This window comes from Stenotrophomonas sp. STEN240, from assembly GCF_056756175.1.
This window is the reverse complement of record NZ_JBRRBO010000028.1, coordinates 1-56,273: the sequence shown is the minus strand read 5'-3', so window position 1 is coordinate 56,273 and position 56,273 is coordinate 1. Positions and strand designations below refer to the sequence as shown.

42 protein-coding genes and 1 pseudogene are annotated in these 56,273 nt (G+C 64.0%); 30 read left to right on the top strand and 13 right to left on the bottom strand.

All coding sequences use genetic code 11. From position 1 onward, the window contains the following. Window positions 1–228: 228 nt before the first annotated feature. A complete protein-coding gene (locus ACVOKO_RS13010) occupies window positions 229–5,211 on the bottom strand; it encodes an NAD-glutamate dehydrogenase (protein ID WP_430980774.1) in 4,983 nt (1,660 codons plus the stop codon). Here ACVOKO_RS13010 and ACVOKO_RS13005 point away from each other — a divergent pair. The 4 genes and pseudogenes from ACVOKO_RS13005 to ACVOKO_RS12990 all read left to right on the top strand — a co-directional run bounded on the left by ACVOKO_RS13005 (window position 5,144) and on the right by ACVOKO_RS12990 (window position 10,477). After that, the gene (locus ACVOKO_RS13005; protein ID WP_346499334.1) at window positions 5,144–5,377 is read left to right on the top strand and encodes a hypothetical protein; all 234 of its coding nucleotides are present in this window, start codon (window positions 5,144–5,146) and stop codon (window positions 5,375–5,377) included. The genes ACVOKO_RS13010 and ACVOKO_RS13005 overlap by 68 nt on opposite strands. A 79-nt stretch (window positions 5,378–5,456) precedes the next feature. Continuing rightward, window positions 5,457–6,119, top strand: a complete 663-nt coding sequence (locus ACVOKO_RS13000) for a TetR/AcrR family transcriptional regulator (protein ID WP_346499331.1) — start codon at window positions 5,457–5,459, stop codon at window positions 6,117–6,119. Continuing rightward, window positions 6,119–7,288 (top strand): annotated as a pseudogene (locus ACVOKO_RS12995) (efflux RND transporter periplasmic adaptor subunit); the annotation flags it as partial. The gene ACVOKO_RS13000 and the pseudogene ACVOKO_RS12995, both read left to right, overlap by 1 nt. Window positions 7,289–7,312: 24 nt before the next feature. Beyond that, window positions 7,313–10,477 (top strand): multidrug efflux RND transporter permease subunit, encoded by a 3,165-nt coding sequence (locus ACVOKO_RS12990; RefSeq protein ID WP_346499330.1) that lies wholly within the window; start codon window positions 7,313–7,315, stop codon window positions 10,475–10,477. A 116-nt stretch (window positions 10,478–10,593) separates the two neighbouring features. On the opposite strand, the gene ACVOKO_RS12985 is transcribed toward ACVOKO_RS12990, so the two are convergent. Beyond that, on the bottom strand, window positions 10,594–11,766 hold the full coding sequence (locus ACVOKO_RS12985) for an acyl-CoA dehydrogenase family protein (RefSeq protein WP_430980773.1): 1,173 nt from the start codon (window positions 11,764–11,766) through the stop codon (window positions 10,594–10,596). 102 nt (window positions 11,767–11,868) lie between these two features. Between ACVOKO_RS12985 and ACVOKO_RS12980 the strand changes: the two genes are divergently transcribed. The 5 genes from ACVOKO_RS12980 to ACVOKO_RS12960 all read left to right on the top strand — a co-directional run bounded on the left by ACVOKO_RS12980 (window position 11,869) and on the right by ACVOKO_RS12960 (window position 18,175). Then, the gene (locus tag ACVOKO_RS12980) at window positions 11,869–12,798 is read left to right on the top strand and encodes an ArsR/SmtB family transcription factor (protein WP_346499328.1); all 930 of its coding nucleotides are present in this window, start codon (window positions 11,869–11,871) and stop codon (window positions 12,796–12,798) included. Window positions 12,799–12,819: 21 nt separating this feature from the next. Next, window positions 12,820–13,899 (top strand): homocysteine S-methyltransferase family protein, encoded by a 1,080-nt coding sequence (locus ACVOKO_RS12975; protein WP_346499327.1) that lies wholly within the window; start codon window positions 12,820–12,822, stop codon window positions 13,897–13,899. Window positions 13,900–13,909: 10 nt separating this feature from the next. Then, window positions 13,910–14,512 carry a short chain dehydrogenase gene (locus ACVOKO_RS12970; RefSeq protein WP_346499326.1) on the top strand — a complete coding sequence of 201 codons (603 nt, stop codon included), beginning with the start codon at window positions 13,910–13,912 and terminating at the stop codon, window positions 14,510–14,512. Continuing rightward, window positions 14,512–17,418 carry a methionine synthase gene (metH, locus tag ACVOKO_RS12965; protein ID WP_346499325.1) on the top strand — a complete coding sequence of 969 codons (2,907 nt, stop codon included), beginning with the start codon at window positions 14,512–14,514 and terminating at the stop codon, window positions 17,416–17,418. Before ACVOKO_RS12970 ends, metH begins: the two co-directional genes overlap by 1 nt. A gap of 73 nt (window positions 17,419–17,491) precedes the next feature. Then, window positions 17,492–18,175 (top strand): hypothetical protein, encoded by a 684-nt coding sequence (locus ACVOKO_RS12960; RefSeq protein WP_346499324.1) that lies wholly within the window; start codon window positions 17,492–17,494, stop codon window positions 18,173–18,175. 10 nt (window positions 18,176–18,185) lie between these two features. Here ACVOKO_RS12960 and ACVOKO_RS12955 read toward each other — a convergent pair whose 3' ends face one another. Next, window positions 18,186–19,040, bottom strand: a complete 855-nt coding sequence (locus ACVOKO_RS12955) for a LysR substrate-binding domain-containing protein (protein ID WP_346499323.1) — start codon at window positions 19,038–19,040, stop codon at window positions 18,186–18,188. Window positions 19,041–19,213: 173 nt separating this feature from the next. Between ACVOKO_RS12955 and ACVOKO_RS12950 the strand changes: the two genes are divergently transcribed. Both ACVOKO_RS12950 and ACVOKO_RS12945 read left to right on the top strand, forming a co-directional pair. After that, the gene (locus ACVOKO_RS12950) at window positions 19,214–20,671 is read left to right on the top strand and encodes an amidohydrolase family protein (RefSeq protein ID WP_346499322.1); all 1,458 of its coding nucleotides are present in this window, start codon (window positions 19,214–19,216) and stop codon (window positions 20,669–20,671) included. A gap of 256 nt (window positions 20,672–20,927) precedes the next feature. After that, complete coding sequence (locus ACVOKO_RS12945) at window positions 20,928–22,151, top strand: MFS transporter (protein WP_346499321.1); 1,224 nt, start codon at window positions 20,928–20,930, stop codon at window positions 22,149–22,151. 69 nt (window positions 22,152–22,220) lie between these two features. On the opposite strand, the gene ACVOKO_RS12940 is transcribed toward ACVOKO_RS12945, so the two are convergent. From ACVOKO_RS12940 to ACVOKO_RS12915, 6 genes are all read right to left on the bottom strand, one after another. Next, window positions 22,221–24,284 (bottom strand): acyltransferase family protein, encoded by a 2,064-nt coding sequence (locus ACVOKO_RS12940; RefSeq protein ID WP_346499320.1) that lies wholly within the window; start codon window positions 24,282–24,284, stop codon window positions 22,221–22,223. A gap of 62 nt (window positions 24,285–24,346) precedes the next feature. After that, entirely contained in the window at window positions 24,347–25,021 is a 675-nt protein-coding gene (locus tag ACVOKO_RS12935; RefSeq protein WP_346499319.1) for a DUF2058 domain-containing protein, read from the bottom strand. 9 nt (window positions 25,022–25,030) lie between these two features. Further along, window positions 25,031–25,270, bottom strand: coding sequence for a SlyX family protein (locus ACVOKO_RS12930; RefSeq protein WP_057628566.1), 240 nt, complete (start codon window positions 25,268–25,270; stop codon window positions 25,031–25,033). Continuing rightward, the gene (locus ACVOKO_RS12925; RefSeq protein ID WP_346499318.1) at window positions 25,263–26,612 is read right to left on the bottom strand and encodes a UDP-glucose dehydrogenase family protein; all 1,350 of its coding nucleotides are present in this window, start codon (window positions 26,610–26,612) and stop codon (window positions 25,263–25,265) included. Before ACVOKO_RS12925 ends, ACVOKO_RS12930 begins: the two co-directional genes overlap by 8 nt. Window positions 26,613–26,637: 25 nt before the next feature. Further along, entirely contained in the window at window positions 26,638–27,618 is a 981-nt protein-coding gene (locus ACVOKO_RS12920; RefSeq protein WP_346499317.1) for an FKBP-type peptidyl-prolyl cis-trans isomerase N-terminal domain-containing protein, read from the bottom strand. An 85-nt stretch (window positions 27,619–27,703) separates the two neighbouring features. Continuing rightward, window positions 27,704–28,255, bottom strand: coding sequence for a glutathione peroxidase (locus tag ACVOKO_RS12915; RefSeq protein ID WP_430980776.1), 552 nt, complete (start codon window positions 28,253–28,255; stop codon window positions 27,704–27,706). Between the two features lie 144 nt (window positions 28,256–28,399). On the opposite strand from ACVOKO_RS12915, the gene ACVOKO_RS12910 reads away from it, so the two are divergent. The 7 genes from ACVOKO_RS12910 to ACVOKO_RS12880 are packed head-to-tail and all read left to right on the top strand — an operon-like array spanning window position 28,400 to window position 32,807. Then, a complete protein-coding gene (locus tag ACVOKO_RS12910) occupies window positions 28,400–28,642 on the top strand; it encodes a hypothetical protein (protein ID WP_346499316.1) in 243 nt (80 codons plus the stop codon). Between the two features lie 3 nt (window positions 28,643–28,645). Then, the gene (locus ACVOKO_RS12905) at window positions 28,646–29,008 is read left to right on the top strand and encodes a GntR family transcriptional regulator (RefSeq protein ID WP_346499314.1); all 363 of its coding nucleotides are present in this window, start codon (window positions 28,646–28,648) and stop codon (window positions 29,006–29,008) included. Then, window positions 29,005–29,877: an ABC transporter ATP-binding protein gene (locus ACVOKO_RS12900; protein ID WP_346499313.1), complete on the top strand. Its 873-nt coding sequence runs from the start codon at window positions 29,005–29,007 to the stop codon at window positions 29,875–29,877. Before ACVOKO_RS12905 ends, ACVOKO_RS12900 begins: the two co-directional genes overlap by 4 nt. Next, window positions 29,874–30,854, top strand: coding sequence for an ABC transporter permease (locus tag ACVOKO_RS12895; protein ID WP_346499312.1), 981 nt, complete (start codon window positions 29,874–29,876; stop codon window positions 30,852–30,854). The genes ACVOKO_RS12900 and ACVOKO_RS12895 overlap by 4 nt, the downstream gene beginning before the upstream one ends. Before the next feature lie 21 nt (window positions 30,855–30,875). Then, the gene (locus tag ACVOKO_RS12890; protein WP_346499311.1) at window positions 30,876–31,700 is read left to right on the top strand and encodes a DUF4097 family beta strand repeat-containing protein; all 825 of its coding nucleotides are present in this window, start codon (window positions 30,876–30,878) and stop codon (window positions 31,698–31,700) included. 29 nt (window positions 31,701–31,729) lie between these two features. Beyond that, window positions 31,730–32,320 carry a hypothetical protein gene (locus ACVOKO_RS12885; protein WP_346499310.1) on the top strand — a complete coding sequence of 197 codons (591 nt, stop codon included), beginning with the start codon at window positions 31,730–31,732 and terminating at the stop codon, window positions 32,318–32,320. A 58-nt stretch (window positions 32,321–32,378) separates the two neighbouring features. Beyond that, the gene (locus tag ACVOKO_RS12880) at window positions 32,379–32,807 is read left to right on the top strand and encodes a hypothetical protein (RefSeq protein ID WP_346499309.1); all 429 of its coding nucleotides are present in this window, start codon (window positions 32,379–32,381) and stop codon (window positions 32,805–32,807) included. 202 nt (window positions 32,808–33,009) lie between these two features. Here ACVOKO_RS12880 and ACVOKO_RS12875 read toward each other — a convergent pair whose 3' ends face one another. Beyond that, window positions 33,010–34,419, bottom strand: coding sequence for a class II fumarate hydratase (locus tag ACVOKO_RS12875; protein WP_346499308.1), 1,410 nt, complete (start codon window positions 34,417–34,419; stop codon window positions 33,010–33,012). A gap of 203 nt (window positions 34,420–34,622) precedes the next feature. Here ACVOKO_RS12875 and purB point away from each other — a divergent pair, with 203 nt between their 5' ends. The 7 genes from purB (at window position 34,623) to ACVOKO_RS12840 (ending at window position 45,330) form a co-directional block, all read left to right on the top strand. Continuing rightward, window positions 34,623–36,005 (top strand): adenylosuccinate lyase, encoded by a 1,383-nt coding sequence (purB, locus tag ACVOKO_RS12870; protein WP_346499306.1) that lies wholly within the window; start codon window positions 34,623–34,625, stop codon window positions 36,003–36,005. Window positions 36,006–36,428: 423 nt separating this feature from the next. Then, entirely contained in the window at window positions 36,429–37,907 is a 1,479-nt protein-coding gene (locus tag ACVOKO_RS12865; protein ID WP_346499305.1) for a ribosomal protein uL16 3-hydroxylase, read from the top strand. Window positions 37,908–37,918: 11 nt separating this feature from the next. Then, a complete protein-coding gene (locus tag ACVOKO_RS12860) occupies window positions 37,919–38,809 on the top strand; it encodes a GNAT family N-acetyltransferase (RefSeq protein ID WP_430980775.1) in 891 nt (296 codons plus the stop codon). 175 nt (window positions 38,810–38,984) lie between these two features. Continuing rightward, a complete protein-coding gene (locus ACVOKO_RS12855; protein WP_346499303.1) occupies window positions 38,985–41,816 on the top strand; it encodes a 2-oxoglutarate dehydrogenase E1 component in 2,832 nt (943 codons plus the stop codon). Between the two features lie 42 nt (window positions 41,817–41,858). Further along, on the top strand, window positions 41,859–43,058 hold the full coding sequence (gene sucB / locus ACVOKO_RS12850) for a dihydrolipoyllysine-residue succinyltransferase (RefSeq protein ID WP_346499302.1): 1,200 nt from the start codon (window positions 41,859–41,861) through the stop codon (window positions 43,056–43,058). Between the two features lie 128 nt (window positions 43,059–43,186). Next, on the top strand, window positions 43,187–44,611 hold the full coding sequence (gene lpdA / locus ACVOKO_RS12845; protein WP_346499301.1) for a dihydrolipoyl dehydrogenase: 1,425 nt from the start codon (window positions 43,187–43,189) through the stop codon (window positions 44,609–44,611). A 125-nt stretch (window positions 44,612–44,736) separates the two neighbouring features. Beyond that, window positions 44,737–45,330: an LOG family protein gene (locus tag ACVOKO_RS12840; protein WP_346499300.1), complete on the top strand. Its 594-nt coding sequence runs from the start codon at window positions 44,737–44,739 to the stop codon at window positions 45,328–45,330. 392 nt (window positions 45,331–45,722) lie between these two features. Here the strand turns inward: ACVOKO_RS12840 and ACVOKO_RS12835 are convergent, their stop codons facing one another. After that, window positions 45,723–48,623, bottom strand: a complete 2,901-nt coding sequence (locus ACVOKO_RS12835) for a bifunctional diguanylate cyclase/phosphodiesterase (RefSeq protein WP_346499299.1) — start codon at window positions 48,621–48,623, stop codon at window positions 45,723–45,725. A gap of 181 nt (window positions 48,624–48,804) precedes the next feature. Between ACVOKO_RS12835 and ACVOKO_RS12830 the strand changes: the two genes are divergently transcribed. The 5 genes from ACVOKO_RS12830 to ACVOKO_RS12810 all read left to right on the top strand — a co-directional run bounded on the left by ACVOKO_RS12830 (window position 48,805) and on the right by ACVOKO_RS12810 (window position 53,350). Next, window positions 48,805–49,362 carry an RNA polymerase sigma factor gene (locus tag ACVOKO_RS12830; RefSeq protein WP_346499298.1) on the top strand — a complete coding sequence of 186 codons (558 nt, stop codon included), beginning with the start codon at window positions 48,805–48,807 and terminating at the stop codon, window positions 49,360–49,362. Continuing rightward, complete coding sequence (locus ACVOKO_RS12825) at window positions 49,359–50,438, top strand: hypothetical protein (RefSeq protein ID WP_346499297.1); 1,080 nt, start codon at window positions 49,359–49,361, stop codon at window positions 50,436–50,438. The genes ACVOKO_RS12830 and ACVOKO_RS12825 overlap by 4 nt, the downstream gene beginning before the upstream one ends. 46 nt (window positions 50,439–50,484) lie before the next feature. After that, window positions 50,485–51,081 (top strand): IMPACT family protein, encoded by a 597-nt coding sequence (locus ACVOKO_RS12820; protein WP_346499296.1) that lies wholly within the window; start codon window positions 50,485–50,487, stop codon window positions 51,079–51,081. Then, entirely contained in the window at window positions 51,074–52,843 is a 1,770-nt protein-coding gene (locus ACVOKO_RS12815) for an ABC transporter transmembrane domain-containing protein (RefSeq protein WP_346499295.1), read from the top strand. Before ACVOKO_RS12820 ends, ACVOKO_RS12815 begins: the two co-directional genes overlap by 8 nt. A gap of 291 nt (window positions 52,844–53,134) precedes the next feature. Continuing rightward, window positions 53,135–53,350: a hypothetical protein gene (locus ACVOKO_RS12810; protein WP_346499294.1), complete on the top strand. Its 216-nt coding sequence runs from the start codon at window positions 53,135–53,137 to the stop codon at window positions 53,348–53,350. Window positions 53,351–54,039: 689 nt separating this feature from the next. Here ACVOKO_RS12810 and ACVOKO_RS12805 read toward each other — a convergent pair. Then, a complete protein-coding gene (locus tag ACVOKO_RS12805) occupies window positions 54,040–55,155 on the bottom strand; it encodes a prephenate dehydrogenase (RefSeq protein WP_346499293.1) in 1,116 nt (371 codons plus the stop codon). Continuing rightward, complete coding sequence (pdxY, locus tag ACVOKO_RS12800; protein ID WP_062166180.1) at window positions 55,152–56,060, bottom strand: pyridoxal kinase; 909 nt, start codon at window positions 56,058–56,060, stop codon at window positions 55,152–55,154. Before pdxY ends, ACVOKO_RS12805 begins: the two co-directional genes overlap by 4 nt. Between the last annotated feature and the right edge of the window lie 213 nt (window positions 56,061–56,273).

Sequence of the window (56,273 nt, the reverse complement as noted above, 5' to 3'; positions counted from 1 at the left end):
TCGGCAGAAGCTTTCCCGGTGGTGCCAAAAAGCGCCCCTCACCCCAACCCCTCTCCCGCAAGCGAGAGAGGGGCTGAACCTGCAGTTGCAGGCGGCGCTCGCGCTCGCAGATTTCTGGCCCCTCTACCGCGCGCGGGAGAGGGGTTGGGGTGAGGGCAAGCTCTTGATTTCCCCAAAAAAGAAAACGGGCCCTTTCGGGCCCGTTCTCCAAAACAAAAACCTAACGCTTTAAGCGCCGTGCGCAGCCAACTGGCCCAAACGCTGCACCGCAACCGACACAGTCGGGTAGTCCAGCGTCTTCTGTTCGGCCAACTCGGCCAGCATCGCCAGGGTGAAACGCAGGCCGCTGTCATCACGGCCCAACCACGCAGCCACCTTGGCCTCAGCGGTCGCGCCCTTCATCGCCAGCACCTGGCCAGCCAATGCACGCTGATGTGCAGCCAGCTCGTCGCGCAACACGCCACGGGCAACCGCATGCCAACGGCCGTTGACCTCCAGCGCGTCGATCTGCTCGAACAGCCACGGCATCTGCAGGGCTTCGCCCAGGCGGAAGTGGACCTTGGAGACGTCCACCGGCTTGAGCTTGCGCGGACGCGCCAGTTCAATGATGTCGAACGCCGGTTCCAGGAACTGCAGCTCGGACAACTGCTGTGCCAGCGCCGCCGGCAAGCCCTTCTCCTTCCACGCCACAACGCTGGCCTCGTAGGCCGGGCGCTGCGAATCAGGCAGCACGCCCGATGCAACGCGGATGTCGTTGAACGGACCCTGATAACGGTCCACCGCGGCAGTGATGCCCGGCATCGCGCCCGGACGGGTCAGCAGCCAACGCACGAACGAGCGCTGCAGCTTCCAGATCACTTCCAACGCATCCACCTGCACTGCTTCCGGCAAGGTGCCATCGAGTGCATCGATCTGCGTCCACAGTGCACGCGCATCCAGCGTTTCACGGCTGATGGTGTAGGCCTTGGCAACCTCGGCCACGGTACGGCCGGTGTCTTCCTGCATGCGCATCAGGAAGGTGGCGCCCATGCGATTGATGGTCTGGTTGGTCACGGCCGTGGCGATGATTTCGCGCTTCAGGCGGTGACGGTCCATCGCATCGGCGTACTTCTTCTGCAGCGGCTGCGGGAAGTAACGCAGCAGTTCCTTGGACAGGTACGGGTCTTCCGGGATGTCCGACTCCAGCAGCTGCTGGAAGGCGACGATCTTGGAGTACGACAGCAGTACCGCCAGCTCCGGACGGGTCAGGCCCTGGCCACGCAGCTTGCGCGCCGACAGCTCGGCGTCGGACGGCAGGAACTCGATCTGGCGATCCAGCAGGCCCTGCTTCTCCAGCGTGCGGATGAAGTGCTGCTTGGAGCCCAGACGCTTGCTGCTCATCCGCTCCATCAGGCTCAGCGCCTGGTTCTGACGGTAGTTGTCCATCAGCACCAGCTCGCCGACCTCGTCGGTCATCGAGGCCAGCAGCTTGTTGCGCTGGTCCACTGTGAGCTTCTTGGCGCGGACAACATCGTTGAGCAGGATCTTGATGTTGACTTCGTGGTCGGAGGTATCCACACCGGCCGAGTTGTCGATGAAGTCGGTGTTGAGCAGCACGCCTACCTGCGCGGCCTCGATGCGGCCGAGCTGGGTCATGCCCAGGTTGCCGCCCTCGCCCACGATCTTGCAGCGCAGCTCGCCACCGTTGACGCGCAGGCCGTTGTTGGCGCGGTCGCCGACATCGGCATGGGTCTCGCCCGCCGACTTGACGTAGGTACCGATGCCGCCGTTCCACAGCAGGTCAACCGGTGCCTTCAGCGCGGCATTGATCAGGTCGGTCGGGTTCATCGCCTTGATGCTGGCGTCGATGCCCAGTGCCTCACGCACTTCCGGGGTGATCTCGATCGACTTGAGCGAACGCGGGTAGATGCCGCCGCCCTTGCTGATCAGCTTGCTGTCGTAGTCTGCCCAGCTAGAACGCGGCACCTTGAACATGCGCGCGCGTTCCTTGAACGAGCTGGCAGCGGTCGGGTTCGGGTCGAGGAAGATGTGGCGGTGATCGAATGCGCAGACCAGGCGGATCTTCTCGGACAGCAGCATGCCGTTGCCGAACACGTCGCCGGACATATCGCCAACACCGACCACGGTGAAATCCTGCTTCTGGCAGTCACGGCCCAGCGCACGGAAGTGGCGCTTGACCGACTCCCACGCACCACGCGCGGTGATGCCCATCCCCTTGTGGTCGTAACCGACCGAGCCACCGGAAGCGAACGCATCGTCCAGCCAGAAACCGTGCGCACGGGCGATGCCGTTGGCGGTGTCGGAGAACGTGGCGGTGCCCTTGTCGGCAGCAACGACCAGGTACGGATCGTCCATGTCATGACGCACCACGCCCTGCGGCGGCACGATCTTGTTGTTGACGATGTTGTCGGTGATGTCGAGCAGGCCGTTGATGAAGCGCTTGTAGCAGGCCACGCCCTCGGCGAACCATGCGTCGCGATCCACCGACGGGTCCGGCAGCTGCTTGGCGAAGAAGCCGCCCTTGGAGCCGACCGGCACGATCACGGTGTTCTTCACCATCTGCGCCTTGACCAGGCCCAGCACCTCGGTGCGGAAGTCTTCGCGACGGTCCGACCAGCGCAGGCCACCACGGGCTACCGGGCCGAAGCGCAGGTGGGTACCTTCCACGCGCGGTCCGCACACGAAGATTTCGCGGTACGGGCGCGGCTTGGGCAGGTCCGGCACCTTGGCGGCGTCGAACTTGAAGCTGATGTAGTCGGCCGGGCCGCCATCGGCGCGCACGCCGTCCTTGCGCACCATGTAATAGCTGGTGCGCAGGGTGGCTTCGATCACGCCGATGAAGCTGCGCAGGATGCGGTCTTCGTCCAGGCTGGAAACGCCGTCGAGCAGCTTGACCAGCACTTCGTGCACCAACGCCATGCGCGCGGCACGGTCGCTCTTGCGCGCCTTGACCACGCCGTCGAGCAGCTTGAGGGTGGTGGCATCGTCACCGGCCAGCTGCTTGAACTGGGCCAGCTGTGCATCCAGCACCGCCTTGTCGGCCGACGGGGTCGGCTCGAAGCGGGCTTCGAACAGTTCCACGATCAGGCGCGCCAGCAGCGGGTAACGATTGAAGGTGCCTTCCACATAAGTCTGCGAGAACGGCACGCCGATCTGCAGCAGGTACTTGCAGTAGCCGCGCAGCATCGACACCTGGCGCCAATCCAGACCGGCGCCCAGCACCAGACGGTTGAAGCCATCGTTCTCGGCATCGCCGTGCCAGGTACGAGCGAATGCATCGCTGAAGGCGGCATTGGCGCTGGCCGGGTCGATCGCACCGATGGTGGATTCAACCTCGAAGTCCTGCACGTAGACCGGCGCTTCATCGACCATCAGCTTGTACGGGCGCTCGGCGATTACGCGCAGGCCCATGTTTTCCATCATCGGCAGCACGTCCGACAGTGGAATGTCTTCCAGCTGGCGGTACAGCTTCAGGCGCAGACCATCGACGCCATCGCGACGGATGGCCTGCAGGCTCAGACGCAGATCGTCCGGGCCGGTCAATGCGTCCAGCTGGGCGACGTCGGCCGCAGCGATTTCAGCGCTGGAGTCTTCGATGTAACCGGCCGGCAGGGCCTTGCCGATACGCGAGGCGATGCGCAGGCCTTCGCCTTCGCCATGGCTGTTGACCAGCGCTTCGCGCAGATCGTCCTGCCAGTTGCGCAGCACGTGGGCCAGGCGCTTTTCCATGCCCTCCACGTCCAGCTCCAGGCTCTGCCCGGCCTTGGGGCGCACGATCAGGTGCACCTGGGCCAGCGGCGAGTCGCCCAGCACTACGCTGGAATCGACGTATTCGCCCTGCAGCGCATCCTTCAACATGCTTTCAACGCGCAGACGCACGTCGGTGTTGAAGCGCTCGCGCGGCAGGAACACCAGTGCCGAGATGAAGCGACTGAACTTGTCACGGCGCAGGAACAGGCGGCTGCGCACGCGCTCCTGCAGGCCAAGCACGCCCATGGCGGTGCGGAACAGTTCGTCCTCGCTGGACTGGAACAGTTCTTCGCGCGGCAGCGACTCCAGGATATGACGCAGTGCCTTGCCGCTGTGGCTGGACAGGCTCAGGCCCGAACGTGCCATCACGTTTTCATAGCGCTGGCGCACCAGCGGGATTTCCCACGGGCGGCGGTTGTAAGCGCTGGAGGTGAACAGGCCGAGGAAGCGCTGCTCGCCGATGATCTTGCCCTTGGCGTCGAATTCCAGCACGCCGATGTAGTCCATGTAGCCGCCGCGGTGGATATGCGAGCGGGCATTGGTCTTGGTCAGGATCAGCGCGTCATGCAGGCTGCTGGTGGCGTTCAGGCCTTCGGCGGCGAGCCCCTTGACCGGGCGTGCCACCATCGTGTCCTTGCCGCGCATCAGGCCCAGCCCGGTGCCGTTCTGGGCGACCAGCACTTCTTCCTTGCCCTTCTTCTCTACCTTGTACTCGCGGTAGCCGAAGAAGGTGAAATGGTTGTCGGCGGCCCAGCGCAGGAACTCCTGCGCCTCGGCACGCGATTCCTTGCTGACCGGCAGCGAACGCTTGCCCAGGTCATCGGCCAGTGCCAGCGCCTTGTCGGTCATCGGCTGCCAGTCATTGACGATGGCGCGCACGTCGTCCACCGCAGCGGTGACTCGCTTGGCGATCGCGTCCAGCGCGTCGGCCGGCTGGCGATCAATCTCCAGCAACATCACCGACTCCAGCGCACCATTGCCAACGCCGCTGAGCTTGCCGGCCTTGTCGCGCGCGATATTGATCACCGGGTGGCCCAGCACGTGCACGCCGACGCCCTGCTCGGCCAGTGCCAGTGTCACCGTATCCACCAGGAACGGCATGTCGTCGTTGACGATCTGCAGCACGGTATGTGCCGATTCCCAACCGTCAGTCTTCAGCGTGGGATTGAACACACGCACATTGGCCTTGCCCGGCTTGCGGCTGCGGGCGAACTCGAGCATGCCGGCGGCCAGCACCGCCCAGTCGTCGGCCGAGTGCAGCTTGAACTCGTCGGCTTCCATGCGCTTGTAGAACGCCGTAGCAAATGCCACTGCCTGCGCCTGCGCGGCTGCAGCGGGATAACGCTTCCGCAAGGCTGCAAATACCGGTTCTAGCGAGAGGCCGGCGTCTGCGATGTTCTGCTTTACAGCCGGTTTGGATTTCGTCTTTACGGACTTGGCAGCACTGTTTTGCGATTTCATGGCAGAGCTTTGGGTGTTGCTCGGTTGGAGAAACCGCGATTGTATCGCTGGTAACAAAAAGAACCTTGCTGCAGGGCCGCATTATCTGCAGCGCAATCCGGGCAGAAACGACAGCGACAGCCCCGTATCTGGTGATAGCGATGCCGCAAGAATGTCCGCCACCTGAATCTCGTTTGCTCACCAACAGGAGTGAAAGACGAATTACGTTGCGGTGTTTCTGAACTGGACGGTATAGTCCACCGCTTATGCCAAACCCTTCTACCAGCCCCGCGCCAATCGACGCGCGTGATGAGCGCGTGTTCGAAGCGGTGCGGGAACTCTTGGCCGAACAGGGAATACGCCTGAGTATGGATGCCGTCGCGGCAGCGGCAGGCTGTTCCAAGCAGACGCTCTACAGCCGCTATGGCTGCAAACGCGAGCTGTTGCGCCAGGCCATGCAGCTGCATGTCTCCAACGCCACCGCCGCACTGGTGGTTGACGAAGACAAAGCCCTGCGCCAGGTCCTGCTCGATTTCGCCGTGGGCTATCTCGAAAACCGCAACAAACCCGCTGCCCGCCGCACCGCCCAGCTGATCGGCGCCAGCGCGCATGAGTTCCGCGACGAAGCGCAATATATGTACCTGGGCAGCAGTGAGGCATTGCGCAACCATGTAGCTGAATGGATGCACACCGAAATTCTCCGCGGCCGTTTGGACCATGACGACCCGCATTTCATGGCCGAGCTGTTAATAAGCATGATTGCTGGCCAGGATTTTGAACGACAGCGATTCCACGCCCCCCACCGCGACGACCCACACAACCGTCTCTGCTGGGCCGAATTTGCCGTTGACGGCTTCCTGCGTGCTTTTGCGCCGGCGCACCAAGCCACCACGGCCTCAAATAAAAACAACACCCGGAGTTTCTCCTGATGACCGCCCCACTCCGTCTTCTCGCTCTCACCTGTGCAGCGACATTGAGCCTTGCCGCCTGCAAAAAGCCGCAGGAGCAAGCTGCTCCGCCTCCGCAGGAGGTCGGCGTGGTGGACGCCAAACCGCAGACCCTGCCCTTGCAGCGTGAGCTGGTTGGCCGGCTGTCGCCGTTCCGCTCGGCCGACGTCCGCGCCCGCGTGGCCGGCGTGCTGCAGAAGCGCGTCTACGAAGAAGGCAGCACGGTCAAGGAAGGTCAGGTGCTGTTCCTGATCGACCCGGCGCCGCTGCAGGCCTCGCTGGCGTCTGCCGAAGGTGCGCTGGCAGCGGCCCGCGCCACCTACGTCAACGCCCGCGCCACCGCCACCCGCGCGCGCTCGCTGGCACCGCAGAGCTATGTCTCCAAGTCCGACCTGGACAGCGCCGAAGCCGCCGAACGCTCCTCGGCCGCCGCCGTGCAGCAGGCCGAAGCCGCTGTCACCGCTGCGCGCATCAATCTGGGCTATGCGCGGGTCACCTCGCCCATCGCCGGCCAGGCGGGCAAGCAGCAGGTCACCGAAGGTGCTCTGGTTGGCCAGGGCGATGTGACCCTGCTGACCACGGTTGATCAGATCGATCCGCTGTATGTGAACTTCTCGATGACCGCCGACGAACTGAGCCAGCTGCGTGCAGCCCAGGACAAGGGCGCGGTGGCACTGGCCGGCGACGGCAAGACCACGGTGCAGGTCAACCTGCCCGATGGCAGCGCCTACGGCCACGAAGGCAGCCTGGATTTCTCTTCGACCACGGTGGATCCGGCGACCGGCACGGTATCGCTACGTGCGCAGCTGCCCAACCCGGACCACATCCTTCTGCCGGGCTCGTTCGTCAGCTTCAAGGCCAACCTGGGCGAGCGCCACAACGCCTTCCTGGTGCCGCAGCAGGCCGTGCAGCGTGATACCCAGGGCGGCTACGTGCTGATCGTGGGCAAGGACGGCAAGGTCGCGCGCAAGAACATCAGCCTGGACAACCAGCAGGGTGCCAACTGGCTGGTTTCTTCCGGCCTGGCCGCCGGCGACCAGATCATTGTTTCCGGCATCCAGAAGGTCAAGGAAGGCGCCCCGGCCGTTGCCAAACCCTGGCAGCCCGACGCCGCCAAGCCCGCCGCTGGCGCGCCGGCCGCTGCCCCGGCAAAGAAAGAGTAACGGGACTCCACCATGCCTAAATTTTTCATCGAGCATCCCGTCTTCGCCTGGGTGGTGGCGATCCTGATCTCGCTTGGCGGCGTGATCTCGATCCTCAACCTGGGTATCGAGTCCTATCCGAGCGTGGCGCCACCGCAGGTGACCGTCACCGCCAACTACCCGGGCGCCAGTGCGTCCACCGCGGAAAAATCGGTCACCCAGGTGATCGAGCAGCAGCTGACCGGCATCGACAACCTGATGTATTTCAGCTCGTCGTCGTCATCGAACGGACGGGTCACCATCACCCTGACCTTCGACAGCGGCACCAATGCCGACATCGCCCAGGTGCAGGTGCAGAACAAGGTATCGCTGGCAACCCCGCGACTGCCTTCGGAAGTAACCAAGCAGGGCGTGGTGGTGGCCAAGGCCAACGCCGGCTTCCTGATGGCCGTGGGCGTGCGCTCGGATGACGGCAACGTCGACCGTGACGCGCTCAACGACATTGTCGGTGCGCGCGTGCTGGAGCAGATCTCGCGTGTTCCCGGCGTCGGCAGCACCCAGCAGTTCGGTTCCGAATACGCCATGCGCGTATGGCTGAACCCGGAAAAGCTGCAGGGCTACCACCTGTCGGCAACCGATGTTTACAACGCAATCGGCACCCAGAACCTGCAGTTCGCGGCAGGTTCGGTGGGCGGCGACCCGGCACCCAATGGCCAGGCCTTCACCGCAACCGTTGCCGCCGAAGGGCGCTACAGCAGCCCGGAAGAGTTCGAGAACACCATCCTGCGGGCCAACAGTGACGGCAGCGTGGTCAAGCTCAAGGACGTCGCCAAGGTTTCCTTCGGTGCGACCAACTACGGCTTTGACACCAAGTACAACGGCAAGCCGGTGGCTGTGTTCGCCATCCAGCTGCTGCCCGGCGCCAACGCCCTGGACGTGTCCGAGGCGGTGCGCGCAAAGATGGACGAGCTGGCACCGAGCTTCCCGCCCGGCGTGAGCTGGTTCACCCCCTACGACAGCACCACCTTCGTCACCATCTCGATCGAGGAAGTGATCCACACCCTGGTCGAGGCCATCATCCTGGTGTTCCTGGTGATGTTGATCTTCCTGCAGAACTTCCGCGCGACGATCATCCCCACCCTGGTCATCCCGGTGGCCCTGCTCGGCACCTTCATGGGCATGCTGGCGATCGGCTTCACCATCAACCAGCTGACCCTGTTCGCGATGGTGCTGGCGATCGGCATCGTGGTCGATGACGCCATCGTCGTCATCGAAAACGTCGAACGCATCATGAGCGAGGAGAAGCTCGACCCGAAGCCGGCCACGCAGAAAGCAATGAGCCAGATCACTGGCGCCGTGGTGGCAATCACCGTGGTGCTGGCTGCAGTGTTCATTCCCTCTGCCCTGCAGCCAGGTGCATCCGGCGAGATCTACAAGCAGTTCGCGCTGACCATCGCCATGGCGATGGCGTTCTCGGCCCTGCTGGCGCTGACCTTCACCCCGGCGCTGTGTGCGGCCTTCCTCAAGCCCACCCACAACGAGCATCCGAACTGGGTCTACCGCACCTTCAACAAGTACTACGGCAAGCTGGAAAAGAGCTATGTCGGCACCGTCGGCGGTGTCATCCGGCACGCCCCGCGCTGGTTGATGGTATTCGCGCTGCTGCTGGTGCTGTGTGGCTTCCTGTTCACCCGCTTGCCGGGCAGCTTCCTGCCGGAAGAAGACCAGGGCTATGCGCTGGCCATCGTGCAGTTGCCGCCGGGTGCCACCAAGACCCGCACCACCGCTGTGTTCGACCAGCTGCTCGGCACCTTGCAGCAGGAAGATGCGTTTGAAGGCCTGATGCAGATCACCGGTTTCAGCTTCATCGGTTCCGGTGAAAACGTGGGTATGGCCTTCGTCCGCCTCAAGGATTGGAGCGAACGCAAGGAAACCGCGCCTGAGTTCATCCAGAAAATGAACCAGAAGGCCTACAGCATCAAGGACGCGCAGATCTTCTTCGTCAACCTGCCGACCGTGCAGGGCCTGGGCCAGTTCGGTGGTTTCGACATGTGGCTGCAGGACCGTACCGGCGCCGGCCAGGAGGCGTTGATGAACGCCCGCAACACCCTGCTGGGTGCGGCCGGGCAGGACAAGGCCTTGGTCGGCGTACGCCCCAATACGCTGGAAAACTCGCCGCAGCTGCAGCTCAAGGTGGACCGCGTGCAGGCCCAGGCCATGGGCGTATCGGTCAATGACGTCTATACCGCCATCCAGATGATGCTGGCACCGGTCTACGTCAACGACTTCTTCTATGGTGGCCGCATCAAGCGCGTCAACATGCAGGCCGACGCCGCCTACCGCACCGGTCCGGAATCGCTGAACAGCTATTTTGTGCCGAGCTCGCTGAGCAAGGACGCCACCGGCCAGCCGGCGATGATTCCGCTCAGCTCGGTGGTCAAGTCGGAGTGGATCTATGCCCCGCCGGCACTGAACCGCTACAACGGCTACTCGGCGGTCAACATCGTCGGCGCACCGGCTCCGGGCAGCAGTTCCGGCCAGGCCATGTCGACCATGGAACGACTGGTACGTGACGACCTGCCGGCCGGCTTCGGCTATGACTGGTCGGGCATGTCCTACCAGGAAATCCTGGCCGGCAACGCGGCGACGCTGCTGATGGTGTTGTCGATCGTGGTGGTGTTCCTGTGTCTTGCAGCGCTGTATGAAAGCTGGTCGATCCCGGTCTCGGTGCTGCTGGTGGTGCCGATCGGCATCCTCGGCGCGGTGGTGTTCTCGCTGCTGCGTGGCCTGCCGAACGATCTGTATTTCAAGATCGGCATGGTGACGGTGATTGGTCTGGCGGCGAAGAACGCGATCCTGATCGTGGAGTTCGCGGTCGAGCAGCGTGCAGCCGGCAAGACCCTGCGCGAGGCGACCATCGAAGCGGCACATCTGCGTTTCCGCCCGATCCTGATGACCTCGTTTGCGTTCATCCTCGGCGTGCTGCCGATGGCCATCTCCAGCGGTGCCGGCGCCAATGCACGCCACTCGCTGGGTACCGGCGTGATCGGCGGCATGTTGTTCGCCACCGTGATCGGCGTGCTGCTGATCCCGCTGTTCTTCGTCAGCGTGCGGCGCATGCTCGGTGACAAGCTGGACGAGCAGTCCAAGGAGTACATCGAACAGCACAAGGTACGCGCGGTGCAGGAAGACCGCTGATACGAAAAGCCCCGGCAATGCCGGGGCTTTTTTTTGCACTTGTAGTGCCGCGCCAATCGAGGGAGAAGCGTTACCCGTGGTGCCTCGGGCCATCCAGGCGCGGCACTGCCGTGTGCTTAGCGCACGCCGGTTTCGTTGCGGGCGATGACCAGACGCTGGATCTCCGACGTGCCTTCATAGATCTCGGTGATCTTGGCATCGCGGAAATAACGCTCCAGCGGCATTTCCTTGGAATAGCCCATGCCACCGTGGATCTGCACCGCCTGGTGGGCAATCCACATCGCCGCCTCCGAAGCGGTCAACTTGGCTACCGCTGCCTCGGTGGAGAAGCGCTTGCCCTGCGACTTCAACCAAGCCGCGCGCAAGGTCAGCAGCATGGCTGCGTCCAGCTTGCATTTCATGTCGGCGATCTTGGCCTGGATCATCTGGAAGCTGCCGATCGGCGCACCAAACGATTTGCGGTCCTTCACATAGGCAAGCGAGGCTTCATAGGCGGCACGGGCAATGCCCACCGCCTGCGACGCGATGCCGATGCGGCCCGAATCCAACAGGCTCATCGCGATCTTGAAGCCCTCGCCTTCGTTGCCGATCACGTCTTCGGCAGCGGCAACATAGTCCTGGAACTCGATCTCGCAGGTTGCCGAAGCACGCACGCCGAGCTTGGGCTCAGTCTTGCCGCGGCCGAAGCCCGACTTGTGGGTATCGATCATGAACGCAGTGATGCCGCGCGAGCGCTTGTCCGGGTCGGTCATCGCAAACAACACGATGTAACGCGCCACCGGGCCCGAGGTGATCCAGCTCTTCTGGCCGTTGATCACAAACGAACCATCGGCCTGCTTGACCGCGCGGCAACGCATGGCAGTGGCGTCCGAACCGGACTGCGACTCCGTCAACGCGAACGCACCGATCTCGCTGCCTTCGGCAATCGCACGCACGTAGATCTGCTTCTGCGCCTCGGTGCCATAACCCAGCACCGCGTTGCAGAACAGCGAATTGTTCACCGACATGATGGTGGCATGGGCTGCATCGGCCGCAGAAACCTCGATGATCGCCAGCACGCTGGAGATGGGGTCCATACCCGAGCCGCCGTATTCCACCGGCACTTCGATGCCCATCAGGCCGTTCTCGCCGAGCAGGCGGATGTTCTCCAGCGGGTACTCACCGGTGGCGTCGAAGTGCTCGGCACTGGGGGCGATCTTTTCTTTGGCGATACGGCGTGCGACGTCCTGCAGCATCAGCTGCTCGTCGGAAAAACTGAAGTCCACTACACCCCTCCCAGGGTTTATCAAGTTGCGATTGTAACCATCGCAACCCCGTTCAGCCTATGCATCTTCTTGACCGGAACCGGCAATACAACGAAAATATCTCTATATCGCGATAGGTAGATATTTATGGATCTGGAAGACTGGTCAACCCGTCTGAAAGTGTTCGCCGATGCGACGCGCGTGCGTCTGTTGACGCTGCTTGAGCAGGAAGAACTGACTGTGGCCGAGCTGTCGGCCATCACCACGCTGGCACAGCCACGCGTGTCCACCCATCTGGCCCGGCTCAAGGAAGCCGGCCTGGTGCGCGACCGCCGCGCCGGCGTCTCGGCGTACTACCGCTTTGACGAAGCCGCACTGGATTCGGCGCAGCGCGCATTGTGGCATGCCCTCAGCAGTGGCAGCGACGACCCGCTGCTGCGCCAGGATGCCGAGCGTGTACCGGCGGTGCTGGCCATGCGTGCGGCCGACCAGAACTGGGCGGACAGCGTCGCCGGCGACATGGAGCGCCATTATTCGCCCGGCCGCACCTGGGAAGCGATGGCACGCAGCGCCCTGCCGCTGCTGGAAACCGGTGATGTGCTGGACATCGCCTCCGGCGACGGCGTGTTGGCCGAGCTGCTGGCCCCGCACGCAAAGCGTTATGTCTGCATCGACACCAGTGCCCGCGTCGTCGCCGCCGCCAGCGAGCGCCTGCGCAAGCTGCCCAATGTCGAGGTGCTGGAAGGCGACATGCACAAGCTGCCGTTCGCCGATGGCAGCTTCGACCTGGTGGTGCTGATGCACGCCCTCACCTACTCCAGCCAGCCGGCCAAGGCCGTGGCTGAATGCGCCCGCGTGCTGCGCCCGCAAGGCCGGCTGATGCTGTGCAGCCTGGCCCGCCATGAGCACAAGGCTGCGGTGGAAGCCTACGGCCACGTCAATCTCGGTTTCACCGGCAAGGAGCTGCGCAAGTTCGTGGAAAAGGCCGGGCTGGAAGTATCCAGTCTGGAGACCGTCACCCGCGAAAAGCGCCCGCCGCACTTCGAAGTGATCTCGCTGATCGCGCACCAATCCTGACACGAGCACCCGGCCCGCCCTATGCAAGCCCTCCCCTGGCTCCACCCCGATCGCGTCCACAAACTGCTCGATGCCCTGGCCCAGCGCATCCTGATCATCGATGGTGCGATGGGGACAATGATCCAGCGCCATCGCCTGGAGGAAGGCGACTATCGCGGCGAGCGTTTTGCCGAGGGCTTCGACAGCCAGCATGTCCATGGCGCCGGCTGCGGGCACGACCTGAAGGGCAACAACGATCTATTGCTGCTGACCAAGCCTGACGTGATCGCCGGCATCCATACCGCCTACCTTGAAGCCGGTGCGGATCTGCTGGAAACCAATACCTTCAACGCTACCTCGGTCAGCCAGGCCGACTATCACCTGGAACACCTGGTGTATGAGTTGAACAAGGCTGGTGCCCAGGTTGCGCGCCAGTGCTGTGATGCCATCGAAGCGACCAACCCGGCCAAGCCGCGCTTCGTGATCGGCGTGCTCGGCCCGACCAGCCGCACCGCCTCGATCAGCCCCGACGTCAACGACCCCGGCTTCCGCAACACCAGTTTCGACGCATTGCGCGCGACCTACCGCGAAGCCATCGAAGGCCTGATCGACGGCGGCGCCGACACCCTGATGGTGGAAACCATCTTCGACACGCTCAATGCCAAGGCCGCGCTGTTCGCCATCGAGGAAGTATTCGATGCGCGCGGCGGCCGCCTGCCGATCATGATCTCCGGCACCATCACCGATGCCTCCGGCCGCACCTTGTCCGGGCAGACCGCCGAAGCCTTCTACGCGTCGGTCTCGCACGGCCAGCCGCTGTCGATCGGCTTCAACTGCGCGCTCGGTGCCACCGACATGCGCCCGCATGTGGAAACGCTGGCGCAGATCTCCAGCGGCTATGTCAGCGCGCATCCGAATGCCGGCCTGCCCAATGCCTTCGGCGAGTACGACGAGACGCCCGAGGAAATGGCCACCACGCTCAAGGAGTTCGCCCAGTCCGGCCTGCTGAACCTGGTAGGCGGTTGCTGCGGCACCTCGCCCGACCATATCCGCGCCATCGCCGAGGCTGTCGCCGGGCTGCCGCCGCGCAGGCTGCCGCTGGCTGCAGACAAAGCTGCTTGAGGAACACGCGATGAAGAAGATTCTTCTGGTCGGTGCCAGTGGCACCCTGGGTTCGGCGGTTGCGCAGCATCTGCGGCAACAGCATCAGGTCATCACCGCGTCTCGCTCGGATCCGCTGCACAGCGTTGATCTTGGCAGCGACGACAGCGTGAGCGCGCTGCTGCAGGCCGTCGGCCCGCTCGATGCCATTGTCGCCACCACCGGCAGTGTCCACTTCGGGCCGCTGACGCAGATGAGCCCTGCACAGTTCGCCCAGGGCCTGCAGGACAAACTGCTGGGCCAGGTGCGCTTGGCATTGCTGGGCCAACACCACCTGCGTGACGGCGGCAGCATCACCTTGACCACCGGCATCCTGACGGAGCAGCCGATCGCGCAGGGCGCCAGCGCCAGCAGCGTCAACGCCGCCATCGAAGGTTTCGTACACGCTGCCGCGCTGGAACTGCCGCGCGGCCTGCGCATCAACGCGGTAAGCCCCAGCGTGCTGACTGAAGCGCTGGACGCCTATGGCGACTTCTTCCCCGGCTTTGAACCGGTCTCCGCCGCCCGCGCCGCACTGGCTTACCAGCGCAGCATCGACGGTATCGCCAATGGACAGGTTTTCAAGGTCTGGTAATGAGCAACGACACCGCAACCCACTACACCCGCCTGTCGGGCCTGGAACCACTGGTCATCACCCCTGACCTGTTGTTCATCAATGTTGGTGAGCGCACCAACGTCACCGGCAGCGCGCAGTTCCGCAAACTGGTCAAGGAAGAACGTTACGAAGAAGCGGTGGAAGTCGCCCGCCAGCAGGTTGCCAGCGGTGCACAGATCCTCGACGTCAACATGGACGAGGGCCTGATCGATTCCGAGAAGGCGATGGCGCGGTTCCTCAACCTGATCATGTCCGAGCCGGATATCGCCCGCATTCCGGTGATGGTCGATTCGTCCAAGTGGAGCGTGATCGAAGCCGGCCTGAAATGCCTGCAGGGCAAGAGCGTGGTCAACTCGATCTCGCTGAAGGAAGGCGAAGCCGCGTTCCTGGAACACGCCCGGCTGGTGCGCCGTTATGGTGCCGCGGCGGTGGTGATGGCCTTCGACGAAGTCGGCCAGGCCGATACCTGCGAGCGCAAGGTCGAGATCTGCACGCGCGCCTACCGCATCCTCACCGAGCAGGTGGGCTTCCCGCCGGAAGACATCATCTTCGACCCCAACATCTTTGCCGTGGCCACCGGCATCGAGGAACACGACAACTACGCGGTGGACTTCATTGAAGCCACCCGCATCATCAAGCGCACCCTGCCGCACTGCCATGTGTCCGGCGGCGTATCGAACGTTTCGTTCTCGTTCCGTGGCAACGAAACCGTGCGCCAGGCGATCCACTCGGTGTTCCTGTACCACGCCATCAAGGCCGGCATGGACATGGGCATCGTCAACGCCGGCGCCATGCCGATCTACGACCAGCTCGATCCGGAACTGCGCGAACGCGTGGAAGATGTGATCCTCAACCGCCGCCGCGATGGCACCGAGCGTTTGCTGGAAATCGCCGAGCGCTACAAAGGCAAGAAAGGCGAGAAGAAAGTCGAGGACCTTGCCTGGCGCGAACGTCCGGTACGCGACCGTCTGGCCCACGCGCTGGTGCAAGGGTTGGATGCCTGGGTTGAAGAAGACACCGAAGAAGCGCGGCAGCAGTCCAGCCGCCCGCTGGACGTGATTGAAGGCCCGCTGATGGACGGCATGAACGTGGTCGGCGACCTGTTCGGTGCCGGCAAGATGTTCCTGCCGCAGGTGGTCAAATCCGCCCGCGTGATGAAGAAGGCTGTGGCCTATCTGCTGCCCTTCATCGAAGAAGAAAAGGCGCGCACCGGCGAAGTCGGCAAGACCAACGGCAAGATCATCATGGCCACGGTCAAGGGTGACGTGCATGACATCGGCAAGAACATCGTTGGCGTCGTGCTTGCCTGCAACAACTTCGAAGTAGTCGACCTGGGCGTGATGGTGCCGGCGCAGAAGATCCTCGACGCGGCACGCGCCGAGAACGCCGACATCATCGGTCTGTCCGGGCTGATCACGCCCTCGCTGGAGGAAATGAGCCACGTCGCCAAGGAAATGCAGCGGCAGGGCTTCGAGCTGCCGTTGATGATTGGCGGTGCAACCACCTCGCGCGCGCATACCGCGCTGAAGATCGACCCGTTCTACAGCGCGCCAACGGTGTGGGTGAAAGATGCCTCGCGTGCGGTCGGCGTCGCCCAATCGCTGATCTCGCGCGAACTGCGCGCCAGCTTCGTCGCCGCCAACGATGCCGACTATGCGGATATCCGCCAGCGCCACCGCAACCGCGGCGATGCCAAGCGCCTGGTTTCGCTGGAACATGCGCGCGGCCAGCGCTTCAGCTGCGACTGGAGCCAGTACACGCCGCCGACGCCGAACCAGCCCGGCGTACATGTATTCGACGACTACCCGCTGCAGGACCTGATTCCGGTCATCGACTGGACGCCGTTCTTCCAGGCCTGGGAACTGGCCGGCAAGTACCCGGCCATCCTGACGGACGAAATCGTAGGCCCGCAGGCGAGTGATCTTTTCGCCGATGCGCAGGCGATGCTCAAGCGCATCGTTGACGAGAAGTGGCTGACGGCGCGGGCGGTGTTCGGCTTGTGGCCGGCAAACAGCAGCGGAGACGATGTCGTGCTCTCCCTTCTCCCGCATGCGGGAGACAGTGCTGTTTCCTCCCTTCTGCCGCATGCGGGAGACAGTGCTGTTTCCTCCCTTCTGCCGCATGCGGGAGACAGTGCTGTTTCCTCCCTTCTCCCGCATGCGGGAGAAGGTGCCCGAAGGGCGGATGAGGGCAAGCTTTCTGCTTCTTCGCTTGTGCCAAGCACCCTCACCCCAACCCCTCTCCCGCAGGGAGAGGGGCTAGATCAGCAGCACACCCTGCACTTCCTGCGCCAGCAGGTCGACAAGCCGGCCGAGCGCCCGGACTTCTGCCTGGCCGATTTCATTGCACCGGCCGACAGCGGCAAACAGGACTGGATCGGCGCGTTCGCGGTGACCGCAGGTATCGGCATCGACGCGCACGTCGCCCGTTATGAAGCCGACCACGACGACTACAACGCCATCCTGCTCAAGGCCCTGGCCGACCGCCTGGCCGAAGCCATGGCCGAACGCCTGCACCAGCGCGTGCGTACCGAGTTCTGGGGCTACGCCAGCGGCGAACAGCTCGACAACGAGGCACTGATCGCCGAGAAGTACAGCGGCATCCGCCCAGCCCCGGGCTACCCCGCCTGCCCCGAGCACAGCGAGAAACAGGCGCTATTTGAACTGCTCGGCGCCGAGGGCATCGGCATGTCGCTGACCGAGAGCTTCGCCATGCTGCCTACCGCCGCGGTGTCCGGCTATTACTTCAGCCATCCGCAGAGCCAGTACTTCGTGGTCGGCCGCGTGTCGCGCGAACAGGTCAGCGACTACGCCAAACGCAAAGGCGTGGACCGCGCCCAGGTCGAGCGCTGGTTGGCATCCAACCTCGATTACGATCCGGAATGATCTTGCCCCTGGCAGCGGCGACAAGGCCGCTGCCAGCCACTATCCTGCACGTTGCACTCCTGGGCTCCATTCCATGTCTAGCCGCAACGCCGAGCTGATCCGCAAGCACGCCGCCGCCGGCCGCATCGGCCTATGCGGTACCGACGACTGGGTCGGCAAGGCCATCCGCAAGGCGCAGGCGCCACTGACCCAGGACGGCCATCGCAGCCTGTGGTCGCATGCGTTCCTGTTCAGCGAACAACGCCTGGACGGACACTGGTGGGTGCTGGAATCGGATCTGGACCTGCGCAATCGGCAACTGCGCCTTGGGGCGCAGGAAAACCGCGCCGACCGCTATTTCGACGACGAGGCCTTTCCCAACCTGGCCATCCTCGATTTCGGCCTGGACGCCGCGCAGACCCACAAGGTGCAGATCGCCGCACTGGACCTGCTGTCGGGCCTGTCCAGTTACTCGCTCAGTGAACTGGTCGGCACCCTGTTCGCCATGCACAGCACCCGCCTGCGCCGGCGCAGCAACGTGCTGTCCAAGGAAGGCGCGCTGTATTGCTCGGCGATGGTGCAGCACTGCTATGCGGCCGCCGGCGTAGACCTGATGCCCGGCGTTCACGGCAAGAATGTAGCCCCGCAGGACATCTACAATTCGGCGTTGCCCCACTCCACGCATTCGCTGATCCGTGACCTGGGAATCTCCAGCCTGCGCCGCTTCACCCACAGCGCCAAAGAGCTGTTGGATACGCCGGTTCAAGACCTGTTCTGAGCCACCGCGCTCAGGCCGCTTCCTGCTCGAGCATCTGTATCAGCAGGCAGGCCAGTGCCCTGGCCTGTGGATCCAGCGCGGCACGGTGCAGCAGCGCCAGTTCCACGCCGTCAATCGGCGGCAAGCCGCTTTCCTGCCCCAATACCTTGTGTGCTGCCGTCACCGCCCGTGCCGGCAGCAGACTGATACCCAGGCCATCGGCCACCGCCGACTGGATGCCGCCCAGGCTGGAGCTGGTGAAACTGATCCGCCAGCGTCGCCCCAATGCTTCGACCGCATCGATCATGTCTTCGCGATACATGCCGCGCGGCGGAAACGCCACCAGCGGCACTGGATTGAGCAGCAGCGAGGGCGTGCTGATGCTGTCCACCCAGCACATGGGTTCGGGCCAGCAGGCCACCGCCTCACGACTGCCGCGGCGCTGCTTGACCAGGATCACGTCCAGCTCGCCGCGGTCATACGCCTCGGTCAGGGCCCGGCTCAAGCCGCTGCTGACCTCCAGTTTGACCTGCGGATGGGTGCGGCTGAATTCGGCCAGCATGCCGGTGGTACGCCCGGCCGCGAAGTCCTCCGGCACACCCAGGCGTATCACCGTCGCCACGCCTTCGCCTGACAGCAACTCCCCCAACTGTTCGTTCAACGCCAGCATGCGTCGCGCATAGCCCAGTACGGTTTCACCGATGTCGGTGGGCCGCACATCACGTACGCCGCGGTCGAGCAGGCGATGTCCTGCCAGGTCTTCAAGACGCCGCAGCTTCTGGCTGACCGTGGATTGGGTGGAATGCAGCCGCGCCGCTGCCACGGTGAAACTGCCGCAGTCGGCGACCGTCACCAAGGCCCGCAGCAGGTCCAGCTCGTAGTGCACTCTATTTGTTTTTTCACTGACCCTTACCATTACATTTAATTTTCAGATATCCCGGCGCACTTGTAGCATCGCTGCGGAGATCAGGCCACTGTCGGATTGCCGCCGGCCATCAGTGCGGGCGAGCACCAAGGCATGCAATGAACGTGAACAAGCCGCACACCACTGGAAGCACCATGAACAAAACCCTCTGCCTGCTGTTGTCGGCCATGCTCGCCAGCAGCGCACCGGCGCTTGCCGCCAGCACCCCTGCCAATGCCGACGTATTGATCCGCCACGCCACCGTCATCGATGTGGAACATGGGCGGGCGACATCCGGCCAGGCCGTGGCCATCCGTGGCACCGACATCCTCGCCGTTGGCGACGATGCGCAACTGGCCACGCAATGGAAGGCGGCCCAGACCATCGACGCCAAAGGCCGTTATCTCATCCCCGGGCTTTGGGACATGCATGTGCATTTCGGTGGCGGCCCGGCGCTGATCGAAGAGAACAAGGCGCTGCTGCCGCTGTACGTGGCGCATGGCATCACCACCGTCCGCGACGCCTCCGGCGACCTGGCCGAACAGGTGCTGTCCTGGCGCGGGCAGATCGCCAGTGGCCAATTGTTTGGCCCGCAGCTGTTCACCTCCGGCGCCAAGATCGAAGGCATCGCCCCGGTCTGGAAGGGCACGCTGGAGGCCGGTGACAAGGCCGGCGTGGATGCCGCGCTGGACCGCGAGCAGCGCGACCAGGTCGACTTCGTCAAGATCACCGACAGCACGCTGACCCCGGAGCTGTTTCTCTACGCCCTGCGCCAGGCCAAGCAGCGCGGCCTGCGCACCTCCGGGCACATTCCGATGGCGCTGACGGTGGACCAGGCCGTGGACGCCGGCATCAGCTCGATCGAGCACCTGGACTACGCCTACAAGGCCGGGGTCAAGGACGAAGCCGCTATTGCCGCCGATTTCGCCGCTGGCCGCATCGACCGCGCCGAAGCCAACCGGCGCCTGCGCAGCGGCTTTGACCGCGCAACCGCGATGCAGGCCTATGAACGGTTTGCCAAAGCCGGCGTCGCGGTGACGCCGACCCTGGACGGCGGCCGCATCATCGACTTCCTCGATGTCGAGCCGCGCGACCAGGATCCGTATCTGGCCTACATCGGCCCCGGTCTGCGCGCCACCTATGCTTGGCGTGTGGAGCGCGCCGCCAAAGCCACGCCCGAGCAGATCCAGGCCCGTCACGCCCATTACGCAGAAGTAGCTGCGGTGCTGCCGATGCTGCAGCAGGCCGGCGTGCAGATCATGGCCGGCACCGATGCGGGCTTTCTGAACTCCTACAACTTCCCCGGCATCGGCCTGCACAACGAACTGGCGCTGTATGTGCGTGAAGGGCTTACCCCCGTGCAGGCGCTGCAGTCGGCGACCCGCGCCGGCCCGGCCTGGTTCGGCAAGCTCGACCGTTATGGTGCAGTGACCGCCGGCAAGGCTGCCGATCTGGTATTGCTGGAGCGCAACCCGCTGGAGGACATTGCCGCTACCCGGGCAATCAGCACCGTGGTGATGCGCGGCAAGGTTTACGACCGCGCCGCACTGGACCGGATGCTGTCCGACAGCAAGGCGCAGGTTGCCGAGTGGAATGCGCAGGCAACCCGCTAACGACGCCGCTGATCTGCACCGTAGCCCGGGTAAGCGCAGCGCACCCGGGGCTGTTGGCGCCATGCCGAGACCGTCTGTTGCTTCCCGCTTCCCGGGTGCGCTGCGCTTACCCGGGCTACAGACGCCACATCGACAGCATGCAGAGCGCCTTTCGCATCACTGATCTGCGAACTGCCATCCACGGCCAGCAAAAGGCACAATAGGGGACACGGCGAACACCGTGCCCCTGCCTTCCCAGCGCCCCCAGCGCCCGCCCATGACGCCCCCTGCCCTGCCATCCCGCACCGTGCCCACCGCGCGGCTGTCCAGTTTCTATTTTTTCTACTACGCCGCGCTGGGTGCATTCACTCCGTACTGGAGCCTGTACCTGCAATCGCGTGGCATGACCATCACCGCGATCAGCGTGATGATGAGCCTGTGGTATGCCACCCGCGTGGTTGCACCCAGCACCTGGACCTCGCTGGCGGCAGTATCGCCGCACCCGATCCGCTGGCTGCGCATCGGCTGCGTGCTGACCATTGCCTGCTTTGCGGGCTTCCTGGTGCCTGCACCGCAATGGACGCTGTACGCGGTGATGATCGCGTTCTGCTTCTTCTACAACGCGGTGATGCCGCAGTTCGAGTCGATCACCCTCACCCATCTGGGCACGGACAGTCATCGTTACGGCATGATCCGGGTATGGGGTTCGCTGGGCTTCATCCTCGTGGTCACCCTGTTTGGCTGGCTGATCGAGAAACATGGCGCCAGCAAGTTGCCTTGGTTGATGCTGCCGTTGTTCGTGTTGATGACCGGCTCGGCCTTCCTCAACCGCTATGCGCGCAACATCGGCTCGCACAGCCAGCCCGCTGGCGGCTTCTGGAGCATCGTGCGGCAGAAGCCGGTGATGGCGTTCTTCATTGCCGCCTTCCTAGAACAACTCTCGTTCGGCCCGTACTACACGTTCTTCTCCGTCTATATGGACCAGCACGGCTACAGCACCTCGCTGCTGGGCCTGATGTGGACGGTTGGGGTGGTGTTCGAGGTTGCGGTGTTCTTCCTGATCGCCCGTTTCTTCCGCCGCTGGGACGCCAGCTGGCTGCTGATCATTTCCATGGCCAGTGCGGTGCTGCGCTGGTGGGCAACCGCGCTATGGCCGGACAACCTGCCGGTGATGCTGGTTGCGCAGACCACCCACTGCCTGGGCTTTGCAGCCTTCTTCGCCTCGGCCATGCAGCTGCTGGCAAGGTACTTCCCGGGCAACCTCAACGGTCACGGCCAGGGCCTGTTCTATGGCTTCTCGTCCGGCCTGGGCGGCGTGCTCGGCGCCTTGATCGCCGGCCAGCTATGGCAGTTCGGCAACGGCAAGATCGCCTTCCTGGTCGGCGGCTGCTTTGCCCTGCTCGGCACCCTGATCGCCTGGTACTGGCTGCCACCCCGCGCGCGAGGCCCATTGACAAGCCCAGACGCGCAGGGAGCAAGCTCAGCTACTGCCGGCCGATGAATTCAACATTCGAATCAGGCCATAACCGACGACCTCCGCAAACTGGCAGCTGAGCCCGGCATCAGCTGACTACCGGTGCAGCGCCGCTTGGTGTGCGCGGAAGGATGGCAACAGCACCCGGTTGCCGTGACCACTGAGATGATCTCCGTCGAAGAACAACGGCTTGCCGGCATCGTCAGGGTGGCATTCCTTGCCCGGGCACAGCACAGGCAAGGGGTCCCAGACACTAGCGCCCGGCAAGGCCTGCGCCACCTGCTGCAGGCTGGACAACGCCGGTGCGCGCAGTGTTTCCATCCGTTCGCGCGACACCGTCATTCCGTGCACACAGATCGGATTGTGCCGATTGAATGCATCCGAACAACGGAACGGCGGCGCCCCCAACACTGGCTTGGGCGCCTCCAGCACGATACGCACACCGCGCTCGGCCAGGGGCTTCAACTCAGCGATTGCCGCTTCCACATCAGCCTTCCGCTGCGCGGCAGATGCTTCACTGTTTACCGTGGCAAACGCCTGCTGCTGATCGAACAGACTGTATTGCTCCACCAGCCGCGGCACGCGCAGACCAGGCAGCAACAGCACATCGCCGGCTTGCGCCTGTGCAGTGACATCGTCCAGGGTATTGCGCACGTAAGCATCACAGCCGGGGTCGGCTTGTCGGCGCCCCTGCAGGCCGATAAAGGCGCAGCCTGCGTTGGCATACAGGCGCGCCTGCCCACCGTCGAGCAGGACCAGGCGGCGGAGCATCTCCCCGTAAGCCAGTGCATGCGAATCCCCAGCAACGAACAGGCGCTGAGCGCTCCCCTTGCCGCCTACGCACTGACCTCGTTCGAACTGCTGCACCTGGCCACCGGCTACCGGCAGGCGCGAGAAAACCAGCTCACACTCGGGAAATTCCTTCTTCAAGCCCTTCGCATAGGGATACCACTCCAGCGGGTGCCGGCTGACGGTACTCAGCGAAATGTACTTGGCCGCACGTTCCAGCGGCTTCTGCAGTCCCATGCCCAGCAGCATTACCAGCACGCCGCCGGCCACCCAGCGCAGATCCGAGCCACGCCAGCGACGTCCAAAGCGTGCCGGCTGCTCTACCCAGCGCCAGGACACCCAGGCGAGGACCGCCGTGCAAAGCAATGCCAGTGCACCCCCAAGCAGTGACTCCAAACCTAGCGTCCAGCGGAACAGCACGAACACTGGCCAATGCCAGAGGTACAACGAGTAGGACATGCGCCCGATCACAACCATAGGACGCAGCGACAAGCAGCTACCAATCCAACCTGCGGCAGAACGGTGCAGCAGCGCCAGCAGGCCCAGCGTACCCAGCACCGGCCACAAGCCATCGATCCAGGGCGAATGCCCTGGCCGCGCGGCCCACAGTCCATAGCCCAACAGCGCAGCGCAAGCCACCTGCAACAGCGAATGCCAGATACCCGGTTGTCCATCAACCGCGCCCGCTCGCGCTCGGGTCGACAGCAGCTGGAACAACAACACGCCCGCGCCCAATTGCCAGAACCGCGTGGTCGTCTGATAGAAAGATTGAATCTCGTAGCCGCCCTGCAGCGCGCGAGTGATGGCAAAACCCAGCGAGCCCGCCGTTGCCAAGGCGAACAGCAGCATGGACAGCCCGCGCCCCTTCCCGCCTTTTACCCAGCCCAGGAACAGCAGGGGGAACAACAGATAAAACTGTTCCTCAACGCCCAGCGACCAGGTGTGCGTGTAAGGATTGAATTCGCTACGCGGCGAAAAATAATCATTGCCGGTACTTGCCAGCACCCAGTTGCTCAAGCCGACGAAGGCCATGCGACCGGTTTTGCCACTGGTTTCACTGAGCCAGGACTCGGGAATGAACAGCGTGCTGAGCACGCCAGTCGCCAGCAGGCAGACGAACAGCGCCGGCATGATCCGACGCATGCGTCGTGCGTAGAAGCCCAATACACCTCGCCAACCATTCAGCGCAGAAGAACGCGCTACCGACGCACTGACGACAAAGCCGGAGATGACGAAGAACACGTCCACACCGGTGAAGCCGCCCGGCACCCAAGCTGGATTGAGGTGGTAAAAAATGACGGCAAGCACGGCAACAGCGCGCAAACCGTCAATATGGGGGTAGTAGCCTTCCTGCTTCAGATGTCCCTGCATTGCATCCCCTTTCACGGCAACGGGCGCCACTGGCGCCCGTTGTCTGCATCAAATCGAATCGATTACCAGACCAGATCGTCCGGCACCTGGTATTGCGGATCGGCGTATGGGTCGGCATCGGCCGGCGCATTCGGATCGACCTTCAGCGCTACCGCCTGGGCGAATACCTGTTCGGCCTCGGCCAGCACCTGCGCCGTCACCAACAGGTAGCGGCCGTTCTGCTGCAGCACGCCCAACTCGCCGGCATTGAGCGCCTTGAGCTGTTCGGCATTGACGTAGATGCGCTTGATCTTGCCGCCATACGGGAAGTGACGGGCGATGTCGGCATTGGGGTCGTTCAACCCCTTGTCCTTGATCAGCTCGTCGAGCTTGGCGCGGGCCTCGCGGCGCAGGCGTGCTTCTTCCTGCTTGAGACGCTCCGCTTCCATGCGCTCGTCTTTTTCCTTCTGCGCACGGATGGCATAGGCCTTGGCAAGGTCGATGTCTTCCTGCGAGCGCGGCTTGCGCGTGCCTTGCGCGGGCCGGCCCTGGCCGGGCCTGCCAGCATGCGCGGGCTTGCCGGCGTGGCCAGGCTTGTTGCTGCCTGCATGTGCCGGCTTGTTGTTGCCCGCCTGCGGCCGGCCTTGACCGGGCTTGCCCTGTGGGCGCCCGTCACGGCGCGGCTCAGCCTTGCGCTCCGGCTTGGGAGCAGCTTTGAAACCCAGCCCAAGCAGCTGGTCGCGAATATTGTCACTCATAAGGAAATATCAGTAGTGCGGGGGCGGTGGTTCATCGGCGGCGTCGGCGTACAACGTCGTGCGTACCTTGCCCAGATCGTCAAGGAGATGGCGCAGCAGATCGGCATTGCGCGAGCCCTGCATACGGGCGTCGGCCAATGCCTCGCTCATCTCCGCCAAAGCCTGCTCCTGGAAGGAGACTCGCATCTCCAACTCGACCAGACGTGCTTCCAGCGCCTGTTCGCGCTGGTCGGAAGGTGACTCATGCATGTACGGAACGTCCTCGGCCAATGCCGTAATACGCCAAACCTGCGGCTTCGATTTCTACCGGGTCGTACAGGTTACGGCCATCAAATACCACCGCATCACCCAGCGCCTCGCGCATCCGCGCGAAATCCGGGCTGCGGAACTGCTTCCACTCGGTGATCACCACCAGCGCATCGGCGTCATGCAAGGCTGCAAACGCCGAATCGCAGAAAACCAGATCCTCGCGCTCGCCAAAAATGCGCCGCGCCTCGGCCATGGCTTCCGGATCAAACACCTGCACCTTCGCACCGGCTTCCCACAGCTGCGCCAATACCCGGCGGCTCGGCGCCTCGCGCATGTCGTCGGTGTTGGGCTTGAATGCCAAGCCCCACACAGCGAAAGTCTTGCCACGCACGCCTTCGTCCTCGCCACGGTCATAGTGACGCTGGATCAGCTCGAACAGGTGGCCCTTCTGCGCCGCGTTGACCGCTTCAACCGCATTGAGCAGTTGTGGCTGGTGGCCATGCTGGGCAGCCGTACGCGCCAGGGCCTGCACGTCCTTGGGGAAACAGGAGCCGCCATAACCGGCGCCGGGGTAGATGAAATGCCAGCCAATGCGCGGGTCCGAACCGATGCCTTGGCGCACCTGCTCGATATCGGCGCCCACACGCTCGGCGATATTGGCGATTTCATTCATGAAACTGATCTTGGTCGCCAGCATCGCGTTGGCGGCGTATTTGGTCAGCTCGGCCGAACGCACGTCCATTTCCACAACGCGGTCGCGGTTGCGGTTGAACGGGGCGTACAACCGCCGCAACACCGTCACCGCATGCGCACTGCTGGCGCCAATGACAATACGATCCGGGCGCATGCAGTCAGCGACCGCATCGCCTTCTTTCAGGAATTCGGGGTTGGAAACCACATCGAAGGCGATTTCCTGGCCGCGCGCCGCCAGCTCTTCGGCAATGGCGGTGCGGACCTTGTCGGCGGTACCCACCGGTACCGTCGACTTGTTGACCACCACCGTCGGCCGCGCCAAGTGGCGACCAATGGTGCGGGCCACCGCCAGCACATACTGCAGGTCGGCGCTACCGTCTTCGTCCGGCGGCGTACCTACCGCGATGAAGATGACCTCGCCATGGGCGATGGCTTGTGCGGCGTCGGTGGTGAAGGCCAGCCGCCCGGAGGCGTGATTGGCCTTCACCATCGGTTCCAGGCCGGGCTCGTAGATCGGGATGATGCCCCGCTGCAAGCCGTCGACCTTGGCCTGGTCGATGTCGACGCAGACCACATCGTGCCCTACTTCCGCCAAGCAAGTCCCGGTGACGAGACCCACATAGCCAGTACCGAAAATAGCTACACGCATGGTTGCGCCTACTCCGTACCCAGCCTTACGGCATGATGCCCAGCAACTCGACGTCGAAGGTCAGCGTTGCGTTCGGGCCGATCGGGCCACCCTGGGTGCCGGTTTCGCCATAGGCCAGTTCACCCGGAATCCAGAAGCGGTACTTGGAGCCGACCGGCATCAGTGCCACGCCTTCGGTCCAACCCTTGATGACCTGGTCCAGGCCGAAATCAACCGGCTGGCCGCGGGTGTAGCTGCTGTCGAACACTTCGCCGTTGAGCAGCTTGCCTTCGTAGTTGACGCGCACGCGGCTGCTGGCAACCGGGCGCTCGCCGCTGCCGGCGCGGATCACCTGGTACTGCAGGCCCGACGGGGTGGTCACCACGCCCGGAACGGTCTTGTTCTTGGCGAGGAAGGCATTGCCTTCTTCACGGTTGGTCTGGGCGGCCTTGCCGGCCTCAGCCTTCATTTCCGCTTCCTTGGTGCTGCTGAACGCCTGAAGCACGGCCTGGGCCTGCTCGTGGTTCATCAGTGGGGTGCCCTTGGAGAACACGGTGGTGACGGCCTGGAACACCGAATCCAGATCGATGTCCTTCTGGATGCGCGCCAGCGACGGGCCAACGGCGAAGCTGCCCAGCATCAGGCCAACCTTCTCGCGGTCAACCGACGGCGGCTGGCTGCCCGGCGCCATGCCCGGCACCTGCTGGCCCGAACGGACCATCATCAAGGTGCGCAATGCCTGATCGGTCTTCTGCGCTTCTTCCTGCGACAGCAGCGGCTGGCCGCCAGCGAACGCGTTTTCCACGCCGCGGCGCAATGCAGCCACGTCTACTTCCGAAGCAATCGGCTCAAACGAGCTGGCCACGTCAATGCCGATGGCGTAACCAATCTTTTCACGATCCGAGGTCAAAACAGACTTCTCCTTGGTCGCCGCCGCAGCGGCAGGTTGTTGCGAAAAAACGACCCCTGGGGCCGCCATCGCCAAAATCAGAAGCGACGCAACCGCGCCACGCTTTCCCATCTTCATTCGCTGCATTCCTGGAAGTGAACAAACGCCACCGGCGGCGCGAGGGGCGACATTGTCGCATGCGCACCGCAGATGTCGAGGCGCCTCAGCGCTGTGGTGCCGCTGCGGCCAGCGCGGCTTCGATTGCCGCACGCAGTTCCGCATCATCCGGCTTCACCTTGCTGGGGAACTGTGCCAGCACGCGTCCATCGCGGGATATCAGATATTTGTGGAAATTCCAGCCCGGCGCCACGCCGCTGAGGCGGGTCAGGTCCTGGTACAGCGGGGTCGCTTCCGGCCCCACCACATGCACTTTTTCAAACATGGGGAACTTCACCCCATAAGTAAGCGTGCAGAACTCCTGAATCTGCGCCTCGCTGCCCGGCTCCTGGCCTTTGAAATCATTGGACGGAAAGCCCAACACGGCAAAACCACGCGGTGCCAGTTCCTGTTGCAATGCCTCCAGGCCTTCGTATTGCGGGGTGAAACCGCATTTGGAGGCGGTATTGACCACCAACAACACCTTGCCGCCGTACGCGCGATTCAGGTTTATCTCGTCTTTTCCGGCCAGGGAACGGTAGTTACGGTCCAGCAGCGGGCCGGCCACCGCGTCCAACGCGCCACCTGCAGACGCCACAAAAGCAATTGAAATCAATATATTACGAATGTTCACTGGATTCTCCTGGGCGCTGCAAACAGGGTTGGGGCGGCATAGGCCATCAGTTGGGTCAGAAGCAGTTGCATCCCGGCGTGTCGGTGTTATAGTTGCATACAACACCAGCCACCCTACACAGGGGCCTTCATGAACACCAAGCACGGCAGACACGCTCTCCACGCACTGATGGTCACAGGCACCTTGTTGTTGCTGGGCTGCTCAAGCTCCCTCGGCAACGGCCTTGCCAATGCCAAGGATTATGCAGCCCAGGTGGGCAGTGATGGACAGGATGCCGACGATACCCCCAAAGCGAAACGACCGGCTCGACGGATGCGAACCAGCCTTTCGATGCCTTACTTTTCTTTCGCACAGCTGAATTCGCGGAGCTGACCCATGAGCGATATCCAGTGGAGCGATGGCGCTCCCATTTACCGCCAGCTGAAGGATCGCGTTATCGCGATGATGCTGGACGGAATCCTGAAGCCGGGCGACGCCCTGCCCTCGGTACGCCAGGTTGCGGCCGAGTACCAATTGAATCCGATCACGGTTTCGCGCGCCTACCAGGAGTTGGCCGACGAGAATCTGGTCGAGAAGCGCCGCGGCCTTGGCATGTTCATGACCGAGGAGGCTGCGCAGAAGCTGCGCGGCAACGAGCGCGACCGCTTTCTCAATGACGAATGGCCGGCCGTACTGGAGCGTATCCAGCGCCTGGGCCTGACCATGCAAGATTTGCTGCCACCGGGGACCACTCTATGAACGCCGCCGTCGAAGCCGTCGTTTCCGCCAAGGGCCTGCGCAAGGCTTACAAGCAGAAGCCAGCGCTGGACAACACCAGCTTTTCCATTGAACCGGGCCGCATCGTCGGCCTGATCGGCCCCAACGGCGCCGGCAAGACCACGGCACTGAAGGCCGTGCTCGGCCTGACCTCGTTCGACGGCGACCTGCAGGTGCTGGGCATGGACCCGCGCAGCCAGCGCGACGACCTGATGAATGATGTCTGCTTCATCGCCGACGTGGCGGTGCTGCCGCGCTGGTTGCGGGTAAAGGAAGCCATCGATTTTGTCGCCGGCGTGCACCCGCGCTTTGACCGCGCCCGCTGCGAGCGCTTCCTGGCCAATACCAAGCTCAACCCCAAGCAACGGGTGCGCGAGATGTCCAAGGGCATGGTGGTGCAGCTGCACCTTGCCCTGGTGATGGCCATCGACGCCAAGATCCTGGTGCTGGACGAGCCCACCCTGGGCCTGGACATCATGTACCGCAAGGAGTTCTACCAGCGCCTGCTGGAGGACTACTTCGACGAACAGAAGACCATCATCATCACCACCCACCAGGTGGAAGAGGTCGAGCACATCCTCACCGACGTGCTGTTCATCCGAGATGGCCAGATCGTGCTGTCCTCGGACATGGAAAGCCTGGCTGACCGCTACACCGAACTGCTGACCTCGGCCGACAGCGTGCATGCAGCACGCGCGCTGGCCCCGATCGACGAGCGCGCCCTGCCCTTCGGCAAGACCGTGCTGCTGTTCGATGGCGCCGACCGCAACCAACTCGCCAGCCTGGGCGAAATCCGCACCCCCGGCCTGGCCGACCTGTTCGTGGCCACCATGAAGGGAACCTACGCATGAACGCCGCTCACAACATCACCCCGCTCGGCAAATTCAAGTGGCTGCTCAAACGCGAGTACTGGGAAAACCGGGGCGGCTTCGTCTGGGCCCAAGTCATCACCGGCGGTATTGCCATCCTGTTCGCCATCATCGGCGCGCTGATTGGCGCATTCGCCGCGCGTAATTCCGATGGCATCAACCATATGGGCGATGTCAGCGAATACCTGAAGGTGATGGGGGCATTCGGCGATGGCCTGCTGCTGGCAGGCATCTTCCTGGCCTCGCTGATACTGGCCTTCGTGGTGTTCTTCTACGCGCTGGGCAGCCTGTATGACGACCGCCGCGACCGCAGCGTGCTGTTCTGGAAATCGCTGCCGGTTTCCGACACCCAGACCGTATTGTCCAAGGCCCTGTGGGCACTGGTATTGGCACCGTTGATCGCGATGGCGATCGGTCTGATCGTCGGCCTGGTGTTGTGGGTTGTTGCCATGATCGGCGCGGCCGCCGCCGGCGCCACCAGCCCCTGGGCCATCGCTACCCACTCGCATCCGTTCCGGATCCTGGGCCTGGTTCTGACCACCTTGCCGGTCAGCCTGCTGTGGGCACTGCCGACCGTCGGCTGGCTGATGTTCTGCTCGGCGCTGGTGCGCTCCAAACCCTTCCTGTGGGCAGTGCTGCTGCCGCTGCTGGCCTGCACCATGATCAGCATCCTCGGCGCCATGCCGGGCGTGAAGCTGCCACTGGGCTGGATCTGGTACACCGTTGCCTACCGCGGCCTGCTCAGCGTGTTCCCCTCGTCCTGGTTGCCGCGCGGCCTGACTGACACCAATATCAATGAGAATGACCTACAGACGCCTGCCGATCTGGTGCAGTGGCTGCTGCAACATCACAGCCTCAGCAAGGTATTGTCCAATCCTGACATCTGGATTGGCGCTGTGATCGGTATCGCCCTGATCGTGGCCTCTGTTTACCTGCGCCGCCGTCGCGACGACATCTGACCCTTGATCAGGAGAGTGTTCATGCACAAGACGTTTGTACTGGCCGCATTGCTGGCTGCGCCGGGCGCAGCCTTCGCCACCCAGCCCTGCGCTGTAACCGCCCCGCAGTCGCTGACCCTGGATCTGGCTGGCAGCAAGACCGTGCTCTTCGAGGTCAACAGCCATGACCTGCGCCTGCAGGCCAGCCCCGGCGCCAAGGCCGCCCTCAGCGGACGTGCCTGCGCCTCCAGCCAGGAACTGCTGGACCAGCTTTCGCTGACCCAACGCAAGGACGGCGACAAGCTGGTGGTGACGCTGGAGCGCAAGAACCAGGGGCTGCACTTCAATCTCGGCAACAGCTACGCCTACCTGGACCTGACCGGCAGCCTGCCTGACGACATCCTGGTCCAGCTCAAGGTCGGCTCCGGTGATGCCTCGCTGGCCGGTGCGCAGAGCATGAGCGCCGATGTCGGCTCGGGCGATGTCAGTGCCCGCGACATCAAGGGGCTTGCAACCGCTGCGGTGGGTTCGGGCGATGTCGAATTCAACAACATCGGCTCGCTGTACGTGCTGTCGGTGGGCTCGGGCGACGTCAAGGCCAATGGTGTGCGTGGCAATGCCCGCGTCGGCACCGTCGGCTCCGGCGATGTCGAGCTGCACGGCGTGCAGGGCGCGGTGAGCATCGAGAGCATTGGCTCGGGTGATGTCGACATTCGTGACAGCCGTGGCGCGGTGAGCCTGGGCTCGCTGGGCTCGGGTGATCTGGAGGTGCGTGGCGCCGCCAGTCTCAAGGTGGACAGGCTCGGTAGCGGCTCGGTGAACCATTCGGGCATCACCGGCGCCGTCGACCTGCCGAAAAAACGCTGACTCCTTCTTACTGCAACGGAACGCACACCATGAAGATCCTCAACGCCCCCCTGCTGGCCCTGGCGCTGGCAATCCCGCTGGCTGCGTGCGGTGAAAAGCCAGCAGCCAACGCACCTGACACCGACACCACCATCGGCGCCAAGGTCCGTGAGGCCACCGACAAGGCCCGCAAGGAAATGGCGGAAGGCAACGTCAGCATTGGCAGCGATGGTGCCAACGTCGAGCTCACGCCAACCGGTGACCTGCTGATCAACGGGACCTCCATCCCGCTCAACGACAGCCAACGCGCCATTACCCTGCGCTACCGCACGCAGATGATCGGCGTCGCCGAAGCCGGTATCGAAATTGGCGTGCAGGGCGCGAACCTTGGCGCCAAGGCTGCTGGCGAGGCGATCAAGGGCTTGTTCTCCGGCGATACCGACAAGATCGAGGAACGCGTCAATGCCGAGGCCGAGAAGATCAAGGCCAGCGCGATGAAGCTGTGCGACCAGCTGCCCGCCCTGATGGTCACCCAACAGCAACTGGCTGCAGCGGTGCCGGCCTTCAAGCCCTACGCGAAGATGGACCAGAGTGATATCGACGACTGCCGCGAGGGCAACGGCAACGTCCACGTCCCCTGACCCGGCGCGCACGACGGAGCGGTAGAATCACCGCTCCGTCGTTGTTGCTGCCCTTGCCATGAACAAACTGCTGTTGTTGATCCTCGTCGCCTTCGCCACCCTGGCCACCGGCTGTGATCGCGAAAAGTACGCTGAGCACCGCAGCGAGCGCAGCAAGCCCAAGACCGAAGTCACCCTGGAGCGCATCGCCATCCGCCGCGCGCCCTACCCCAACCTGGACATCCTGCCGGACGGCCGCCTGCGCGTTGATGACATCGTCATCCCCTTGAATGCCAAGCAGCAGGAGTTGCTGCACACCAGCTACGTCAAGCTGCAGATCCTGCGCCAGAACACACTGGTGGATGCCGACCCGGCGCTGGCACAGGAACGCTCGCTGCCGCTGCAGATCCCGGAAGGCCAATCGCCATTCCCGCCGGACCTGGCCCAGCAGATCCCCGAATTCAAGGAATACGACGAAGCCCTGGCCAACCTGCGCGCCCTGCGCTGACCGTAGTGCCGACCCATGGTCGGCAAGGGCCTTACCAAAGATCCCTGTGTAGTGCCGAGCCATGCTCGGCAAGGGCCTTACCAAGAATGCCTGCGCAATGCGCGAACGGCATGCGCCGCGAAGCAAGGCCTAAAAGCCAACCCCTCCCCAACCCTCCCCTGCGCTGCGCGCAAGGGAGGGGGCAGATACGTAGCGCCGAACCTCAATGGTCGTGGATGCCACCCAGGGTCAGCGCTGCCGGGTCCAGCAGGCGCTTCAGTTCGGTCTCGGACAAACCACTGTCCTCCAGCGCCACGTCCAGCACCGGCCGCTGTTCCTTGTAGGCGCGCTTGGCAATTGCCGCCGCCTTTTCGTAACCGATGATCGGGTTCAGCGCGGTCACCAGGATGGGATTGCGCGCCAGCGCCTCACGCACCCGCTCCTGCTTGACCACCAGTCCGGCAAACACCTTGTCCGCCAGCAGGTTCATCACATTGGACAGCAGCTGGATCGAGTCCAACAGATTGGCCGCGATCAGCGGCAGCGCCACATTCAACTGGAAATTGCCGGTCTGCCCGGCCACGGTGATCGCGGTGTGGTGACCGATCACCTGCGCGGCCACCATCACCGTCGCTTCGGGGATCACCGGATTGACCTTGCCCGGCATGATCGAGCTGCCCGGCTGCAAGGCCGGCAACTCCAGTTCACCCAGCCCAGCCAGCGGCCCGGAATTCATCCAGCGCAGATCGTTGGCGATCTTGATCAAGGCCACCGCCAGCGCATTGAGCTGGCCGGACAACTCGACCGCATCGTCCTGCGCGGCCAGGCCTTCAAACTTGTTGGCTGCGCTCTCGAACTTGACCCCGGTGCTGGCCGACAGCGCCCGCGCCACCTTGCCGCCAAAGCGCGGATCGGCATTGATGCCGGTGCCAATGGCGGTGCCGCCCAGCGGCAGCCGGCGCAGGCGTTTGAGCGCATCTTCAATCCGCCCCTCGGCCGAGGCCAGCTGTGCCGACCATGCCCCGAATTCCTGGCCGAAGGTCAGCGGCATCGCATCCATCAGATGGGTGCGCCCGGTCTTGACGATCTTGCCCAGGTTGCGGGCACGCTTGTCGATGGTCTTGCGCAGGTGCTTGAGGGCGGGCAGCAGTGATTCCACCACCTCCAACTGGGCCGAGACGCGGATCGCAGTCGGGATCACGTCATTGGAGCTCTGCCCCAGATTGACGTGATCGTTGGGGTGCACGGCGGTCTTGCCGGCCTTGCCTGCGAGGTTGGCCAGGGTGGCAATGACCTCGTTGGCATTCATGTTGGACGAAGTACCCGAGCCGGTCTGGTACACATCAATCGGGAACTGGCTGTCATGAGCGCCGATCGCCACTTCGGTGGCCGCCGACTGGATCGCCTTGCCCACGCCCTTGGGCAGCAGGCCCAGGCCGGTATTGACCTCGGCGGCGGCGCCCTTGATCAGGCCCAGCGCTCGGATGAAAGCACGCGGCATGCGCTGCCCCGATACCGGGAAATTCTCCACCGCACGCTGGGTCTGCGCGCCCCACAGGGCCTCGGCGGGCACCTGCAGTTCGCCCATGCTGTCGTGTTCGGTCCGGAAACCACTCTTGGAAACCTTGCTCATCATCAACTCCGCACAATCTCATTGTTGGGGAAGGGAAAGCTGCGGCTGGCGGTGGGCAGACGTCCCGGCTGGCGGCTAAGGACACCATACCCGGCCGTCCCGGCAAAGACATCCGCGGCCGATGGGATACAAAGGCCCAGCAACGGCAAGGCCCCCGGCAGCGTAGAATATGCGCCCCCGCCACTGCCCAACTGCCTGCCGCCATGACGGATACATCCCGCCAAGAAGCCGCCCTGCTCGCCCTGTCCCCGCTTGATGGCCGTTATGCCGGCAAGGTCGACGCATTGCGCCCGATCTTCTCCGAATATGGCCTGATCAAGGCCCGCGTGAAGGTCGAGATCGAATGGCTGCTGGCACTGGGCGCCGAGCCGGGCATCACCGAGCTGGCCGACTTCTCGGCCACTGGTAAGAGCAAGCTGCGCGCGCTGGCAGACGGCTTCTCGGTCGCCAACGCCGCCCGCGTCAAGGAAATCGAGCGCACCACCAACCATGACGTCAAGGCGGTGGAGTACTTCATCAAGGAACAGCTCAAGGACGACGCCGAGCTGGCGCCGGCGCTGGAGTTCGTGCATTTCGCCTGCACCAGCGAGGACATCAACAACCTGTCCTATGGCCTGATGCTGGCCGAAGCGCGTGAAAAGGTGATCCTGCCGGGCTATGCCGGCATTGCCGCCTCGCTGCGTACGCTGGCCCACGCCCAGGCCGCGCAGCCTATGCTGTCGCGCACCCACGGCCAGACCGCCTCGCCGACCACTCTTGGCAAGGAAATCGCCAATGTCGTGGCCCGCCTGGAACGCCAGATCCGCCAGATCGGCGCGGTCGAGCTGACCGGCAAGATCAACGGCGCCGTCGGCAACTACAACGCCCACGTCGTGTCCTACCCGGACGTGGACTGGCCGGCCTTCGCCGAGCGCTTCGTCACCTCGCTGGGCCTGGTGTTCAACCCCTACACCACCCAGATCGAGCCGCACGACAACGTTGCCGAAATCGGCGATGCCGCCCGCCGCGCCAACACCATCCTGATCGATCTGGCCCGCGACATCTGGGGCTATATCTCGCTGGGCTACTTCAAGCAGAAGCTCAAGGAAGGCGAAGTCGGTTCCTCGACCATGCCGCACAAGGTCAACCCGATCGATTTCGAGAATGCCGAAGGCAATTTCGGCATCGCCAACGCCTTGTTCGAGCACTTCAGCGCCAAGCTGCCGATCAGCCGCTGGCAGCGCGACCTGACCGACTCCACCGTGCTGCGCGCCGTGGGCACTGCTTTCGGCCACAGCCAGGTCGGCCTGGAATCGCTGGCCAAGGGCCTGGGCAAGCTGACCGTGAACCCGGAGCGCCTGGACGCGGATCTGGATGCCGCCTGGGAAGTGCTGGCCGAAGCCGTACAGACGGTGATGCGCCGCCATGGCCTGCCCAATCCGTACGAGCAGCTCAAGGCGCTGACCCGTGGTCACGGCATCACTGCCGATTCGATGCGCGCCTTCATTGAAACCCTGGAATTGCCGGCCGATGCCAAGCAGCGCCTGCGCGAGCTGACCCCGGGCGGTTATGCCGGCCTGGCAGCTGATCTGGCCAAGGCGATCTGAGCGCCAAAGCCCAGGAATCCGCGAGCCCCTCTCCCGCCTGCGGGAGAGGGGTTGGGGTGAGGGCAGTCGTGTGGATGTAGTGCCGAGCCCATCGAGGCCCGGGCGTTAGAGGCAAGGACCAAGCCAGGAGCTTTACCGGCAAGGCCACTGCCGAGCGTGGCTCGGTACTACATTTGCATTGCTTGTACGGCCTCTGCCGAGCGTGGCTCGGCACTACATGTGCATTGCTTGTACGGCCCCTCGCCGAGCATGGCTCGGCACTACATTTGCATTGCTTGTACGGCCCCCTTGCCGAGCGTGGCTCGGCGCTTCATTTGATTCAGATCAGCCGCATGCCGTGCGCATTGTCGCCAACAAGGGGACAATGGCGGCCTGCGCGCATCGCGCGCCCCTGTTCGACCTCCGTTGCAAAGGATTTCCCCCATGGCTGCACGCAAGCAAAAGACCTATCCGATCGAAGTACAGGCCCGCGCCGGCCTGCCGCTGGGCATGGCCCCAGCCACCTTCCTGCGCGACTACTGGCAGAAGCGTCCGCTGCTGATCCGCGCCGCCTTCCCGGATTTTGAAACCCCGGTGATGCCCGAAGACCTGGCCGGCCTGGCCTGTGAAGAAGGTGCGCTGGCTCGCATCGTCAGCCACGACCGCGCCACCGACGGCTGGGAACTGCGTACCGGCCCGTTCCAGGAAGAAGACTTCCCCGGCATGCCCGACCACGACTGGACCCTGCTGGTGCAGGACGTGGACAAGTGGGACCCGGAAGTGCGCGCCCTGACCTCGTACTTCAACTTCCTGCCGCGCTGGCGCATGGACGACGTGATGATCAGCTTTGCCGCTACCGGCGGTTCGGTTGGCGCCCATGTCGACCAGTACGACGTATTCCTGCTGCAGGCCCACGGCCAGCGCCGCTGGCAGATCGACGCCAGCGAGTCGACCAAGGGCAAGCGCCCATCGCTTGAGTTCCGCCCCGACGTGGAACTGAAGCTGCTGAAGAAGTTCAAGGCCACCCACGATTGGGTGCTGGGCCCGGGCGACATGCTGTACCTGCCGCCGAACGTGCCGCACAACGGCGTTGCCGTGAACCCCTGCCTGACCTTCTCGTTCGGCATGCGTGCACCGTCCTCGGCCGAGCTGATCAGCGACTATCTGGACGATCTGGTCGCCGATGCCGACGAATCCATCCGCTTCCAGGACCCGGACCTGAAGCTGCCGGAAGACCCGAATGAGATCGATGCCGCCGCGATGAAGCGTGTGGTCGCCGCACTCAATGCGCTGCGCATGAACGACCCGGATCGCCTCGGCAACTGGTTCGGCCGCTTCATCACCACCTACCGCGCCGCGGGTGACATCCTGCCCTCCCAGGCACCGCCGTCGCCGGAAGAAGTGACCGCTGAACTGGAAAATGGCGGCGTGCTTGAGCGTCACCCGTGGGCCCGTCTGGCCTGGCGCCGCGCCACCCGTGGTGCTTCGCTGTACTGCTCCGGCCTGGCCTTCCAGCTGTCGATCAAGGACGCGCAGACCCTGGCCGGCACCGAGCAGATCGATATCGCCCTGTTCAACAAGCTCGGCAACAAGGGCCGTGATGCGCTGATGGAACTGATCGTCGGCGGCCACTACCAGCTGCTCGACGTGGAAACCATCGCCGCCATGCTGGCCGAGCAGGACGCGTTGGAAGCCATGGAAGACGTGGCCGAAGAGGACTTCGAAGAAGAAGACTTCGACGACGAGGCCGATGCCCCGGAAGTGGAGATCGAAGTCATCGAGTACTCCGAAGCCGGTGAAGGCGAGCCCTCCAGCGCCAGCATCGAGACCGTCCTGGTCAGCGAAGAAGGCGTCGAGGTCGTGGTGATCTGCGACGACGGCGAGGAAGAAGACGAAGACGACGCGGAAAACCCGTCGGCATGAGTCAAACCGCGATCTTTCACGTAGAGATCGCCGACTACGCCGTGCAGCAGACACTGCTGCACGGCGTGCGTCATACGGTGTTTGTCACCGAGCAGAACGTTCCAGCCGAGCTTGAGATCGATGCCCTGGACCCGCTCAGCGACCACGCCCTGGCGCTGGACGCAGACGGCAAGGCCATCGGCGCCGCCCGCCTCACCCCGGATCAGCGCATCGGCCGCATGGCCGTACTTGCCGCCTGGCGCGGCAAAGGTGTTGGCCAAGCCCTGCTGAATGCGCTATTGGCCGCTGCCCGCAAACGCGGCTGGGGCGAAGTCAGCTTGCATGCACAGCTGCATGCCCGTGACTTCTACGCCTGCAACGGCTTTCTGCCGGAAGGCGTTGAATTTGAAGAGGCCGGCATCGGCCACCAGAGCATGCGCCGACGGCTGGACGGTGCCATGCGCGTGCAGGACCCGGAACAGGCCCGTGCGGCAACCGCAGCGGTAATCCATGCCGCGCGCCGCCGCCTTCAGCTGCAGCTACGCGGCAACGACGCCCTGCTCGGCCAACCACTGATCGTGGACGCGTTGCGCCGCTTCGCCACCGCCCGCCATGACAAACAGGTGCAGGTGCTGCTGCACGAAGCCGACCTGCCTGCCCTGCCCGCGGCCTTCATCGCCCTGGCTCAGCGCCTGCCCAGCGTGTTCCAGCTAAGTGAGCCGGTGGACCCGGCGGACTGCCAGGTCCCCTCGGCGGCGGTCAGCAATGATCACGGCGACTGCTACTTTCGTCCAATAGGCGCCCGCGTCGAAGGCGAGCTGTGGCTGGATGCGCCGGCCCGTGCGCATCAGCAGGAAGCGTTGTTCAAGCGTATCTGGGAGCGTTCACGCGATTGCAACGGGCTGCGCGTACTGGGTGTCTGAGCGCTGACCGGGACAGGACAAGCCGCAGTCAGGTATTAATGCGCGGGACAGAGTGCATGCCCCTTCCTGTCCAGTGAGGGGTATAATTCAGTGGTTAGAACACGCCCGCGCGCGACGCTGCAGCAAGGTCCGCCGGTTCCCAGAACTACCCCACAAGTGAATCCGACTCTCCATCGTGGACAATCTACTGAAGCAGTTTGCGCAATCATCGCAGCTCGCCGGCGGCAACGCCTCCTATGTCGAGGACCTGTACGAACAGTACCTCGTCTCCCCGGACAGTGTGGACCCCAAGTGGAAGTCCTACTTTGACGGCTTCAAAGGCCGCGAAGCGGGCGATGTGCCGCACTCTGCCGCCATCGCACACATCACCGAAGCCGCAAAAAACGCTGGCAAAGTCGGCGGCAACGCCGGTTCCGGCGACGAGCGCGAGCGCAACGTCGGCCGTCTGATCACCGCCTACCGTTCGCGCGGCCACCTCGGCGCCAATCTTGATCCGCTCGGCCTGACCCCCCCGGTCAACCCGCCGGATCTGAGCCTGCCCTTCCACCACCTCAGCGATGCCGACCTCAACGACGAGTTCAGCACCGGCGGTGTGGGCGGCCAGCCGCGGATGAAGCTGCGTGATCTGCTTGCGCGCCTGAAGGCGACCTATGCCGGCTCGATCGGCGCAGAATTCATGTATATCGCCGAAGTCGAGCAGCGCCAGTGGCTCTACCAGCGCCTCGAAACCGCCGGTGGCAACTACAACCTGGATGCCGACACCAAGCGCCGCACCCTGGAGCGCCTGACCGCTGCCGAAGGCCTTGAGCGTTACCTGCACACCAAGTACGTCGGCCAGAAGCGCTTCTCGCTGGAAGGCGGCGACTCGCTGATCCCGATGATGGACACCATCATCCGCGACGCCGGCAAGGAAGGCGTCAAGGACGTGATCATCGGCATGGCCCACCGTGGCCGCCTGAACGTGCTGGTCAACACCCTCGGCAAGAACCCGCGCAAGCTGTTCGACGAATTCGAAGGCAAGTTCGAGCACGACGACCGCGCCGTGGCCGGTGACGTGAAGTACCACATGGGCTTCTCGGCCGACGTCGCCAGCGATGGCGGCCCGGTGCACCTGGCCCTGGCCTTCAACCCGTCCCACCTCGAAATCGCTGATCCGGTGGTTGTCGGCTCGGTGCGCTCGCGCCAGGAACGCCGCAACGACACCGCGCGCAAGCAGGTGATGCCGGTCCTGATCCACGGCGACGCTGCATTCGCCGGCCAGGGCGTGGTGATGGAACTGTTCCAGATGTCGCAGGCCCGCGGTTTCGCGGTCGGCGGCACCGTGCACATCGTCATCAACAACCAGGTGGGCTTCACCACCTCCAACCGCGACGACTCGCGTTCGACCCTGTACTGCACCGACATCGCCAAGATGGTTGCTGCCCCGGTCCTGCACGTGAACGGCGACGATCCCGAAGCCGTGGTGTTCGCGGCCAAGCTGGCTTATGACTTCCGCCAGCAGTTCAACAAGGACGTCGTGATCGACCTGGTCTGCTACCGCCGCTGGGGTCACAACGAAGCCGATGAACCGGCGATCACCCAGCCGCTGATGTACCAGGTGATCCGCAAGCACAAGACCACCCGCGAGCTCTACGCAGAGCAGCTGGAAGCCGCAGGCGTCATTGCTGCCGGCGCCGGCAAGGACATGGTCGACGCTTACCGCAACAAGCTGGACTCCGGTGAAGTCACCACCGAACTGGCCAAGGTCGAAAAGACCCCGGCTACCAGCAAGATGTACGTGGATTGGTCGAAGTACCTGTCGGGCAAGCTGTCCGATCCGGTCAGCACCAAGGTCGACATGGGCAAGCTGACCCAGCTGGCCACCATGATCAACACCATTCCGGAAGGCGTGGAAGTGCATTCGCGCGTTGCCAAGGTGTACGACGACCGTCGCAAGATGGCCGCCGGCGAAGTACTGGGCGACTGGGGCTTTGCTGAAAACCTGGCCTACGCAACGCTGCTGGACGAAGGCAACGCTCTGCGCCTGGTTGGTCAGGACGTGGGCCGTGGCACCTTCACCCACCGCCACGCGATCCTGCACGATCAGAAGACCGACAACTACTACCTGCCGCTGCGTCAGCTGGTCGAGTCGCCGGAGCAGGCCACCATCATCGATTCGCTGCTCAGCGAAGAAGCCGTGATGGCGTTCGAATACGGCTTCTCCACCACCGATCCGAACACCTTGTGCATCTGGGAAGGCCAGTTCGGCGACTTCGCCAACGGCGCCCAGGTGGTGATCGATCAGTTCATCGCCTCCGGCGAAGCAAAGTGGGGCCGCATCTCCGGCCTGACCCTGCTGCTGCCGCACGGCTATGAAGGTCAGGGTCCGGAACACAGCTCGGCGCGCCTTGAGCGCTTCCTGCAGCTGTGCGCGCTGGAGAACATGCTGGTCTGCGTGCCGTCGACCCCGGCGCAGGCATTCCACATGCTGCGTCGCCAGATGCGCATGGCTACCCGCAAGCCGCTGGTGGTGATGTCGCCCAAGTCGCTGCTGCGTCACAAGCTGGCCGTGTCCAGCATGGACGAAATGGCCAATGGCGAGTTCCAGCACCTGATTGGCGACGCCACTGCCGATGCCAAGAAGGTCAAGCGTGTCGTCGTGTGTTCGGGCAAGGTCTACTACGACCTGCTGGAAGACGTGACCAAGCGTGGCCAGGAAGACGTCGCCCTGGTGCGCGTCGAGCAGCTCTATCCGTTCCCGCGCCCGGCGCTGGCGGCCGAGCTGAAGAAGTACGGCAAGGCCACCGACGTCGTGTGGTGCCAGGAAGAGCCGATGAACCAGGGTGCGTGGTACCAGATCAAGCACCACCTGCAAGCATGCGTGGCCGATGGCCAGGCGCTGCACTATGCCGGTCGTCCGCGTTCTCCGTCGCCTGCTGTTGGCCACATGTCCGATCACCTGCGCGAACTCGCACAGCTGCTCGCCGACGCGCTGGTCAACAAGATCGACGACAACTACGCCGAATAAGCCCCCTTTTCCACAAGAAAACGAAACCAGGAAATCAGCCAAATGGCCACCGAAGTCAAAGTACCGGTACTGCCCGAATCCGTCTCCGACGCCACCATCGCCACCTGGCACAAGAAGGTGGGTGATGCCGTCAAGCGTGATGAGAACCTGCTCGACCTGGAAACCGACAAGGTCGTGTTGGAAGTACCGGCGCCGGTTGATGGCGTGCTGAAGGAAATCAAGTTCCAGGAAGGCGACACCGTCACCTCGAGCCAGCTGCTGGCCATCATCGAGGAAGGCGCGGTTGCCGCTGCCGCTCCGGCCACTGCTGCTGAAGCGCCGAAGGCTGCTGCCCCGGCCGCCGCCGCTCCGGCTGCTGCCGCTGCACCGGCCCCGGCTGCCAAGTCGGCTGCCGACACCCTGCCCCCGGGCGCCCGCTTCTCGGCCATCACCGAAGGCGTGAACCCGGCTGACGTGTCCGGCACCGGCCGCCACGGCGCGGTCACCAAGGAAGACATCGTCAACTTCGCCCGCAACGGCGGCGTCGGCAAGGCCGGCGGTGCACGTCCGGAAGAACGCGTACCGATGACCCGCATGCGCAAGCGCATTGCCGAGCGTCTGATGCAGTCGAAGAACTCGACCGCGATGCTGACCACCTTCAACGAAGTCAACCTGTCCAAGGTGTCGGCTGCGCGCAAGGAACTGCAGGAAGAGTTCGTCAAGGCCCACGGCATCAAGCTCGGTTTCATGAGCTTCTTCGTCAAGGCTGCCGCCAACGCACTGCAGCGCTTCCCGCTGGTCAATGCCTCGATCGATGGTGACGACATCATCTATCACGGCTACTCGGACATCTCGATCGCCGTGTCCACCGAAAAGGGTCTGGTGACCCCGGTGCTGCGCAACGTCGAGCGCATGTCGTTCGCCGACATCGAGCGCACCATCGCCGACTACGCCAAGAAGGCCCGTGACGGCAAGCTGTCGCTGGAAGAACTGCAGGGCGGCACCTTCACCGTGACCAACGGCGGCACCTTCGGCTCGCTGCTGTCGACCCCGATCATCAACCCGCCGCAGAGCGCCATCCTCGGCATGCACGCCATCAAGGACCGTCCGATCGCCGAGAACGGCCAGGTCGTGATCGCCCCGATGATGTACCTGGCCATGTCCTATGACCACCGCATCATTGACGGCAAGGATTCGGTGCAGTTCCTGGTGGACATCAAGAACCAGCTGGAAAACCCGGGCCGCATGCTGTTCGGTCTGTAAGAGCTCTGAGCCCCTCTCCCGCCTGCGGGAGAGGGGTTGGGGTGAGGGCAGCCTCACCCGCACCCTCATCCGGCGCTATGCGCCACCTTCTCCCGGCGGGAGAAGGAACAGGCAACAAGGAATCTCAAATGGCTGAACAATTCGACGTCGTCGTCATCGGTGCTGGCCCGGCCGGCTACCACGCTGCCATCCGCGCCGCACAGCTGGGCCTGAAGACCGCCTGCATCGATGCAGCGCTGGGCAAGGACGGCAAGCCGGCACTGGGCGGCACCTGCCTGCGCGTGGGCTGCATCCCGTCCAAGGCGCTGCTGGACTCCTCGCGCCAGTATTGGAACATGGGCCACATCTTCGATCAGCACGGCATCAGCTTCAACGACGCCAAGATCGACGTGAGCAAGATGGTCGGCCGCAAGGACGCCATCGTGAAGCAGTTCACCGGCGGCATCGCCCAGCTGTTCAAGGCCAACAAGGTTGCCACCTATTACGGGTTCGGCCAGCTGCAGGCTGGCAACGTGGTCAAGGTCAAGCAGCACGACGGTTCGGAAGTCGAGCTCAAGGGCACCAACGTCATCATCGCCGCCGGCTCGGATTCGATCGAGCTGCCGTTCGCCAAGTTTGACGGCAACCTCATCGTCGACAACGTCGGCGCGCTGGACTTCACCGAAGTGCCCAAGCGCCTGGCCGTCATCGGCGCTGGCGTGATCGGCCTGGAACTGGGCAGCGTGTGGAAGCGCCTGGGTTCGGAAGTGGTGATTCTGGAAGCACTGCCGGAGTTCCTGGCCGTAGCCGATGCCGAAGTGGCCAAGGTTGCCGCCAAGGAATTCAAGAAGCAGGGCTTGGACATCCGCCTCAACGCCAAAGTTTCCAAGACCGAGATCAAGGGCAACGAAGTCATCGTCAGCTACACCGATGCCGAGGGCGACAAGACCCTGACCGTCGACAAGCTGCTGGTCGCCGTTGGCCGCCGCGCTGCCAGCAAGGGCCTGCTGGCCGAAGGTACCGGCGTACAGCTCAATGAGCGTGGCCAGATCGTGGTCGACGACCATTGCCACACCGGCGTCGATGGCGTCTGGGCGGTGGGTGACTGCGTGCGCGGCCCGATGCTGGCCCACAAGGGCTTTGAAGAAGGCGTCGCCGTGGCCGAACTGATTGCTGGCCTGCCGGGCCACGTCAACTTCGACACCATCCCGTGGGTGATCTACACCGAGCCGGAACTGGCATGGGTCGGCAAGACCGAAGCCCAGCTCAAGGCCGAGGGCATCCCGTACAAGGCTGGCAGCTTCCCGTTCGCCGCCAACGGCCGCGCGGTTGCCATGGTGGAGCCGGCTGGCTTCGTCAAGGTGCTGGCACATGCCGAAACCGACCGCGTGCTGGGTATGCACCTGGTTGGCGCCAATGTCTCCGAGCTGGTGCACGAAGGTGTGCTGACCATGGAGTTCAGCGGCTCGTCCGATGACCTGGCACGCATCTGCCACGCCCATCCGTCGCTGTCCGAAGCAGTACATGACGCGGCCATGGCGGTCAGCAAGCGCGCCATCCACAAGGCCAACTAAGCTCCACGGCCTGTGACCTGAAGGCTCCGCTCCGGCGGAGCCTTCTTGCTTTTGTATTCCCCGGTCTGCGCGCCTGTTCAGCGGCCACAGAGCGACCACCTCTTCCCATTCACCAGGAACAACACATGAAGTCCATCTGCGTCTATTGCGGCTCCAACCCCGGCGCCAAGCCCATCTATGTCGAACGCGCCACCGAACTGGGCAAGCGCATCGCCAACGAAGGCCTGCGCCTGGTCTACGGCGGCGGCCGTACCGGCCTGATGGGCGCGGTGGCCGATGGCGTGCTGGCCGCAGGCGGCGAAGTCACCGGCGTGATCCCGCAGCACCTGGTGGACATGGAAGTGGCGCACAAGGGCGTGACCTCGCTGGAGATCGTCGGCTCGATGCATGAGCGCAAGTCGCGCATGTTCGACCTGTCCGATGCCTTCGTCGCCCTGCCCGGCGGCTTCGGCACCGCCGAAGAGATCTTCGAGATGCTGACCTGGCGCCAGCTCGGCATCGGCCACAAGCCTTGCGCATTCCTCGACATCGATGGCTTCTACCAGCCGCTGATCAACATGATCGACACCATGGTCAGCGAGCGCTTCCTGCACCCGGAACAGCGCGATGACCTGTGGTACGGCGAAGACGCCACGCAGATGCTGGAGTGGATGCGCAACTACTCGCCGGCCCAGGCCGACAAGTGGTTCGACGAGAAGAAGCGCAACGCGCTGCGTTGAGGTACTCCCGGCTTCGCGGCTTATCGCCCTAGGCCACCCAGCGCCGCTTCCACAACATTCCCGACGGGTCGTTTGTAGGAGCGGCATAAGCCGCGAAACTCGTACATCGCACAGATCGCCAGTCTTCCGCGCGAGCAACAGCAAATGCGCATCTCGTGCAATTGCGGACGGTGCGCGACGGATGCATTGGTGGCTTCGCGGCTTACGCCGTTCCTACAACATTCCCGACGGGTGGTTTGTGGGAGCGGTGTAAGCCGCGAAGCTCATAGCCCGTACAGATTACTGGTCTTCCCAGTGAGAAACAGCCACTGCGCATCGTGCAATTGCAGCCGGTGCGCGGCGTATACCTTGTCAGCTTCGCGGCTTACGCCGCTCCTACAAAAACCCAGCACTTATGCGCGCTGCAGGGTTTCCTCGCGCGGGGCTGGATAGCCGAGCAGGTAACCCTGGCCGAAATTGCAGCCCAGGTCCTTCAAGGTCTGCAGCTGCCGCTCATCCTCGATGCCCTCGCCTATCGTTTCGATGCCAAGCGTGCGCGCAAGCGACAGCACACCCTGCACCAGCGCGAACGTACTGCTGCTGCCTTCATCATGCAGCCCGGCCACAAAACTGCGATCCACTTTCAGTGCGCTGATCGGGAAGCGATGCAGGTACGACAACGCCGAATAGCCGGTACCAAAATCATCCAACTGCACCACCACGCCGCGCTCACGCAGTTGATGCAGCGTGCGCAGGGTCCGTGGCTCATCATCCAGCAACGCCATTTCGGTGATCTCAACACGCAGACGCTCGGGATCAGCACCCGCCGCGTCCAGCATGCCCAGCAATCGTGGCGCAAACTCGGCGGAGCGGAAATGTCGTGGCGACACATTCACTGAGATATAGCCGGCCGTGCAGCTCGCCATATCGGTGACCACCTGCTCGTAGATCTGCCAGTCCACCTGCTCGATCAGGCCGCTCTCCTCGCCCAGCGACAGGAACTGCCCCGGCAGCAGTACGCCGCGTCGCTCGTGCCGCCAACGCAGCAGTGCTTCATGGCCAACCACTTCACCATCCAGCAGCGACACGATGGGCTGGTAATACGGCAGGAAGTCGCGCTTCTTGATCGCCCGGCGCAGGTCCGCTTCCAGCTCCAGACTGCGCATGGCCTCGTCGTGCATCGCGCCATCGAACATCACGCAGCGGTCCTGGCCCTTGAGCTTGGCCCTATACATGGCCGCGTCGGCGTCGCGCAACAGATCCGCACCGGAGGTATAGCGTGCATCCCAGACGGCAATACCGATGCTCCCCGAAGGGAACAGCTCGCGCCCGTCCACCCACATCGGGGCTTCCAGGGCCTTGAGCAGGCGCCGCCCCAACTCCATCGCCGCATTGGAGCCGCGCTCGCAGGGCACCAGCAATGCGAATTCGTCACCGCCCAAGCGCGCCACCACATCCTCGCCGCGCACCAGGCCCACCAGGCGGCGCGCCACTTCAACCAGCATCTGGTCACCGGCAGCGTGGCCGATACTGTCGTTGACCCACTTGAAACGATCCAGATCGAGGAACAGCAGCGCGAAGTGCGGGGCGATACCCAGTTCCGCATTCTCGATCGCCCGCTCCAGACGGTCCTGCAGGTGCAGGCGATTGGGCAGGCCGGTCAGCACATCGTGCATGGCCAGATGGGTCAGGCGTTGCTCGGCGCGCATGCGCTCGCCAATCTGCCCCAACAACTTCTGATTGACCTCGCCCAACTCGCGGGTACGTTCAGTCACGCGCAACTCAAGTTCCGCATGCGCCTGCAACAGGCGCTGCTGGTCGCGCTGGCGGGCAAGGCTGTTGCCGATGGTGCGGGCGACAAAAACCAACAAGCGCTGGTCATCGGCAGTGAACGCCACCTCGGGGTTGTAGCTCTGTACGGCGATGACGCCAACCACTTCGTCATCGCTGAACAGCGGCACCCCCAACCAACATTGCGACTTGGCACCAAACTCCTTCAAGGTGCCCGCCGCGATCAATTGGTCGATATCCGCACGCGCCAGCAGCACGGGCTCGCGCCGTTGCAGTGCGTACTCAGTCAAACCAGCGCTGAAAACCCGGGTTGCACGCTCGCGATTGAAGCGGTCTACCGAATAGACGAACTCGATGCCTGCCGCATCTGCGGTCACCATCGCCACGTAGAAATTACTGGCATCAAGCAGGCGACCGATGATCCCGTGCACCTGCGCGTAGAACTCACCGGTGGCTTTGCCACTCATCCCAAGTTCGGAGATGTTGAACAGCGCCGCCTGCAACAACTCCGCGCGCCGCCGCTCGATGATTTCGCCCTGCAGGTGGCCGTTGATGTGCTCCAGGTCCTGGGTGCGTTGCCAGACACGCTGTTCCAGCTGCGCATGTGCCTGATGGCGGTCCATCGCGGTAAGGATGTGCTTGGCGACGAAGTTCAGCAGTGCACGCTCTTCCTCGCCATAGCAGGCATCGGCAACGTAACTCTGCACCACGATCGCGCCGCATACGCGGTTGTCGCGCCACATCGGCACACCCAGCCAATCGGTGCTCTCGACGCCTTCCGACACCTCGTATTGCTGCTCCAGGAACTTCGCCAACTCACGCGAGGGCCCACTCAATGCCCTGCCGTTGCGCAGCACCGCAAAGGTCAGGCTGGCCGGCATCTCCTCATAGCGGTAGCGACGCCCCGGCTCTGGCAGGTAGCTGTCGTGGGTATCGACGAAATACAGAAATTCCAGGCTCTGCTGGTACTCATCGCACTCGACGATGTAGCAGTTCTCGGCGTACATCAACGAGCCAAGGATGCGGTGGAAATGCGCCATCATCTCGGTCATCGCCAGGTCGGCGCCGGCCAGGTCGGCAATCTCGAACAGCGCCTTCTGCAACTGCTTGGAGCGCTGCAGCTCTTCAATCTGCAGGCGCTGGCGCATCAACTCCATGGCCGAGCCGATCAGCACCCGCGCAGTACCCTCCCAGGCTTCGCGGCGCACCATGGACATCACTTCATCGGTATCGATCAGCACCACGCAATCGGTGCCCAGCTCATGCCGCCAGGCCAGTTCGAAGACGCTGCCCGGCAGGTCCACGCCGGTCCCGGCCAGACGCTCACGCGCCAAGCGGCAAAGCCCCTCGGCGGGCTCCGGGAAACTGCAGTTGCCTTCACCCAGCACCGCATCACGCCACGCCAGCGCAACATTGCTGGCGCGGGGCAACAAGCCCTGCAATGTCGCCACCACTTTGGTAACCGGCGAAAAAGTATCGGCGCGCGTGGATTCGGCCCGCGCGTCAAGCTCGCTATACGACATCTATCCGTTCTCTCTGGGTTCCGGTCTCCCGGAACTCCCCCCTGATTCCGCAGCATACCTTTCGCAGCGGTCAAGAGCAGTGGGTCTCAGAAAAAAGATTATCTTTCACAAGTCTGAATAAGCATCGCCCGACTGCCTTGTCGAGCTAGGCAGAACCCGAGCCAACCACTACGCTTGGCAGGTGGATACCGCTGTCCAGACCCCTACCGATGAAGTGTTGATGTTGGCCTATGCCGACGGCGACAGCGATGCGTTTTCCGAGCTCTACGCCCGGCACCGTGCGCGCCTGTTTCATTACCTGTTGGGCCAGCTGCGCGACCGGCCCTTGGCCGAAGAGCTGTTCCAGGACGTCTGGCAGAAGATGATCCATGCCCGGGCCGGCTGGAAGCCCGATGCCGCCTTCTCCACCTGGCTGTTCCGCATCGCCCACAACCGGCTCAATGATCATTGGCGGGCAGCGCGTCATCGGCCCGTCGCACCGGCCGATGCCGACGAACGCACCGCGAGCCTGGCCGATACCTGCACCCCTGAATTACTGGCAGACGAACAAGCCCAACGCCTACAACTGCGTCAGGCCTTGGCTGAGCTGCCAGCCGAACAACAGGAAGTCGTGATCCTGCGACTGGAACAGGAACTCAGCCTGGAGGAGATCGGGCAGATCACCGGCGTTGGCCGGGAAACCGTCAAGTCGCGGCTGCGCTATGCGATGGACAAGCTGCGCGCGAGGTTGAGCGAATGAAGACCGCAGACATGCTTACCCCCGAAGAGCGCGAGCTGGCCCGGCTGCTCGGCCGGCCTGGCCGGAGCGCAGCTACGCCCAGCGCGCAACTCGATGCGCGGATCATCGCCATGGCCAACGCAGCGCAGGCACCGGCCGCCGTCGATACCGAGAATCCAGCCCCGGAGCAGACCCAGGCCACCGCACCGACTCCCTTGCCATCGGCTGCGCGTCGCAGCAGCGGCTGGGGCCGTCGTCGCGGGCTGGTGTCCTCGCTGGCGGTGGCCGCATCGCTGGTGTTGGTGGTTGGCCTGGCCTGGCAGCTGCGGCCGCTGGATGCGCCACCTGCCATGCCAGCGCAAGCTGAAGCAAACGTGGCAGTTGCAGCGGCTGAATCCGCTGCCGATTCCGCTGCGGCAGCCGCGCAGGAGCCAAGCGCGGCACCGCCAGCAGCTCCCATGATGGATCAGCTTCCGGTCGACGTGGCCGCCGCGCCCGCTGCCGCTTCGCCGCCAGCAGAAGCCGCTGCAAAAGAACACAAAGCAGCCGCGCCCAAGCCCGCGCCAGCAGACGGCTCCCGCAAGGACGAAACCACCGTCGCCGAGCCCGCCAGCGGCGCTATAGCCGAGCGCGCGCCACGCGCGTTCTCGCCGGCTCCGGTCATTGCCCCGCCAGCGCCGCCGGCGCCACCAGCGCCCATGGTCATGCCGGCACCTGTGCAAGCCCCGGTCTACACCGAGCAGGCCGGTAACGCCGATGCTCCGCAGAACGACCTCTATCGCACCCAAAGCGCACCGGCACGCACGGCGCCACCGCGCCCTGCGCTTACTGGCCCGGCACCGATTCCGCATGCCGGCACCAAGGCGGTTACAAAAGCGGCGGAGGCGCGCCGACAGCGTGCGGCCGCCATCGCCGCCGACAGCACCCCGGACATCGAAGCCGATGCCACGTTGTCGCGTCACCAATGGATCAAGCGTATCCGCGAACGCCTTGAAGCCGGCGACCTGGATGGCGCAAAGGCAAGCCTGCGTCGTTTCGCCCACGATTACCCGGAAGCGCGCATTCCGCGCGACCTGCGGCCGCTGCTCGAGGATTGAGCTGCACCCGCTACCGCTTTGCGGTGCTGCCACTAGAATGACGGCAATGCTCGACACACTTGCCGCTTCCGCCAGCCATGAGCTGGAAATCAAACACAGCCGCTTCCTCGCCCAGGCAGCGCCGATCAGCGATGCCGCTGCGGCACTGGTGTTCATCCAATCCGTCTCGGATGTCGACGCCACCCACAACTGCTGGGCCTATCGCTACGGCAACGAATACCGCTCCAGCGACGATGGCGAACCCGCTGGCACCGCTGGCCGTCCGATCCTGGCCGCCATCGACGGTCAGGGCTATGACCGCATCGCGGTGGTAGTGACACGCTGGTACGGTGGCATCAAGCTGGGCGCCGGCGGGCTGGTCCGCGCCTATGGCGGCACCGCCGCCGAATGCCTGCGACTGGCACAGCGCAGCCCCTTGGTGCCGATGACCGAGCGCATCCTGCAATGCGGCTTCGAAGACATGGGCATCGTGCACACCCTGCTGGGCAGCGCCGGCGCCGAGAAGCTTGAAGAACACTTCCTGCCCGAAGGCCTGCGCCTGCACGTGCGCCTGCCGGCAGACCAGATCGATGCGCTGGCACTACGCCTGCGCGACGCCACCCGCGACCGCCTACGCCTGAGCGAACCTGTCGACCATGACTGAAACCCCCACCGCCCCCTCACCGCGCAAGCTGCAGAAACTCGGCAGCCTGAAAACCCTGTGGCCATTCGTGCGCCGCCATGCCGGACTGTTCAGCGCATGGCTGGTCGCCCTGGCGATATCGTCCACAGCGACGCTGAGCCTGCCGATGGCGGTCAAGCAGATGATCGACCACGGCTTCTCCGGCGGCGGCGAGATCAACCGCGCTTTCATGCTGCTGTTCATCGTCGCCGTTGTGTTGGCATTGGCCACGGCCGCGCGCTTCTTCTTCGTCTCCCTCCTGGGCGAAAAAGTCGTCGCCGACCTGCGTGCCAAGCTCTATGCGCACCTGATCGGCCTGGACGCCGGCTTCCACGACCGCACCCGCAGCGGCGAGCTGGTCTCGCGGCTCACTGCCGACAGCGAGCTGCTGCGCAGCGTGATCGGCTCAACCATGTCGGTGGCACTGCGCAGCAGCGTCACCGTGGTCGGCGCGATGGTGATGCTGTTCGTCACCAGCCCGCGTTTGGCGGTGTACTCGCTGATCGGCATTCCGCTGGCGGTGCTGCCGATCGTGCTTGGCGCACGCCAGTTGCAGAAGATCTCGCGCGCCAGCCAGGACCGCGTCGCCGATGCCAATGCCTTGGCTGCGGAAACCCTGGGCGCGGTGCGCACGGTCCAGGCGCATGCGCGCGAGCCTTATGAGCGTGGTCGCTTCGAGGCTGCTTTGGATGTTTCCGTGGCGACTGCAAAACGCCGCATCCGTACCCAGTCCTTTGTTACCGCCATCGCCATGATGCTGGTGTTCGGGGCAATCGTTGCGGTCTTATGGTCCGGTGCGCACGATGTGGTTGATCACCGAATGAGTGCCGGTACGCTTGGGCAATTCCTGCTGTACGCCTTGATCGGCGGCGGCTCGGTCGGTGCCTTGGCCGAAGTCTGGAACGAACTGCAGCGTGCCTCCGGCGGCATGGGTCGCATTGGCGAACTGCTTGCCGAAACCCCGCAGATCAATTCGCCTGCCCAGCCGCATCCCTTGCCTACACCGGTACGCGGCGAGATCCGCTTCGAGCATGTGTCCTTCCACTACCCGCAGCGCCCCGATCACCCGGCGCTGGATGATTTCAGCCTGACCGTGGCACCGGGCGAAACCGTAGCCTTGGTCGGGCCTTCCGGCGCGGGCAAGAGCACCGTGTTGTCGTTATTGTTGCGCTTCCATGATCCGGACAGCGGCTGCCTGCGACTGGACGGTATTGATCTGCGCGAACTGGACCCGGCGCAGCTGCGTCAAAGCATCGCCTTGGTGCCGCAGCAGCCGGCCCTGTTCGCCGCCAGCGCCGCCGACAACATCCGTTATGGCCGTCTGGAAGCCAGCGACGAGGAGGTCCGCGCCGCAGCCCGTTCCGCCGAGGCCGATGACTTCCTGATGCAGTTGCCAGAAGGTTATGCCAGCGACCTGGGCGAGCGCGGTGCGCGCCTGTCCGGCGGCCAGCAACAACGGGTAGCCATTGCCCGCGCATTGCTCAAGGATGCGCCGGTACTGCTGCTGGACGAAGCCACCAGCGCGCTCGATGCGCAGAGCGAGCGAGCCGTGCAGCAGGCGCTGGAGCGATTGATGGCCGGCCGCACTACCCTGGTCATCGCGCATCGCCTGGCCACCGTGCTCAAGGCCGACCGCATCGTGGTGATGGACCACGGCCGCATCGTCGCCCAAGGCACCCATGCCGAGCTGCTCGCGCAGGATGGCTTGTACGCGGAATTGGCGCGACTGCAGTTCATTGATTGATGAGGCTTGAATCAAGCCGACCCCGTTCTATGGGGCGGCTTGATTGAATGCCTTTGTTGTTTGCATTCAAGAATTGCGGTTGCGGCGCAACTTCTGCACGCAATCATTCTGCCGACGGGAGGGTGGCAGCTGACTTCCACGGCCGCGCAAAACGCGCGTTCTGATAACTGCTGCACCTTCTCGCACATGCCTAACACCGCGCTAACGCATGGCTAACACCGCCAGCGGCAAGCTCAAGGTGTGGTCGCAGCGGATGCACGGCGATCACCTTTCCAGCACTGGAGTCGAGCTATGGCGTTCCGACAATTTCCGGCAACCACCCGCGATGGCGAAAGCTGCATCGTCATCGAGTTCCTTGATGAGCCAAGCAGCATCCAAGCCAGCAATACGCCCCATCCGCCCCGTTATGAACTTGCCGATGGCCGCCCCTTGCTGCGCCGTGGCAGCAACCTGTTCAGTGCCGATGGCGAAGTCAGCCTTTCGATGAACCAGCCCTACCGGGCCTGATGGCCCTTCAGCAGCGCGCCATGGTCATTGCCGGCGCGCCTTCCGGCGCTGGTGCTGCAGGTTGATCCGGTAATTCTGAATACGCTTTGCCGATTCGGCCTGCGACTGCTCATTTTTTCACCAACCATCTTGACAGCCTTGTGCCCCAAGGGTTGTCAGAGATTATCCACATGCTTGCGCACACTCCGCTGTGGATTAAGTCGCAGCCCGTGAGACGCAGATGGGGTTGAGCCCCTCCCTCTAAACAGCAAAGGGAAGGCTTGGAAGGGGCACTGGCTACCCTGGCTTTTGTGGGAGCGGCATAAGCCGCGAAGTCGATGATCCCCAACGATTCCAGGACCTGGGCAATTGCAATGCGCTATCGGTTTCGGCTGGCGTTGTCAGCTTCGCGGCTTACGCCGCTCCCACGAGCACCCGAGATCTTGTAGGAGCGGCCTAAGCCGCGAAGTCGATGATCCCCAACGATTCCAGGGCCTGGGCAACTGCAATGCGCTATTGGCTTCGGCTGACTTTGTCAGCTTCGCGGCTCACGCCGCTCCCACGAGCGCCGGAAATCTTGTAGGAGAGGCGTAAGCCGCGAAGTCGGTGACCCCCGACGATTCCAGGGCCTGAGCAACTGCAATGCGCCATTGGCTTCGGCTGGCGTTGTCAGCTTCGCGGCTTACGCCGCTCCTACAAACGCTGCAGGCTCATCGATCCAGCACGCGCCCAATACCGCTGCGGTTGATCTCCTCGGCCGCCGCTTGCAGCACGTCGGCAGCATAGGCCTGCACGAAACCCATGCGGAAATGCACCTCGCCACTGGGCGTGCGCGAGGAATGGATCGAGGCCAAGCTGATGCCATGGCGTTCGAACACATGCAGCAACTCACGCAGGGAACCCGCGCGATCTTCCGGGAGGTGCACGCTCATCGCGCGCGCGTCGGTCAGGTCCGCCAACAGGTAGCCGACGCGCTCGAAGCTGTAATTGCCATCGCGCAGGGTCTGCTCATCCACGGCCGCCTTGTTGTCGGCCAGGTACTGCTTGCGGAATACCGCACGCGCCGCGTCATCACCCTGCCCCACCAGGCCACGCAGCTGCTGCAGCTGCTGCAACAGATGATCCAGCACTTCGCCAGCGTGCGGATTGCCGAACTGAATGTCTTCGTAGATGGCCGGGTTCAACGACAGGATGCGTGAGATCACCGCCGCATCCAGCTCGAAGGCGGCCGAACGGTAGGGCATCAACTCAGCCAGCGAGCCCAGCATCGGCGCGTACTGGCGCAGCACGCCGGCCTGGGCCAGATGGGTGGCGTGCACCATCGCCTGCACCAGCGCCATCACCCGGTCGTGGTGTCCGGCAGTCCCGCGCACGCATTCGGCCTGCAGGGCGCTGCACAGTTCGTCCAGCCATGCCTGCCAGTGCGCATCCAGGCGCGCCTCGCAGACCACCATCACCCTGCCCTTCAAGGTCGGCGCCTTGGGCGGTGCCGTCATCGGGTGCAGCCCGGCAACCGAGGCCTGCGATTCCAGCATCGCAGTCACCGGCTCGGCCTTGATCGAGGTGACGTCCAGCCACAGCTTGCCGCGCTCACGCCCACCCGATTGCCGGATGTACTCGCGGATCAATGCAGGCGTATGCCGGATTGGCGCTGAGAACAGCAACACATCGGCCTGTTCCAGCAACTGCTCCGGTGTCTGCGAGCCCGCATCGATCGGATCATGGCCGATCACCTGCAAGCCCATCCGCGCCTCGAAAAAGCCGCGCAGCCAACGCCCGAAGGCACCGCCGCTGCCGACGATGCCGATCACCGGGCGCAGACTCACGCCAGACGCTCGGCGCGGAACCGGTAAGGCGTACCCAAGGCGGCCGGTGCGGCCGCCAGCACGTCGAACTCTTCGACGCCGGTGGCCAAGGTCGCTTCCAGTGCCGCATGCACACCGGCGATGGCGCGGCTTACCGCGTCCTCGAAGCTGTGGCCTTTCAGCAGGAACGCGACCAGCAGCGACATCAGCACGTCACCGGTGCCAGCAACGTCCACCGGCAGATGCGGTGAGGTCCAGCGCCAGATCTGCTCGCGGCCGATGGCCAGGGTCACCAGCTCGCCGGGGTCGCCGGAGACCGAATGCGCGATCACCCATTCCGGGCCGCGCTCCAGCAGCTTGCGCGAGGCGGCGATGGCGTCATCCTGCTCCAAGGCCGGCATGCCGGTAAGGCGGCCCAGCTCGAAGGCATTGGGCGTCACCAGCCAGGCGTGCGGCAGCAGCCGCTCGATGAAGATCTTTTCCAGCCCGGGCTCGACATAGGGCCCGGTATGGGTATCGCCGATCACCGGATCCAGGCAGTAACGCAACTGCGGCGATTGCGGCAGTACTTCGTCCAGCCAATCGGCAAAGGCCGCACCATTGGCGACACTGCCGAAGTAACCGGACACCAGCGCGCCGGCGCGTTGCGGCAGGCCTCGTTCGGTGGCGCCCTGCAGCAGTTCGGCAAACCAATCGGCAGGCAGCACACGGCCACGCAGTGTCGCGTAGAACGGCGCATTGCTGAGCAGCGTAGTGGGAATTTCGGCGACGCGCAGCCCCAACGCACGCAGCGGCGGCACTGCCGCGCTGTTGCCGGCATGGCCGTAGACCAGCTGGGACTGCACGGAAATCACGTCCACCGGCGACGGCCCATCCGGGCGTTGCCGACGACCGTGCACGAGATGGCTGTGGTCGACTTCGTTCATCGCCCTATTCTACGACTGCAGGGCGAACGGCGGCTGCATACGCTTGCGCGCGCAACCAATAAACAGCAAAAGCCGCGGCAGGCCGCGGCTTTTGAATCATGTAGTGCCGCGCCATGCTCGGCAGAGGCGTTACACGCACCCCGGTAGTGCCGAGCCATGCTCGGCAGAGGCGTTACAAGCAAGCCCGTAGTGCCGAGCCATGCTCGGCAGAGG

What these genes read in the sequence shown, in the direction of transcription:
- ACVOKO_RS13005 (WP_346499334.1), top strand. Translation starts at nt 5,144, where the DNA reads ATGTTCTGCTTTACAGCCGGTTTGGATTTCGTCTTTACGGACTTGGCA.
- ACVOKO_RS13010 (WP_430980774.1), bottom strand. Translation starts at nt 5,211, where the DNA reads ATGAAATCGCAAAACAGTGCTGCCAAGTCCGTAAAGACGAAATCCAAA.
- ACVOKO_RS13000 (WP_346499331.1), top strand. Translation starts at nt 5,457, where the DNA reads ATGCCAAACCCTTCTACCAGCCCCGCGCCAATCGACGCGCGTGATGAG.
- ACVOKO_RS12990 (WP_346499330.1), top strand. Translation starts at nt 7,313, where the DNA reads ATGCCTAAATTTTTCATCGAGCATCCCGTCTTCGCCTGGGTGGTGGCG.
- ACVOKO_RS12980 (WP_346499328.1), top strand. Translation starts at nt 11,869, where the DNA reads ATGGATCTGGAAGACTGGTCAACCCGTCTGAAAGTGTTCGCCGATGCG.
- ACVOKO_RS12975 (WP_346499327.1), top strand. Translation starts at nt 12,820, where the DNA reads ATGCAAGCCCTCCCCTGGCTCCACCCCGATCGCGTCCACAAACTGCTC.
- ACVOKO_RS12970 (WP_346499326.1), top strand. Translation starts at nt 13,910, where the DNA reads ATGAAGAAGATTCTTCTGGTCGGTGCCAGTGGCACCCTGGGTTCGGCG.
- metH (WP_346499325.1), top strand. Translation starts at nt 14,512, where the DNA reads ATGAGCAACGACACCGCAACCCACTACACCCGCCTGTCGGGCCTGGAA.
- ACVOKO_RS12960 (WP_346499324.1), top strand. Translation starts at nt 17,492, where the DNA reads ATGTCTAGCCGCAACGCCGAGCTGATCCGCAAGCACGCCGCCGCCGGC.
- ACVOKO_RS12950 (WP_346499322.1), top strand. Translation starts at nt 19,214, where the DNA reads ATGAACAAAACCCTCTGCCTGCTGTTGTCGGCCATGCTCGCCAGCAGC.
- ACVOKO_RS12945 (WP_346499321.1), top strand. Translation starts at nt 20,928, where the DNA reads ATGACGCCCCCTGCCCTGCCATCCCGCACCGTGCCCACCGCGCGGCTG.
- ACVOKO_RS12940 (WP_346499320.1), bottom strand. Translation starts at nt 24,284, where the DNA reads ATGCAGGGACATCTGAAGCAGGAAGGCTACTACCCCCATATTGACGGT.
- ACVOKO_RS12935 (WP_346499319.1), bottom strand. Translation starts at nt 25,021, where the DNA reads ATGAGTGACAATATTCGCGACCAGCTGCTTGGGCTGGGTTTCAAAGCT.
- ACVOKO_RS12930 (WP_057628566.1), bottom strand. Translation starts at nt 25,270, where the DNA reads ATGCATGAGTCACCTTCCGACCAGCGCGAACAGGCGCTGGAAGCACGT.
- ACVOKO_RS12925 (WP_346499318.1), bottom strand. Translation starts at nt 26,612, where the DNA reads ATGCGTGTAGCTATTTTCGGTACTGGCTATGTGGGTCTCGTCACCGGG.
- ACVOKO_RS12920 (WP_346499317.1), bottom strand. Translation starts at nt 27,618, where the DNA reads ATGAAGATGGGAAAGCGTGGCGCGGTTGCGTCGCTTCTGATTTTGGCG.
- ACVOKO_RS12910 (WP_346499316.1), top strand. Translation starts at nt 28,400, where the DNA reads ATGAACACCAAGCACGGCAGACACGCTCTCCACGCACTGATGGTCACA.
- ACVOKO_RS12905 (WP_346499314.1), top strand. Translation starts at nt 28,646, where the DNA reads ATGAGCGATATCCAGTGGAGCGATGGCGCTCCCATTTACCGCCAGCTG.
- ACVOKO_RS12900 (WP_346499313.1), top strand. Translation starts at nt 29,005, where the DNA reads ATGAACGCCGCCGTCGAAGCCGTCGTTTCCGCCAAGGGCCTGCGCAAG.
- ACVOKO_RS12895 (WP_346499312.1), top strand. Translation starts at nt 29,874, where the DNA reads ATGAACGCCGCTCACAACATCACCCCGCTCGGCAAATTCAAGTGGCTG.
- ACVOKO_RS12890 (WP_346499311.1), top strand. Translation starts at nt 30,876, where the DNA reads ATGCACAAGACGTTTGTACTGGCCGCATTGCTGGCTGCGCCGGGCGCA.
- ACVOKO_RS12885 (WP_346499310.1), top strand. Translation starts at nt 31,730, where the DNA reads ATGAAGATCCTCAACGCCCCCCTGCTGGCCCTGGCGCTGGCAATCCCG.
- ACVOKO_RS12880 (WP_346499309.1), top strand. Translation starts at nt 32,379, where the DNA reads ATGAACAAACTGCTGTTGTTGATCCTCGTCGCCTTCGCCACCCTGGCC.
- ACVOKO_RS12875 (WP_346499308.1), bottom strand. Translation starts at nt 34,419, where the DNA reads ATGAGCAAGGTTTCCAAGAGTGGTTTCCGGACCGAACACGACAGCATG.
- purB (WP_346499306.1), top strand. Translation starts at nt 34,623, where the DNA reads ATGACGGATACATCCCGCCAAGAAGCCGCCCTGCTCGCCCTGTCCCCG.
- ACVOKO_RS12865 (WP_346499305.1), top strand. Translation starts at nt 36,429, where the DNA reads ATGGCTGCACGCAAGCAAAAGACCTATCCGATCGAAGTACAGGCCCGC.
- sucB (WP_346499302.1), top strand. Translation starts at nt 41,859, where the DNA reads ATGGCCACCGAAGTCAAAGTACCGGTACTGCCCGAATCCGTCTCCGAC.
- lpdA (WP_346499301.1), top strand. Translation starts at nt 43,187, where the DNA reads ATGGCTGAACAATTCGACGTCGTCGTCATCGGTGCTGGCCCGGCCGGC.
- ACVOKO_RS12840 (WP_346499300.1), top strand. Translation starts at nt 44,737, where the DNA reads ATGAAGTCCATCTGCGTCTATTGCGGCTCCAACCCCGGCGCCAAGCCC.
- ACVOKO_RS12835 (WP_346499299.1), bottom strand. Translation starts at nt 48,623, where the DNA reads ATGTCGTATAGCGAGCTTGACGCGCGGGCCGAATCCACGCGCGCCGAT.
- ACVOKO_RS12825 (WP_346499297.1), top strand. Translation starts at nt 49,359, where the DNA reads ATGAAGACCGCAGACATGCTTACCCCCGAAGAGCGCGAGCTGGCCCGG.
- ACVOKO_RS12820 (WP_346499296.1), top strand. Translation starts at nt 50,485, where the DNA reads ATGCTCGACACACTTGCCGCTTCCGCCAGCCATGAGCTGGAAATCAAA.
- ACVOKO_RS12815 (WP_346499295.1), top strand. Translation starts at nt 51,074, where the DNA reads ATGACTGAAACCCCCACCGCCCCCTCACCGCGCAAGCTGCAGAAACTC.
- ACVOKO_RS12810 (WP_346499294.1), top strand. Translation starts at nt 53,135, where the DNA reads ATGGCGTTCCGACAATTTCCGGCAACCACCCGCGATGGCGAAAGCTGC.
- pdxY (WP_062166180.1), bottom strand. Translation starts at nt 56,060, where the DNA reads ATGAACGAAGTCGACCACAGCCATCTCGTGCACGGTCGTCGGCAACGC.